52 protein-coding genes and 1 tRNA gene (2 of these 53 cut by a window edge) are annotated in these 57,671 nt (G+C 49.3%); 30 read left to right on the top strand and 23 right to left on the bottom strand.

Annotation, left to right across the window (positions count from 1 at the left end):
• The 8 genes in view from BLU47_RS07955 to BLU47_RS07920 are tightly spaced (at most 11 nt apart) and all read left to right on the top strand, a layout consistent with a single transcriptional unit that may run on beyond the window.
• A protein-coding gene (locus tag BLU47_RS07955) for a zinc ribbon domain-containing protein (protein ID WP_176780500.1) crosses the window boundary here: on the top strand, window positions 1-598 show its 3' portion. Its footprint begins 281 nt before the window's first position; the window shows 598 of its 879 coding nt (coding positions 282-879); its start codon lies off the left edge, out of view; it ends in the stop codon at window positions 596-598.
• A gap of 8 nt (window positions 599-606) precedes the next feature.
• Window positions 607-3,570, top strand: coding sequence for a protein kinase domain-containing protein (locus tag BLU47_RS07950; protein ID WP_091960852.1), 2,964 nt, complete (start codon window positions 607-609; stop codon window positions 3,568-3,570).
• A gap of 2 nt (window positions 3,571-3,572) precedes the next feature.
• On the top strand, window positions 3,573-6,890 hold the full coding sequence (locus tag BLU47_RS07945; protein WP_091960849.1) for an AAA family ATPase: 3,318 nt from the start codon (window positions 3,573-3,575) through the stop codon (window positions 6,888-6,890).
• Window positions 6,887-7,459 (top strand): FHA domain-containing protein, encoded by a 573-nt coding sequence (locus tag BLU47_RS07940; RefSeq protein WP_091960847.1) that lies wholly within the window; start codon window positions 6,887-6,889, stop codon window positions 7,457-7,459. The genes BLU47_RS07945 and BLU47_RS07940 overlap by 4 nt, the downstream gene beginning before the upstream one ends.
• Complete coding sequence (locus BLU47_RS07935; protein ID WP_091960844.1) at window positions 7,460-8,215, top strand: PP2C family protein-serine/threonine phosphatase; 756 nt, start codon at window positions 7,460-7,462, stop codon at window positions 8,213-8,215. It begins immediately after the preceding gene.
• 11 nt (window positions 8,216-8,226) lie between these two features.
• A complete protein-coding gene (gene metA, locus BLU47_RS07930; protein WP_091960841.1) occupies window positions 8,227-9,144 on the top strand; it encodes a homoserine O-acetyltransferase MetA in 918 nt (305 codons plus the stop codon).
• 2 nt (window positions 9,145-9,146) lie between these two features.
• Window positions 9,147-10,973, top strand: a complete 1,827-nt coding sequence (locus tag BLU47_RS07925; protein WP_091960838.1) for a peptidase U32 family protein — start codon at window positions 9,147-9,149, stop codon at window positions 10,971-10,973.
• Window positions 10,960-11,928 carry a zinc ribbon domain-containing protein gene (locus BLU47_RS07920; protein WP_091960835.1) on the top strand — a complete coding sequence of 323 codons (969 nt, stop codon included), beginning with the start codon at window positions 10,960-10,962 and terminating at the stop codon, window positions 11,926-11,928. The genes BLU47_RS07925 and BLU47_RS07920 overlap by 14 nt, the downstream gene beginning before the upstream one ends.
• A 57-nt stretch (window positions 11,929-11,985) precedes the next feature.
• On the opposite strand, the gene BLU47_RS07915 is transcribed toward BLU47_RS07920, so the two are convergent.
• Window positions 11,986-14,286, bottom strand: a complete 2,301-nt coding sequence (locus tag BLU47_RS07915) for an NADP-dependent malic enzyme (protein ID WP_091960832.1) — start codon at window positions 14,284-14,286, stop codon at window positions 11,986-11,988.
• A 172-nt stretch (window positions 14,287-14,458) separates the two neighbouring features.
• On the opposite strand from BLU47_RS07915, the gene BLU47_RS07910 reads away from it, so the two are divergent.
• Complete coding sequence (locus BLU47_RS07910) at window positions 14,459-15,034, top strand: TetR/AcrR family transcriptional regulator (protein ID WP_176780499.1); 576 nt, start codon at window positions 14,459-14,461, stop codon at window positions 15,032-15,034.
• Here the strand turns inward: BLU47_RS07910 and cdd are convergent.
• Window positions 15,021-15,494, bottom strand: coding sequence for a cytidine deaminase (gene cdd, locus BLU47_RS07905; RefSeq protein ID WP_091960826.1), 474 nt, complete (start codon window positions 15,492-15,494; stop codon window positions 15,021-15,023). The genes BLU47_RS07910 and cdd overlap by 14 nt on opposite strands.
• A gap of 70 nt (window positions 15,495-15,564) precedes the next feature.
• Between cdd and BLU47_RS07900 the strand changes: the two genes are divergently transcribed.
• Both BLU47_RS07900 and BLU47_RS07895 read left to right on the top strand, forming a co-directional pair.
• Window positions 15,565-16,467 carry a glucosaminidase domain-containing protein gene (locus BLU47_RS07900; RefSeq protein ID WP_091960823.1) on the top strand — a complete coding sequence of 301 codons (903 nt, stop codon included), beginning with the start codon at window positions 15,565-15,567 and terminating at the stop codon, window positions 16,465-16,467.
• A gap of 13 nt (window positions 16,468-16,480) precedes the next feature.
• Window positions 16,481-16,786 (top strand): hypothetical protein, encoded by a 306-nt coding sequence (locus tag BLU47_RS07895; protein ID WP_091960820.1) that lies wholly within the window; start codon window positions 16,481-16,483, stop codon window positions 16,784-16,786.
• A gap of 10 nt (window positions 16,787-16,796) precedes the next feature.
• Here the strand turns inward: BLU47_RS07895 and BLU47_RS07890 are convergent, their stop codons facing one another.
• Window positions 16,797-17,237, bottom strand: coding sequence for a hypothetical protein (locus BLU47_RS07890; protein ID WP_091960817.1), 441 nt, complete (start codon window positions 17,235-17,237; stop codon window positions 16,797-16,799).
• Window positions 17,238-17,393: 156 nt separating this feature from the next.
• Here BLU47_RS07890 and BLU47_RS07885 point away from each other — a divergent pair, with 156 nt between their 5' ends.
• The 7 genes from BLU47_RS07885 (at window position 17,394) to rsxA (ending at window position 23,039) form a co-directional block, all read left to right on the top strand.
• Entirely contained in the window at window positions 17,394-17,807 is a 414-nt protein-coding gene (locus BLU47_RS07885) for a SoxR reducing system RseC family protein (protein WP_091960814.1), read from the top strand.
• Window positions 17,808-17,846: 39 nt separating this feature from the next.
• On the top strand, window positions 17,847-18,743 hold the full coding sequence (locus tag BLU47_RS07880) for a Fe-S cluster domain-containing protein (RefSeq protein WP_091960811.1): 897 nt from the start codon (window positions 17,847-17,849) through the stop codon (window positions 18,741-18,743).
• Window positions 18,740-20,119 (top strand): electron transport complex subunit RsxC, encoded by a 1,380-nt coding sequence (gene rsxC, locus BLU47_RS07875; protein ID WP_091960808.1) that lies wholly within the window; start codon window positions 18,740-18,742, stop codon window positions 20,117-20,119. Before BLU47_RS07880 ends, rsxC begins: the two co-directional genes overlap by 4 nt.
• A gap of 67 nt (window positions 20,120-20,186) precedes the next feature.
• A complete protein-coding gene (locus tag BLU47_RS07870; RefSeq protein ID WP_091960805.1) occupies window positions 20,187-21,191 on the top strand; it encodes an RnfABCDGE type electron transport complex subunit D in 1,005 nt (334 codons plus the stop codon).
• The gene (locus BLU47_RS07865; RefSeq protein ID WP_091960802.1) at window positions 21,188-21,778 is read left to right on the top strand and encodes an RnfABCDGE type electron transport complex subunit G; all 591 of its coding nucleotides are present in this window, start codon (window positions 21,188-21,190) and stop codon (window positions 21,776-21,778) included. Before BLU47_RS07870 ends, BLU47_RS07865 begins: the two co-directional genes overlap by 4 nt.
• 39 nt (window positions 21,779-21,817) lie before the next feature.
• Complete coding sequence (gene rsxE, locus BLU47_RS07860) at window positions 21,818-22,399, top strand: electron transport complex subunit RsxE (RefSeq protein WP_091960800.1); 582 nt, start codon at window positions 21,818-21,820, stop codon at window positions 22,397-22,399.
• 37 nt (window positions 22,400-22,436) lie between these two features.
• Window positions 22,437-23,039, top strand: coding sequence for an electron transport complex subunit RsxA (rsxA, locus tag BLU47_RS07855; RefSeq protein ID WP_091960798.1), 603 nt, complete (start codon window positions 22,437-22,439; stop codon window positions 23,037-23,039).
• Here the strand turns inward: rsxA and BLU47_RS07850 are convergent.
• Complete coding sequence (locus BLU47_RS07850; protein ID WP_091960796.1) at window positions 23,036-23,833, bottom strand: TrmH family RNA methyltransferase; 798 nt, start codon at window positions 23,831-23,833, stop codon at window positions 23,036-23,038. The two genes, rsxA and BLU47_RS07850, sit on opposite strands and share 4 nt — an antisense overlap.
• A gap of 84 nt (window positions 23,834-23,917) precedes the next feature.
• Between BLU47_RS07850 and BLU47_RS07845 the strand changes: the two genes are divergently transcribed.
• Window positions 23,918-23,994: transfer RNA gene (locus BLU47_RS07845), tRNA-Arg, on the top strand.
• 59 nt (window positions 23,995-24,053) lie between these two features.
• On the opposite strand, the gene BLU47_RS07840 is transcribed toward BLU47_RS07845, so the two are convergent.
• The 8 genes from BLU47_RS07840 to BLU47_RS07805 all read right to left on the bottom strand — a co-directional run bounded on the left by BLU47_RS07840 (window position 24,054) and on the right by BLU47_RS07805 (window position 32,130).
• Window positions 24,054-25,778 (bottom strand): PI-PLC domain-containing protein, encoded by a 1,725-nt coding sequence (locus BLU47_RS07840; protein WP_176780498.1) that lies wholly within the window; start codon window positions 25,776-25,778, stop codon window positions 24,054-24,056.
• A 202-nt stretch (window positions 25,779-25,980) separates the two neighbouring features.
• Complete coding sequence (locus BLU47_RS07835) at window positions 25,981-26,559, bottom strand: HU family DNA-binding protein (protein ID WP_091960790.1); 579 nt, start codon at window positions 26,557-26,559, stop codon at window positions 25,981-25,983.
• A 254-nt stretch (window positions 26,560-26,813) separates the two neighbouring features.
• Window positions 26,814-27,113 carry a HigA family addiction module antitoxin gene (locus BLU47_RS07830; RefSeq protein WP_091960787.1) on the bottom strand — a complete coding sequence of 100 codons (300 nt, stop codon included), beginning with the start codon at window positions 27,111-27,113 and terminating at the stop codon, window positions 26,814-26,816.
• Between the two features lie 10 nt (window positions 27,114-27,123).
• Entirely contained in the window at window positions 27,124-27,432 is a 309-nt protein-coding gene (locus tag BLU47_RS07825; protein ID WP_091960784.1) for a type II toxin-antitoxin system RelE/ParE family toxin, read from the bottom strand.
• A 153-nt stretch (window positions 27,433-27,585) separates the two neighbouring features.
• Window positions 27,586-28,497: a DUF6371 domain-containing protein gene (locus BLU47_RS07820; protein WP_143025502.1), complete on the bottom strand. Its 912-nt coding sequence runs from the start codon at window positions 28,495-28,497 to the stop codon at window positions 27,586-27,588.
• A gap of 111 nt (window positions 28,498-28,608) precedes the next feature.
• A complete protein-coding gene (locus BLU47_RS07815; protein WP_091960778.1) occupies window positions 28,609-29,829 on the bottom strand; it encodes an AAA family ATPase in 1,221 nt (406 codons plus the stop codon).
• Between the two features lie 284 nt (window positions 29,830-30,113).
• The gene (locus tag BLU47_RS07810) at window positions 30,114-31,001 is read right to left on the bottom strand and encodes a hypothetical protein (RefSeq protein ID WP_091960776.1); all 888 of its coding nucleotides are present in this window, start codon (window positions 30,999-31,001) and stop codon (window positions 30,114-30,116) included.
• A gap of 130 nt (window positions 31,002-31,131) precedes the next feature.
• Entirely contained in the window at window positions 31,132-32,130 is a 999-nt protein-coding gene (locus BLU47_RS07805; protein WP_091960773.1) for a hypothetical protein, read from the bottom strand.
• 235 nt (window positions 32,131-32,365) lie between these two features.
• Here BLU47_RS07805 and BLU47_RS07800 point away from each other — a divergent pair, with 235 nt between their 5' ends.
• Together BLU47_RS07800 and BLU47_RS07795 are read left to right on the top strand one after the other, a co-directional pair.
• Window positions 32,366-33,007, top strand: coding sequence for a cytidylate kinase-like family protein (locus tag BLU47_RS07800; protein ID WP_091960770.1), 642 nt, complete (start codon window positions 32,366-32,368; stop codon window positions 33,005-33,007).
• A gap of 3 nt (window positions 33,008-33,010) precedes the next feature.
• The gene (locus tag BLU47_RS07795) at window positions 33,011-33,799 is read left to right on the top strand and encodes a DNA alkylation repair protein (RefSeq protein WP_255402121.1); all 789 of its coding nucleotides are present in this window, start codon (window positions 33,011-33,013) and stop codon (window positions 33,797-33,799) included.
• Window positions 33,800-33,847: 48 nt separating this feature from the next.
• Here the strand turns inward: BLU47_RS07795 and BLU47_RS07790 are convergent, their stop codons facing one another.
• A complete protein-coding gene (locus tag BLU47_RS07790) occupies window positions 33,848-34,729 on the bottom strand; it encodes a glycosyltransferase family 2 protein (protein ID WP_255402120.1) in 882 nt (293 codons plus the stop codon).
• 132 nt (window positions 34,730-34,861) lie between these two features.
• Between BLU47_RS07790 and BLU47_RS07785 the strand changes: the two genes are divergently transcribed.
• The 3 genes from BLU47_RS07785 (at window position 34,862) to BLU47_RS07775 (ending at window position 37,375) form a co-directional block, all read left to right on the top strand.
• A complete protein-coding gene (locus BLU47_RS07785) occupies window positions 34,862-35,488 on the top strand; it encodes a lipocalin-like domain-containing protein (protein ID WP_091960767.1) in 627 nt (208 codons plus the stop codon).
• A 137-nt stretch (window positions 35,489-35,625) separates the two neighbouring features.
• Complete coding sequence (locus BLU47_RS07780) at window positions 35,626-36,201, top strand: 30S ribosomal protein S16 (protein ID WP_091960764.1); 576 nt, start codon at window positions 35,626-35,628, stop codon at window positions 36,199-36,201.
• A 10-nt stretch (window positions 36,202-36,211) separates the two neighbouring features.
• On the top strand, window positions 36,212-37,375 hold the full coding sequence (locus tag BLU47_RS07775) for a glycosyltransferase (RefSeq protein ID WP_091960762.1): 1,164 nt from the start codon (window positions 36,212-36,214) through the stop codon (window positions 37,373-37,375).
• Here the strand turns inward: BLU47_RS07775 and BLU47_RS07770 are convergent.
• The gene (locus tag BLU47_RS07770; protein ID WP_091960759.1) at window positions 37,350-38,354 is read right to left on the bottom strand and encodes a glycosyltransferase; all 1,005 of its coding nucleotides are present in this window, start codon (window positions 38,352-38,354) and stop codon (window positions 37,350-37,352) included. The genes BLU47_RS07775 and BLU47_RS07770 overlap by 26 nt on opposite strands.
• Entirely contained in the window at window positions 38,354-39,340 is a 987-nt protein-coding gene (locus BLU47_RS07765) for a glycosyltransferase family 2 protein (protein WP_091960756.1), read from the bottom strand. The genes BLU47_RS07770 and BLU47_RS07765 overlap by 1 nt, the downstream gene beginning before the upstream one ends.
• A gap of 71 nt (window positions 39,341-39,411) precedes the next feature.
• On the opposite strand from BLU47_RS07765, the gene BLU47_RS07760 reads away from it, so the two are divergent.
• Window positions 39,412-40,887: an oligosaccharide flippase family protein gene (locus BLU47_RS07760; protein ID WP_091960752.1), complete on the top strand. Its 1,476-nt coding sequence runs from the start codon at window positions 39,412-39,414 to the stop codon at window positions 40,885-40,887.
• Between the two features lie 4 nt (window positions 40,888-40,891).
• Here the strand turns inward: BLU47_RS07760 and BLU47_RS07755 are convergent, their stop codons facing one another.
• A complete protein-coding gene (locus BLU47_RS07755; protein WP_091961051.1) occupies window positions 40,892-41,974 on the bottom strand; it encodes a porin in 1,083 nt (360 codons plus the stop codon).
• Window positions 41,975-41,979: 5 nt separating this feature from the next.
• The gene (gene rlmD / locus BLU47_RS07750; protein WP_091961049.1) at window positions 41,980-43,419 is read right to left on the bottom strand and encodes a 23S rRNA (uracil(1939)-C(5))-methyltransferase RlmD; all 1,440 of its coding nucleotides are present in this window, start codon (window positions 43,417-43,419) and stop codon (window positions 41,980-41,982) included.
• A gap of 164 nt (window positions 43,420-43,583) precedes the next feature.
• Between rlmD and ppdK the strand changes: the two genes are divergently transcribed.
• Window positions 43,584-46,304 (top strand): pyruvate, phosphate dikinase, encoded by a 2,721-nt coding sequence (ppdK, locus tag BLU47_RS07745; protein ID WP_091960749.1) that lies wholly within the window; start codon window positions 43,584-43,586, stop codon window positions 46,302-46,304.
• A gap of 81 nt (window positions 46,305-46,385) precedes the next feature.
• Here the strand turns inward: ppdK and BLU47_RS07740 are convergent, their stop codons facing one another.
• Complete coding sequence (locus tag BLU47_RS07740; RefSeq protein ID WP_091960747.1) at window positions 46,386-46,682, bottom strand: helix-turn-helix domain-containing protein; 297 nt, start codon at window positions 46,680-46,682, stop codon at window positions 46,386-46,388.
• Between the two features lie 166 nt (window positions 46,683-46,848).
• On the opposite strand from BLU47_RS07740, the gene BLU47_RS07735 reads away from it, so the two are divergent.
• Together BLU47_RS07735 and BLU47_RS07730 are read left to right on the top strand one after the other, a co-directional pair.
• A complete protein-coding gene (locus tag BLU47_RS07735; protein WP_091960745.1) occupies window positions 46,849-47,376 on the top strand; it encodes an MBL fold metallo-hydrolase in 528 nt (175 codons plus the stop codon).
• A 789-nt stretch (window positions 47,377-48,165) separates the two neighbouring features.
• On the top strand, window positions 48,166-49,221 hold the full coding sequence (locus BLU47_RS07730; RefSeq protein ID WP_091960742.1) for an IS110 family RNA-guided transposase: 1,056 nt from the start codon (window positions 48,166-48,168) through the stop codon (window positions 49,219-49,221).
• A gap of 409 nt (window positions 49,222-49,630) precedes the next feature.
• On the opposite strand, the gene BLU47_RS07725 is transcribed toward BLU47_RS07730, so the two are convergent.
• On the bottom strand, window positions 49,631-50,230 hold the full coding sequence (locus BLU47_RS07725; RefSeq protein ID WP_091960740.1) for a hypothetical protein: 600 nt from the start codon (window positions 50,228-50,230) through the stop codon (window positions 49,631-49,633).
• A 31-nt stretch (window positions 50,231-50,261) separates the two neighbouring features.
• The gene (locus tag BLU47_RS07720) at window positions 50,262-50,789 is read right to left on the bottom strand and encodes a hypothetical protein (protein WP_091960737.1); all 528 of its coding nucleotides are present in this window, start codon (window positions 50,787-50,789) and stop codon (window positions 50,262-50,264) included.
• Window positions 50,790-50,947: 158 nt separating this feature from the next.
• On the opposite strand from BLU47_RS07720, the gene BLU47_RS07715 reads away from it, so the two are divergent.
• Window positions 50,948-51,463, top strand: a complete 516-nt coding sequence (locus BLU47_RS07715; protein ID WP_091960734.1) for an NUDIX hydrolase — start codon at window positions 50,948-50,950, stop codon at window positions 51,461-51,463.
• Window positions 51,464-51,507: 44 nt separating this feature from the next.
• Window positions 51,508-53,802 (top strand): glycoside hydrolase family 2 TIM barrel-domain containing protein, encoded by a 2,295-nt coding sequence (locus BLU47_RS07710; protein WP_091960732.1) that lies wholly within the window; start codon window positions 51,508-51,510, stop codon window positions 53,800-53,802.
• A gap of 7 nt (window positions 53,803-53,809) precedes the next feature.
• Here the strand turns inward: BLU47_RS07710 and asnB are convergent, their stop codons facing one another.
• The 3 genes from asnB to BLU47_RS07695 form a co-directional block, all read right to left on the bottom strand.
• Entirely contained in the window at window positions 53,810-55,474 is a 1,665-nt protein-coding gene (asnB, locus tag BLU47_RS07705; protein ID WP_091960729.1) for an asparagine synthase B, read from the bottom strand.
• A gap of 13 nt (window positions 55,475-55,487) precedes the next feature.
• Window positions 55,488-57,200: a CTP synthase gene (locus tag BLU47_RS07700; RefSeq protein WP_091960726.1), complete on the bottom strand. Its 1,713-nt coding sequence runs from the start codon at window positions 57,198-57,200 to the stop codon at window positions 55,488-55,490.
• Window positions 57,201-57,274: 74 nt separating this feature from the next.
• Window positions 57,275-57,671, bottom strand: partial view of a TorF family putative porin gene (locus BLU47_RS07695; protein ID WP_091960723.1) — the 3' portion only. 317 nt of this gene lie beyond the right edge of the window; the window shows 397 of its 714 coding nt (coding positions 318-714); its start codon lies beyond the right edge, outside the window — the gene reads right to left on this strand; the stop codon is at window positions 57,275-57,277.

Raw genomic sequence — 57,671 nt, 5'->3', positions numbered from 1 at the left:
TCCGGAATGTGGAAGCCCTCGGGGTGGAATGGTCTGCCCAACATGTCATACCTTGAATGAGTTCGCTTTCTGCAAGAAATGTGGAACCGCTCTGACTGAAGAGGCTCGCCAGATGATGAAGGAAATGCAGAAGAGCCCGGATTATCAGGAATTGCTGGAAATCGTACAAGACTATTCGAGACTGGAAAATGCCTTGCCTTACAACTCGGAACGGGACGTCGTCAGAGAACAGATGAACATTAAGCTTCGTGAACGAGTGCTGACATTGTTAGCCAAGGACGAGGGCGTGGAAAATCCGGTTATCCCCAAGGTTGAATCGAAACGCATGACCAAGGAGGAGTTGGAAGAGCAGAAGAAAATCAAAATAAAGATGCTGTCATCTATACTCGATAAGTTGGCAGTATCGCCAATGACATCACCCGTAAAAGCCCGTAATTATGCAATGGCCTCCAAACCTGTTGGAGTCAGGCTGGCATGGGTGTGCAACTACAAGCATGCTATGCACAGCAGTCCCTGTGGTTGCGCCAAGCCACATATGGGAGGCAAATGGGTTGTGTTGGGGAAAAATAGCACAGAAGAAATTAAAGACGACAAGTAAAAGCAAAAATGGACGAGACCATAAGAAAACCAGATAATCAAGTTTCGATAACTTCGACCATACGTGTCGATGCTTCTCCGACTTCTATTACCAATCCCAGTGCTACTGTTAGGCCCAATGTCAGAGACCGAAAACAGAGTGTCTCCATTGATTTTCTCTTGAAGGGTCGTGCCTATCGTGGCATCAAGTGCCTTAGTGAAAATTCCGGTGAGGCACAAGTGTATCTAGTCGAAGACGACGAGGGCAACAAGATGGTTTTAAAGATTTATTATCCGAACTTTACCATCAAGAAGACGCTTATGCGCATCATCCAGAACTTCAATATGGAGATGCTGGTGAAAATTGTCGACTATGGCAAGACTTATGTGGAGGGCAAGAGCCGTGATTATGAACTGATGGAGTATCTGAACGGTGGAACATTAGCAGACTACGACTTGGATGGAGACTTTAATCAGTTCCGACGCATAGCCCTTCAGGCTGCTGCCGCGTTAGCCTATTGTCATAACTGTAACATTATCCACAAGGATATCAAGCCAAGTAATTATTTTTTCCGCGATAAAGAACACAAGGAAATCGTATTGGGTGACTTCGGAATCTCCAGTGTGATGGATGCTAACGAACGTCTTCATCGCACTACTCAGGCTCGTACGCCAGTCTATGCAGCTCCGGAGATGTATAATGACGTGATAGACGGCGAGGTGGAAATCACACCTGCCGTTGATTTCTATGCCCTGGGTATCACGCTGATGACGCTCTGGCTGGGAGAAAATCCTCTGAGCCAGAATGAACGCGTTATGATGCGTAAGAAAAACGAGGGACGCTTACCTCGTATCAACGAACTACCCGACCGCGTGAAGATGATTGTCCAGGGATTGACAGCTGTCAACCCCCAGAGCCGTTGGGGCTATGATGAGGTGGAGCGCTGGTTCTTAGGAGAAAACGTGAAAGTTGATGTATCGTCGCCGATATTGAAATATCGTAGCTTTGTCGTAGATCCAGAGCAGAACCTTGTAGCCGATAATGTTCACGAGCTGATTCCTCTGCTTTTGGATAACGAGCGACTGGCTATCAACTATTTGTATAATGGGCGTATTGCCAATTGGTTGGAACAGTGCGGTAATGTCAAGCTTAGTTCAGCAGTCAAGGACATTGTTGTCAATCGCTACCCCGTGGACCAGAAAGCAGGCTTGATGGCTGCTGTCTATGTCATGGAGCCAACCTACCCGTACAAGGATATACGTGGTAACTTGTGTGACGATATCCATAGTGCTGCAATCTCCATCCTGAGCTATCAGGAAGAATATTCGGTGATACTGAGAAATCCTAACGACAGCTTCTTCCTGTATGTAGAGTCTCACTCGAAGGCTGATGTCAACCGACTTCGCAGTTATTTCTCGCCCGACAGTCATATTGAATTCCGTATCGCTATTCTGAAGACCGCCTATGAGATTGACAAGGAAATTCCATTTTTGGCCAAGTATTCTTCTTCTTCGCTTAGTGATATTGTACATGCGTTTGGACATGAACAGTGTTCTGAGGATGAGTGGATGAGCCTGAGCGATGGTCGTCTGCTGTCGTGGATGTATAGTCATGAAGACAAGATGGCTTGTGAGGCCTTACGCATTATGACCAATGGTTGTCAACCTACTCGTTCCTTAGGATACAAAGTCTTGTACAACATAGACCGAGATGTCGCCTATGATTTGCTTGACGCAAACACCCCTTACAAGGTGGGTGAGATACTGCGTGAGCAGATGAAAGACTGGCAGCATCTGACTGAACAGGAGTTTGCAGAAAAGATAGATGATTATGCGAATCCGAATGGTCGTTTTGCCTATTTCGCCAAATTGCATGGATGGTATGAGCAACTAAATATGGCACGTTCCTGCTTCGATTTGAAGAGTGAGGATAATCAACATCGTCTGGGTGCTTACGACCTGCGAACAGCTGCCTATCGCTTCTGTCGCGCTTTAGGTGTTACACCTTCCTATGTCCTGGAAAATGGAGTGGAACTGAAAGATATTGATTCCATAGACAAACAGGCTCAGCGCTCGCTATTGATAGGCGAGATGAAACGGGGAGCTTTGTCGCAATGGCTGTCTGTGTTCTTCCATGAGGATCCCAATCAGGATTTCAGCGAAGATTATAGCTATGAACGCAGATTGGAACTATGGCTGCTCTATCTGGGAGAAATTGATCAAAACCAGAAATACTATAAACGATATGTCAATGCCAAGGAGGAGACAGCACACAAATATACGGAAGTGCGATCAGGTTACCACCGGGCAAAGGCAAAAGAAAAGACCTGGCGTATCGTGTTCTATGTGTTGTGTGGCCTTTGGGTTCTTCTGCTCATGTTCTTGGGTATTGACAATCGCCATTATGTACTGCATCATTCGTTCTTAATGATTTCGTTGCCATTAGGTGGTATGTCTGCTGTCATTGTGGGAATGCGAGCCTATTTCCGAGGGTTTGGTTTCATGTTCTCCGCATTATGGGGACTGTTGGGCTATCTCTCGTCCTATCTTGTTGTGTTTGTTCTTACCTATGTCAACACGTCGCATTACAGGCTGTTCATTCCGGTTCTCATTGTCATTACATTAGTATATATGTTGATATGCCATCTGACTGATTTCCGAGGCGACTCGAAGACAGACAGTCAGCTGATCAACGAGGTAATGGAAGACGACATCAAGTCAACACTCTTAGAACCTTTATATTATACGTTTAAACAGAAGTCGTTCAAGTTTAAGGGGTCGAAATTCGGTATGTTGGATGATGTGGCTAATCAAATACGATCCATCAGTGGCGAGTCAGTGTTACATTATGTATTATGGAGCATGATGATTGGCTTACTGTTGCTGGAATTTGTGGTGATGAGTCCGAAACTGCTGAATTATCATCCTGATTTGGACAACATCAAGCTAAATCCGAGTGGGGTAGTGAAACAGTTACAAAAGGATGTCGAGTAAATATGGTTTGTGAGCATTGTCATAAAGAGAACCGGTCGATAGCGAAGTTCTGCAAATGGTGTGGTAAACCGCTCTCCCTGCCGAATGTCCTTGACCGTATGGTCGGTCTCGAAGAGGTCAAGCAGCAATTGAAGACGGTGGTTGACACTTACACCTATCTGCATTCCCGTAAGGACGTCATGAAAGTACGCCTGAGTGTCAATACTATAATTATAGGTGAGACAGGAACAGGTAAGACCGCTTTGTCGGAAGTGATCCGTGACTATTTCTATCAGCATAAGATTATCGAAAAGCCTAAGTTGACGATGGTTGACGCCGTAGACTATCAGCGTTTTGTCGACAAGTGGGATGATAATGTGAAGAAAGCCAAGGGAGGCATTCTCTTCTTTGACAATGTGCAGAAACTATTGCCAGACCGCTATTCCAATCAAGTGAACCCCCTTGACAAATTGTTTGTTGAGATGGACAAGTGGGATGAGAATCCCATTGTCATCATGTCGGGTCTTCCGAAGGGTCTTGATGACTTTCTGACAGCAAACCCAGCTGCCCGTAATCGCTTTAAGTATACTTTCCGTCTGCCTACTCCGGGGTGTCAGGAGTTGTGTGATATTTGCAAGATGGAGATGCGCACCAAATATGGTATTTCTGCCTATACACCTGAAGCAGAGCATAAGTTGCAACGCTTCTTCCAATATCAACTAAAGGTAAAAGACGAGACATTTGGTTATGCACATGTGGCTATCAAGACAGCAGAGGATATCTTTACCTCGTTTATCAGTCGGGGAGCCAATGCTGTCATGGTTGAAGAACAGGACATTCGCGGATATGTACCCAAGGAGCGCTCATTAGAGGAAATCCTGGGCGACTTGGATGCCTATATCGGAATGGATGAGGTAAAGAAAGCTGTTCGCGAGATTGCCTTCACCATACACAATAACGTCCAACGTGCAGAACGAGGACTGGGTGATATGTCGAAGATGGGTATCCACATTGTGTTGACAGGTAATCCTGGAACAGGTAAGACCACAATAGCCCGCAAGTTGGGTGAGATATTGGAGTCTATAGGTTATTTGGATAGCGGTCATGTGGTTGAAGTCGATCGTTCCAAGATGGTCAGCCCTTATCAAGGTGAAACCCCCAAGGTGGTAGACCGTCTTTGTGACAAAGCGATGGGTGGCATCCTATTTGTTGATGAGGCCTATACGCTGGCTCCTCTCAGCCAGAGTGGGGAACGTGATAACCAAGGCGCACAGGCTTTGGAACAGTTGATGAAACGCATGGAGGATGACCGAGGCAAGTTTGTGGTCATTGCAGCAGGTTACCGTACGGAAATGGAAAACCTGTTTCGTGTCAATGTCGGATTCCGTAGTCGATTCAGTTATTTCCTCAATATCGAAGATTATAATCCCGACCAGTTGTATCAGATTATGGGTGTCTTCGCCAAGGAGAAGAAATACCAGTTCTCTCCAGAAGCAGAGGAATTGACACTCAAGATGATAACGGAAATGTATAATGCGCGTGAGAAAGACTTTGCCAATGGTCGTACCATGCGCCAGCTTTTCGATAAGATATGTGCTAAGCAGGCAGAGCGCTTGCAGAAAGCGGATATATCAACCGTTTCTAATGAAGAACTGATGACCATTACAGCATCAGATATTCCTTATGAGGCTCCTAAGGCTGTTGACTATACTGACTGTCTGGCTAAGTTGAATGGTATGGTAGGATTGGCTGCCGTTAAGAAAGAAATATCTAATCTGGCGGCTTTCCTCAATTTGCAAATCCGACGTGGTGAGAGCAATACGTTCCAAGGCAAGCATTATGTCTTCTCGGGTAATCCAGGAACAGGTAAAACCACGGTAGCCCGTATTATGGCAGATGTGTTCCGCACGTTAGGCATTTTGTCTCGAGGTCAATTGGTCGAGGCCGACCGTTCTAAGCTTGTGGCTGGGTACTCCGGACAGACGGCTATCAAAACCAACCAGTTGATTGATTCGGCAATGGGTGGCGTCCTGTTCATTGATGAGGCTTATACCCTGAAGTCGAATGATCAGGATAGTTTTGGTGCGGAAGCTATTGACACCTTGTTGAAGCGTCTGGAGGACGACCGTGGTAAGTTTATCTGTATCGTGGCAGGCTATACTGACCAGATGCACGACTTCATCGACTCCAATCCGGGACTGAAGAGTCGTTTCACTCAGACTATCCATTTCGACGACTATACGCCTGATGAACTGACGGAGATATTCCTCAATCTGGCAAAGGACAAGAGCTTTACCATTGATGAGGAAACGCGTAGTGCCATTCATCGACAGTTTGAACAGTTATATCTGCGTCGTGACAAGAATTTCGGCAATGCTCGTGAGGCTCGTCGCATTTTTGATCAGGCTGTTGAAAAGCAGAGCCAGCGTCTCGTTTCAGAGATGAATAATCCTGATTTCAATAATGAGGATATGTACCGTCTGACGGTTGCTGATCTGCCTGCTGCACAAAGTGAACAGGCTCGTCCGCTTGACGAGGTACTGAATGAACTTGACGAGTTCATTGGTATGCGAACCGTGAAGAATATGATTCGCCGTCTGGCTGTTCAGAGCATGTTTATGAAACAGCGAGCTGCTATGGGGGCCGGTAAGGTGCAGCAGATGTCTATGAATTTCGTCCTTACTGGTAATCCTGGTACGGGAAAGACGTCGATAGCCCGTAAGATGGGCGAGGTGCTCCAGTCGATGGAGATATTGCCGACAAGTCGTGTTATCGAAGCTAGTAGGGCAACACTTGTAGGCAAGTATATGGGAGAGACTCCCAAGATTGTGAATAACATGTGTGACAAGGCTATGGGTGGCATCCTGTTCATCGATGAGGCTTATACGCTGTCGTCGGAGAACGACCAATATGGTAAGGAGGCCATTGATACGCTGATGAAACGCATGGAAGACGATCGTGGTAAGTTTGTTGTCATAGCAGCCGGCTACCATGATGAGATGGAAACCTTCCTGGCTGTCAACCCAGGACTAGCCAGTCGTTTCACCCATAAGTTGCACATAGACGACTATAATGAAGATGAGCTGTTGGCTATCTACAAGAAGATGGCTTCGAAAGATAACTACAAGTTGTCACCGGAAGCAGAGTTCAAGCTGATGGACCTCATCTGTCGCAAAGTGCTCAATAAGGATAAGTCGTTTGGTAATGCCCGTGAGATGCGCAATATGCTCGATGCCACCATCCAGCAGCTCTCCATGCGTGTTAGTGGCCTGTCGCCATCTGAGATTACTCAAGAGACTTACCAACTGATCATGCCAGAAGATATTAAAGATGTAATATGATAATTTGTCCAAGTTGTAAAGAAGAGATAGAGGACGATTCACGATATTGTGATCAATGTGGTCAGGAATTGGTCTATTGCAGCAGTTGTGGTCGTGTGGGAATAGGGCGTCGCTGTACCTATTGCGGTGGTCTGATGATTAGTGCCGAGGAAAAATTGTCGGGCGGCTCATTCCAAGGACAGGCTATGTCAGCTCCCACGTCACCATCCCTTTTCCAGCAGACCTCTCGTCGTACTCCTGAGGGTTCGCAGTCGCTATTACAAAATGGGGTTCCCACGTTGACGCTCTATAACCCTACGTTAGATATTCGTATGGTAGGTGTCAATGGAGCCATCATCGGCAGACGTCAAGGTCCCTATCAAAAGTTGTTCGAAGGAAACATGTATATTTCAGGTGTCCATGCCCAGCTTATCTATAAGCCGGAAAGTGGCTGGTGTATTATTGACAAACACTCGTCCAATGGCACCAAACTAAATCAGCGTGACTTGATGCCAGACATCCCGATGACCATCAAGAGTGGTGACATCATCACGTTGGCTAATATTAATTTGCAAGTAAGCATTAATTAAATGAGTAGAATTGTATTAACGGCAGCAAGCCGTATAGGATGTGTCAGGAGTAACAATGAAGATATGGTGCTGGCATACAATCAATTTGTACGCAGCGACGCCTACGAGACTGAGTTCATGACTGAGAATTGTGACCGCTTTGCCATTGCGTTAGCTGATGGGATGGGGGGGCATAATGCTGGTGAGGTGGCCAGTGAGGATACCCTTGTCAATCTGAAATTTTTTATCAGTGACTTGCCCATGGGTCTCAATCCTGATGAGTTTCATCTGATGATTAACGAATGGTTGAAATCCATCAATCAGATCATTAATTCAAAGGGTACGGAAGACGAGTCGCTCCGTGAGATGGGAACCACACTTGTCGGAGTGCTTTACTATAACAGACGGTACTACTGGATCAATTGTGGTGACAGTCGCCTTTACCGACTCCGTCAAGGTCATCTCACCCAACTGACCATAGACCATTCGCTGATTAATCCCCATAGTGCTAAGCAACATTGTAGTATCGTCACCAACTGCATAGGTGCAGGATGTAAAACGTCGTATATCGACTTCTATGACATGACGGAAGACATACAGCCCGACGATGCCTATCTGCTTTGTTCTGACGGACTGAATGATATGATTTCCGACGAAGCAATAGAAGGGCTGATGAATAAACAGAGTTCTGCCAATGCACTTTGCGAGGCAGCCATAGCAGAAGGAGGTTTTGACAATGTCTCAACCTGCATATTCCACATATATCCCTCAAATTAAAACAGACAACAATGCCATTAAGACTTCCAGATTTATTACCTGCCATAGAACTTTTGAAGCATGAGAACATCTTTGTGATGGATGATTCACGTGCTCACATGCAGGATATTCGTCCCTTGAAGATTGTAATCCTCAATTTGATGCCGTTGAAGATAACCACAGAGACCGATCTCATCCGTTTGCTCTCCAATACGCCATTACAGCTGGAAATCAGTTTTATGAAGTTGAAGAGTCATACGCCGAAGAATACGCCTATCGAACACATGATGATGTTCTATCGTGATTTCGAAGAGATGCGTAATGAGAAATTCGATGGAATGATTATCACCGGTGCTCCTGTTGAGCAAATGAATTTCGAGGATGTCACCTATTGGCCTGAGATGAAAGACATCTTTACCTGGGCACGCACGCATGTCACGAGCACATTGTATATCTGTTGGGCTGCTCAGGCAGGTCTGTATTTCCATTATGGTATTCCCAAGTATCCGCTTCAGAAGAAGATGTTCGGCATTTTTCCACAGCAGACTTCAGACCCCCAGTTGCCTATCTTCAGAGGCTTCGATGATGTGTTCCAGATGCCTCATAGTCGTCATACGGAGATACACCGTGACGACATCCTGAATCATCCGGATCTGACGTTGATTGCTGAAGGTGATGAGTGTGGGGTAAGCATGGTGATGGCACGCAGTGGGCGTGAGTTCTATATAACAGGTCACTTGGAGTATGCCCCTAATACGCTGGATACAGAGTATCGTCGTGATCGTGATGTTCGTGATGATGTGGAACTGCCCCGTCATTATTATCGCAACGATGACCCCAATCAGCCACCTATGGTAACTTGGCGTGCCCATGCCAACCTGTTGTATAACAACTGGATAAACTACTATGTCTATCAAGAAACGCCTTACGATATCAATCAGATAGGATAAGCATGACCAGTCTTGAACTGTTGGCTCCAGCCAAGAATCTGGAGTGTGGTATTGCTGCCATTGACCATGGTGCCGATGCCGTCTATATTGGGGCTCCCCGATTCGGAGCCCGTGCTGCTGTTGGCAATAGTGTCGACGACATTCGTCAGCTTTGTCAGTATGCCCACCAGTTTAAGGCTTGTGTCTATGTGACTGTTAATACGATAATCTTTGACGATGAGTTGGCTGCAACCCAACAGCTGATTTGCGAACTGGAGGAGGCTGGGGTAGATGCTATCCTGGTGCAGGATATGGGTGTGCTGAAGATGAGAGATGAAAGATTAAAAACGAAGAATTTAGTCTTGCATGCCTCCACGCAGACCGATAACCGAACAGTCGAGAAGGTACGTTGGCTATGCTCCTTAGGTTTTCGGCGTGTTGTCTTGGCTCGTGAGTTGTCTGTCCAAGAGATAGCCGCGATACACCATGAGGTACCCGATGTCGAATTAGAGGTTTTTGTTCACGGAGCCCTTTGTGTCAGCTATAGTGGATTGTGTTATGCCTCACAGTATTGTTTCCAACGATCTGCAAACCGTGGAGCCTGTGCGCAGTTCTGCCGTATGAAGTTTGACTTAGTCGACGCCGACGGACGAGAATGGGAACACCAGCGTCACCTGCTCTCTCTGAAGGATATGTGTCAGATTGAGCATCTCGACGAACTCATCGAGGCTGGAGCCACCTCGTTTAAGATAGAAGGTAGGTTGAAAGATGTCGTCTATGTCAAAAACGTAGTAGCGGCCTATAGTCAACGTCTCAATGCTTTTATTGCGAAGCATCCTAACGACTATCAGCGTGCATCGCGAGGACATTGTACCTATACATTCACTCCCAATTTGCGTAAGACCTTTAATCGTGGCTTTACTACTTATTTCCTGCATGGTCGTCAGCCAGACATCTTCTCCCCAGACAGTCCTAAGGCAATGGGAGAGTTTGTGGGAACGGTGAAGGAGTTGCGTCGCGACTCGTTTAATGTGGCAGGTACAGCATCGTTTGCCAATGGCGATGGACTCTGCTATATCGATGCAGACCGTGAATTGCAAGGCTTTCGTGTCAATCGCGCTGAGGGTAACCGACTCTATCCGCAACAAATGCCACGCAGCTTACGCCCAGGTATGGCACTCTATCGTAACAACGACCAGGAATTTGAGCGTCTTTTGTCACGTCCAAGCAGTGAGCGAAAGATAGCGGTATCTTTGCACCTGGCGCCTACATCCGACGGTTTCTCGTTGAGTGGTGAGGGGGTGACGGTCAGTATTGCCTGCGAGCACCAACAGGCCGAGAAACCTCAGCGTGATAATATCATTCGCCAACTGTCGCGTATGGGTGGTACACCTTATGAGTGTAGTGGGGTGGTTATGGCCGACGATTTCCATTATTTCATTCCGAGCAGTCTGCTTTCCGAACTGCGTCGAATGTGGGTTAATGCTGTCAGCCAGGCCAGTCATGATGTGGATAGCGAAGATACGGCTCCTCAGCATGTGGAGCCTGCTGATGTTCCGTCTTACACTCCCACCTATCTTTATAATATAGCCAATGGTGTGGCCCGTGCCTTTTATGCCTCACAAGGCAAGACGGATGTGTCACCGGCTTTTGAACTGAAGCAGCCACGTCAGGCCTTGCTTATGCAGTGTCGACATTGCCTACGCTATTCATTGGGATACTGCGTCAAGCACGGTGGTGAGAAACCCCGTTGGCGCGAACCTCTCGTCCTACGGCTTGGAGATGGGCGCCGCTTCCGCCTGGAGTTTGATTGTAAACATTGTCAGATGAATGTCTATGCGGAAGATTAGCCTTGTCATGCTCCTGGCAGTATTGTTGTTCTCCGCTTGCTATAATCACGGACAACAGACGCCTGATGCTTGGGATTTGACCAAGCAGCAGATTGACTCCATCTCTTTCTCCACGACGCATCATTATACCCAAAACTACAACTTTGTTGTCAATACAGCACGTTTACCACTTGCTGATGCCTTGCCAAACATGGCCTTCGATACAATGTATGTTGTCAGTGGCGAGCGTGTCGTCGTTGCCGAGATAGAGATTGTACCTGCTGATACCATTGACTCCGTGTGGGTTAAGGTGGCTCGCGACCAGATTACGCAGGGATGGATACGCGAGAGTGAGTTGCTTGCCGGTGTCTCACCCGATGACCCCATCTCGCAGTTTATCGATCTCTTTACCAACAACCACTTGTTGCTCTTCATGGGTTTATGTGTGCTGGCTGCTGGCTTGTATGCCATGCGCCGACTGATGCGCCGTAATGCCTTTCTCGTACATTTCCACGACATAGATTCGCCTTACCCGACACTGCTTTGTGTGTTGATCGCCTTCTCCGCGACCCTCTATGCGAGCATTCAGATGTTTGGTGCCGAGTCATGGCGTCATTACTATTTCCATCCCTCTCTCAATCCCTTCGCACTCCCATGGTATTTAGGCATCTTCATTGCTTCTGTGTGGGCTATCATTATTGTCGGGGTTGCTGCACTGGATGATGTGATGCGACGTCTGCCAACAGTCGACGCATTGCTCTACCTGATAGGCCTGACGGCTGTCTGTGCTGTCGACTATGTCGTGTTCAGCCTTTCTACACTCTCCTATATCGGTTATGTGTTGCTGGTGGCTTATGTCGTCTTTTCATGGCGACAGTATCGTCGCGTTGCCCATTTCCGTTATCGTTGCGGACAGTGTGGCCAGCCCCTTCTTCGGAAGGGAGCATGTCCTCATTGTGGAGCGATTAATCAATAGCAGAAAATAAAAAAGGCTCCCGGAAAGGAGCCCTTTTTTTGATGATAAAGCGTGTATTTACTCTGCGAAGGAAATGCTCTTCTTCACCTTGTCGACATAGGCGTCGATAGCAGCTACTGCTACGATGTTGACAACGTCACGTACCGAGGCTCCGAAGTCAACGAAGTGGATAGGCTTGTTCAGTCCCATCTGAATCGGGCCGATGATTTCAACGTCAGCATCAAGCATCTGCAGCATCTTGTAACTACTGCGTGCTGATGTCAGGTTGGGGAATACGAGCGTGTTGACATCCTTGCCGAACAGACGGGTGAAAGGATATTGCTCGTCGCGCAGTTCGCGGTCGAGTGCGAATCCCAGCTGCATCTCACCATCGATGGGCAGGTCAGGATAGTTCTCTTGCATATATTCGGCAGCATGCTTTACCTTTAGGGCACCATCACTCTGGCTACTACCGAAGTTCGAGTGGCTGATCATGCCAATGACGGGTTTCTCGTTGAAGAACTTTACGCTCTTCGACGCCAGTTTGGCAATGTCTATCAAGGTCTCTGTATCAGGATTCTCATTCACCAGTGTGTCTGCGATATAGAGCGTTCCGCGTGCAGAATTGATGATGTGCATAGCACCGAAATGCTTGTATTGCGGACGGATGCCGATGACCTCGTTGACAACCTTGATGGTGTTCGAATACTTGGTGTACAGACCCGTCAGGAAGGCATCGGCCTCACCCGTTTCCACCATCATCATGCCGAAGTAGTTGCGCTCGAACATCTTGTCGTTAGCCTCTTGGAACGTATAGCCCTCGCGCTGGCGCTTCTCTGCCAGAATGTGGGCATAGCGCTCACGGCGTTCCATCTCGTTGGGGTGACGCAGGTTGACAATCTCAATACCCTCGATGTTTAGGTCAAGCTTGTTAGCCATCTTCTGGATGACCTCGTCATTACCCAGCAGGATAGGTATGCAGATGCCCTCGGCCTTAGCCTGTACGGCAGCCTTGAGCATGGTGGGGTGAACAGCCTCGGCAAAGACGATGCGTTGCGGGTGGGAAGCAGCTGTGGCATAGAGTTTCTGTGTCAGCTTGGTCTCCTGTCCCAGCAGGACAGACAGCGAACGCTTATACTCGTCCCAATCCTCAATCTGTCGACGAGCCACACCGCTTTCGATGGCAGCTTTTGCCACAGCGGCACTCACCTCCGTGATGAGTCGTGGGTCTACAGGTTTCGGAATGAAGTAGTCACGTCCAAAGGTTAGGTTGTTGACCTTATATACATCGTTCACCACATCGGGAACGGGTTGCTTGGCCAAGTCGGCGATGGCATATACGGCAGCCAGTTTCATTTCCTCGTTGATGGCAGTGGCGTGAACGTCCAATGCACCACGGAAGATGTAGGGGAAACCGATGACGTTGTTGATCTGGTTCGGATAGTCCGTGCGTCCTGTTGACATCAGCGTGTCAGGACGAGCCTCCATGGCATCCTCGTAACTGATTTCCGGAACGGGGTTGGCAAGTGCGAAGATGACGGGGTCGTTGGCCATTGAGCGAACCATGTCCTTCGTCAGTACGTTACCTTTCGACAGACCCACAAAGACGTCAGCACCTTTGACAGCCTCTTCCAGTGTGTGGATATCCGTGCGTGAGGTGGCAAAGAACTTCTTCTGCTCGTTCAGGTCGGTACGGCTTGTCGAGATGACACCCTTGGAGTCCAGCATGACGATGTTCTCCTTGCTGGCACCAATGGCCATATATAGTTTCGTGCATGAGATGGCAGCTGCACCGGCACCGTTGACAACGATTTTCACCTTGCTGATGTCCTTTCCGTTCACCTCCAGCGCATTCTTCAGTCCGGCAGCCGAGATGATGGCTGTTCCGTGCTGGTCGTCATGCATCACGGGGATGTCCAGTGTGCGCTTCAGTCGTTCCTCGATATAGAAGCACTCAGGAGCCTTGATGTCCTCCAGGTTGATACCACCGAAGGTAGGCGCTATCTTCTCCACGGCTTCGCAGAACTTCTCGGGATCCTTCTCAGCTACTTCGATATCGAAGACGTCGATACCACCGTATATCTTGAACAGCAGACCCTTTCCCTCCATCACGGGTTTTCCGCTCATGGCACCGATATCGCCCAGTCCAAGCACGGCAGTTCCGTTAGAGATAACAGCTACCAGATTGCCTTTGTCCGTGTACTTGTATGCATCGTCGGGGTTCTGCTGAATCTCCAGACAAGGGTAAGCCACACCAGGGGAGTAGGCCAGCGAGAGATCTGTTTGCGTACGATAAGCCTTGGTGGGCTTTACTTCGATTTTTCCTGGGCGTCCTGCTTCATGATATTCGAGGGCAGCCTCTTTAGAAATTTTTACCATAAATGTGTATTATTATTGGGTTCTTTTTTCTTTTCCGAGCGCAAAAATACAAAAAACTCGTGTAAAACGTATCATTTTTTTAATTTTTTTGTAACTTTGCAACAGAAAGTAGATATTTATGCAAGTTTTGAAAGATTCTAGTGCCTATCGCCTGGCTTTAAGGGAAAAAATCATGGATACTGCTATGCAGGCATTCATCCGTCAGGGCATCCGTGCTGTCAGGATGGACGATATCGCACAGCAGTTGGGTATTTCCAAGCGCACCTTATATGAAATCTACGAAGATAAGGAGGAACTGTTATTGCAGAGCATCAAGAAATACAATGCCCAACGTGTAGCCACCTTAACTGAATATGCTGCACAAGGGCATAATGTGATAGATATTGTGCTGGAAGCCTATCGTCTCAAGTTGGCTGAGACGCGTATGGTGAATCCGGTTTTCTTTTCCGATATTATCAAATATCCCAAGGTGGAGAAATATATTAAAAACACGCGTGAATATTTCCGTGACAAATTCGTGCTTTTCGTCAATAAAGGCATCCAAGAGGGCTATTTCAAGAAAAGCAAGAATCTCAATCTGATTCCCCTTCTGATGGATGCTGTCGGGGATTACATCATGTCTAACCAGCTCCTTCAGCAATATCCTGCTGAAGAGTTGTTTGACAGTTTCTACCTGCTTCCGCTCCGTGGACTTTGCACAGAGCAGGGAATAAGGAAACTGGACGAGGCAATCGCTAAAATTCAGTAAACGAGAGTGGCATCAGCTGCTTGATACCATTGATGACGTAGGTATGCTTCTTGCCATAGAGCAGGATGCGCACGGGTTGTTTGAAGCGTGTCTCCGTTTCAATGATGACCTGTCGGCAAGTGCCGCACGGACTGGCTGGCTCGTCAATCAGCTCTCCCTTCGTATTCCGGGCAGTGATGGCCAGCGTCATGACAGGTTGGTCAGGATATTGGGCACCGGCAGCGAAGATGGCTGAGCGCTCAGCACATATTCCGGCAGGGAAGGCTGCATTCTCCTGGTTGCATCCCATAAATGTCTTGCCGTTTTTCAGGATAATGGCAGCTCCCACACAGAAATGGGAATAGGGTGCATACGAACGACTCGTCGCCTCAATTGCCATGTCTATTAACTGGCGGTCCGTATCAGTCAGTTCATCCAGTTGGGCTACTTGTATTTCGGTTTTTAGTATCATTTCCTCCATAATATTCCGATTTTTGTTGCAAATATAATTATTTTTCTTTATTTTTGCATCGAAATTCCGAAGAAAATTGATGAAACGAACTATAATTGCTACTTTTTGCCTTTTTGCAGTCCTTCTTTCCGGTTCTGCTCAGAAGGTTACGTGGAACAAGAACTATAGCGACTATTTCGATACTTGGGGCGAGGTAGCTGTCCAGCAGATGATACAATACCGCATACCTGCCAGCATTACCTTGGCACAGGGCGTCCTTGAGTCGGGAGCCGGAAAAAGTGAACTGGCACGCAGGGCAAACAACCATTTCGGTATCAAGTGCAACGGATGGACAGGTCGTAAGTCGTATCATGACGACGACGAGCGGAACGAATGCTTCCGAGCCTACGACAATGCCTACCAGAGTTTCGTCGATCACTCCAAATTCCTTACGGGCAGTCAGCGCTATCGGCGCCTGTTTGACTTGAAGCGTACCGATTACAAAGGGTGGGCTAGGGGTTTGAAGGCTTGCGGCTATGCCACCAGTCCGACCTATGCCACCCGTCTGATAGAGATTATCGAGACCTATCAGTTGCATCGTTACGATACGGGCAAGGAGTTCTATAGACAGCAGAACACGGTGATGCGCCAGGGCGAGATGCGCCAGGTGTATGCCTTTAATAAGAATTATTATGTACGTGCGCGACGTGGAGACACCTTCCGTCGGATAGCAGACGAGATGGATATCTCCTATCGTAAACTGGCTCGTTATAATGAGCGCGACAAGAACGACACGTTGGAGGAGGGCGAGATTATCTGGTTGCAGAAGAAGGCTCGCAAGGCCCCCAAGGCGTTTAAGAACAGACCCCATCGTGTAGAGCCCGGTGAGTCGATGTATATCATCTCTCAGCGCTATGGCATTCGCCTCAAGAACCTTTATAAGATGAATGATTTATCTCTTGATTATGTGATACATACAGGTGATTTGCTCAAGGTAAGATAAAACGATACTGACGATGAATATAAAGACCTACTTTTTCGCATTTTTGGTGCTGATGATGCTGTGTGGTTGTCATGTGCGCCATGATCACGGTCAGCAGATGCCAGGTTCCCGTATGGGAATCGATTCTGTTCCCAACAATACCATTGGCACCATGTCAGACGAGGAGATAGAGGCCTTGGAGAAAGAAAAGCAAGAAGAGGAGGAAGACTGGATGAAGGAAGACGGCGTCTACATCCCCGACATCCCAAAGGACGCCAAGGGTGAAGCCCATCCGGAGGCTGTTGATGCCATCGAGCGGATGTTGCAGGGAAAAGAGTAGGGTGGACGTGTTATTCTTTCAATAACTTGTCGAGGAAAGCATCCAGGTCCTTGTCCAGGTCAGCCATCAGTTCCTGGTCGATGATGGCGATGTCGTCGTCAACCAGATAGAGTTCCTCTAACGTTTCGTGGTCATCGTCTTCCAGCACAAAAGAGTAGGGTTTCAGGATAGACATCTTTTCGATGGTTTCCTTCATCTTGGCCAATACAGAACGCAACGTGCTTCCCACTTCCTTGTAGAACTGAGAGTCCTTGTTGTCAATCCATTGCTCCACGATGCACCGGGTAATCTCTTTCTCTTCATCGTCGAAGGCTATCAGTTCTCCCGACTCCTGGGTCACGCGGATGTGTATGTCAGTGAGCATACTGGCTTCCTCGTTACTGGGGAATTTCTCGGCTATCTTTCGGATGGCGCGTTCCACTTGTTGCAATGTCTGTTCTGTAGCTTTCATTATACGCTTTTGCTTTATATTGTGGGGACAAAGGTACGAATTAGTGCGTGAAATTGCAAACGATTACGGTTTTTTTTCAAAAAAATCTTCTTTCTCGCGTGTGTATTTCATATTTTTATAGTACCTTTGCCGTTGTTAATACTACTTGAAATACTAATGAGCAACAAAATAAAGCATTCGGGGGTTGTTGAAAATGTTGTGGGCGATAGCGTACAAGTGCGCATTGTCCAGACCTCGGCATGTGCTGCCTGTAAGGTGGCAGGCTATTGCAATGCCTCCGAGTCGAAGGAAAAACTCGTTGATGTCTACCATTGCGATGTGCGTGGGCTGAAGGTGGGCGATGCCGTCACCGTGACAGCCTCCACCCAGGTAGCTGCCCATGCCCTGCTGATGGGCTTCGGACTCCCTTTCGTCGTGATGGTCGTCGTCTTGTATGCTGTGCTCCAGCTGACGGGTCGTGAGGGTCTTGCTGCCTTGAGTTCGTTGGCAGCCCTGGTGCCCTACTATGGTGTGCTCTTCTTGTTCCGCAATCGGCTGCGCGAGAAGCTGGCATTCTCCATTGAACAATAGAAAACATATATATTAAACTAAAACAAATTATTGTAATTTATGGATTTCATTTTGATTGCAGTAGCAGTATTGGGAGCTATCGGACTGATTGCCGCCCTTGTACTGTTTGTCTGCTCCAAGAAATTCGCAGTCTATGAAGACCCCCGCATTGCCCAGGTGACAGAACAATTGCCTGGTGCCAACTGTGGTGGTTGCGGATTTGCCGGATGCGGTGGCTTGGCTGATGCCCTTGTCAAGGGTGCTGATGCTGGCAGCATCGACGGACTGAAGTGTCCTGTTGGAGGAGCAGAAGTGATGGGAAAAGTGGCTGACCTGTTGGGTATGGCCATTGCCAACGGTGAGCCGATGGTTGCCGTGGTACGTTGTAACGGAACATGCGAGATGCGTCCCAAGATTGCAGAGTACAGTGGCTTGCGCACCTGTGCAGCCATGAACTCCTGTGGTGCCGGTGAGACCGCTTGCGGCTTCGGCTGTCTGGGTTGTGGCGACTGTGTCGCTGCCTGCCAGTTCGATGCCATCCGCCTGAACGCCGAGACCGGTCTTCCTGAGGTTGACGAAGAGAAGTGTACCTCTTGTGGTGCCTGTGTCAAGGCTTGCCCTCGTCACATCATCGAGCTTCGCAAGAAAGGTCCTAAGGGTCGTAAGGTCTTCGTGTCTTGTGTCAACAAGGACAAGGGTCCTGTGGCTATGAAGGCCTGCAAGGCCGCTTGTATCGGTTGTGGCAAGTGTGAGAAGGAGTGTGCCTTCGGAGCCATCACCGTCGAGAACAATGTGTCCTACATTGACTTCAACAAGTGCCGTCTGTGCCGTAAGTGTGTTGCCGTATGTCCTACCAAGGCCATCCACGCTGTTAATTTCCCGGCACCGAAGCCCAAACCGGAAACCGCAGAACCTGCTACTACTAGCAATGAAGAAAGAAAGGAGGAACAAGCATGAACATTAGAACATTCCGAATAGGTGGTGTACACCCCGAAGAGAATAAGCTGACTCACGATGTGGAGACCAAGGTAGCCGCTCTTCCCAAGCAGGCCATCTTCCCCCTCTCTCAGCACATTGGTGCACCTGCCAAGCCCGTTGTTGCCAAGGGTGACAAGGTCAAGGTAGGCACAATGATTGCCGAGGCTGGCGGTTTCGTCTCAGCCCCTATCTTCAGTAGTGTCAGCGGTACCGTTTTCAAGATTGACACCGCTATCGATGCTACCGGTTATCGCAAGCCCGTCATCATCATCAATGTCGAGGGTGACGAGTGGGAAGAGAGCATCGACCGTTCCGACAAACTGGAACTGGTGAAAGACCATCCCGAACTGACTCCCGAGGAAATCGTGGAGCGCATCAAGGTGGCAGGTGTCGTAGGTATGGGTGGTGCTTGTTTCCCCACCTTTATCAAACTCTGTCCGCCTCCCACGGCAAAGGCTGAGTGTGTCATCATCAATGCCGTAGAGTGCGAGCCCTATATCACCGCCGACTTCCGTCTGATGATGGAGCATGCCGACGAGATACTGGTAGGTCTTGAACTCCTCATGAAGGGTGCGAAGGTGACAACCGGCTATATCGGTATCGAGACCAACAAGATGCCCGCTATCGAACTGTTGACCAAGAAGTGTGCCGAGGTATTCGGAGGCACAGCATACCACGTCGAGGTAGTGCCCTTGAAGCAGCGCTATCCGCAGGGTGGTGAGAAACAGTTGGTTGACGCCGTTATCCGTCGTCAGGTACCTGCTCCCCCAGCTATTCCTGTCAACGTAGGTGCTATCGTACAGAATGTGGGCACTGCCTTCGCCGTCTACCAGGCCGTGATGAAGCACAAGCCCCTGTTCGAGCGCTATACCACCGTGACCGGTAAGCAGTTGCAGAACCCCGGCAACTTCCTCGTTCGTATGGGTACTCCGATGAAGGATCTCATCGACGCTTGTGGCGGTATGCCCGAGGGCGACAACAAGTTGCTGGCAGGCGGTCCGATGATGGGTAAGGCCCTGACCAGTGTCGAGGTGCCCATCTGCAAGGGAACCAACTCCGTGACCATCATTTCCGGTGAAGAGGCCTTCCGCAAGGAGCCCAACCCCTGTATCCGCTGTGCCAAGTGCGTCAGTGCCTGTCCGATGGGCCTTGAGCCTTACTTGCTGGCTAAGCTTGCTGCCGTGCAGAACTGGGAGCGTGCCGAACACGAGGAAGTGGTCAGCTGTATCGAGTGTGGCTCGTGCCAGTTCACGTGTCCTGCCCACCGTCCTTTGCTCGACAATATCCGTCAGGCCAAGTCTACGGTGATGGGTATCATCCGTGCCCGTGCCGCTGCAGCAGCTGCTAAAAAGTAAATTTACCAAATGAGTAAATTGAACAATAAATTGTAAATAGTAAATTGTCAAATTGTAAATTCTCAATATGGGAAAATTAATAGTATCACTATCGCCTCATGCACATGGAACCGACACCGTCGAGAAGAACATGTATGGCGTCATCATAGCCTTGATGCCTGCGCTCCTCGTGTCGTTCTATTTCTTCGGCATTGGCTCAGCCATTGTCTGTGCAACGAGCGTTGCGGCCTGCGTATTCTTCGAGTGGGCCATCAATAAGTTTATGCTTAAGAACGAGCGCAACACCATCTGCGACGGCTCTGCCATCCTGACTGGTCTGCTGCTCGGTTTCAACTTGCCTTCCAACCTGCCCATCTGGATTATCATCATCGGTGCCCTGTTTGCCATTGGCGTGGGCAAGATGACCTATGGCGGTCTGGGCAATAACCTCTTCAATCCCGCACTCGTCGGACGTGCTGCCCTGCTGGTAGCCTTCCCTGCACAGATGACCACCTGGCCTAAGATTGGTCAGCACTGGGCTTATCTGGATGCCGAGACGGGAGCCACCCCGCTGTCGCTGATGCAACAGGCCATCAAGACGGGCGATATCAACAAGGCTCAGGAGTATCTCGACCAGATACCTTCTGCCCTCGACCTCTTCCTGGGCAACCATCCCGACGGCGCAGGTGCCATGGGTGAAATCTGTGCCTTTGCCCTGTTGCTGGGTCTGGCTTACATGCTTTGGAAGAAGATTATCACCTGGCACATCCCCGTGTCGATTATCGGTACCGTGTTCATCCTGGCAGCCATCATGCATGTTGCCAATCCTATCTATGCCGATCCGTTCTCTGTCATCTTCTCCGGTGGTCTGATGCTTGGAGCCATCTTCATGGCTACCGACTATGTCACCTCGCCGATGACCGGCAAGGGCCAGCTCATCTATGGTGTTGCCATTGGCGTGCTGACCGTTGTCATCCGTAACTGGGGAGCCTATCCTGAGGGTATGTCGTTCGCCATCCTGATCATGAACGCCTTCACTCCTCTGATTAACAATTATGTGAAACCAAAACGTTTTGGGGAGGTAGCCAAATGAAGAAGTTAGAATCATCTTTATTGAATATGGTGCTGGTGCTCACCCTCGTGGCTGTTGTCATGGGTGGCATCCTGGCCTACGTCAACCACTTGACGGAAGGACCCATCAAAGAACAGAAAGAGAAGGCACTGGCCGACGGTATCAAGTCTGTCATGTGCGTCAACGACCTCACCGTTGCCAAGACTGATGAGGTGAAGCAGAACGATGCCAAGGGCAAGGAGATGGTCTTCACCATCTATCAGGTGAAAGACGCTCAGGGCAACGACCTCGGTGCTGCCGTGGAGTCTACCACGATGGGATTCGGTGGTGACCTGAAAGTGCTCGTAGGTTTCGACCCCGAGGGCAATATCCTGGGTTACACACTGCTGGAGCATGCTGAGACTCCCGGACTGGGTGCCAAGGCTGACCAGTGGTTCCAGAAGGGCCAGAAGGGCGATGTCATCGGCAAGAATCCTGCTGAGCCGCTCACCGTGTCAAAGGACGGCGGTCAGGTGGATGCCATCACGGCTTCTACCATCACCTCGCGCGCATTCCTTTTAGCTGTCAACAATGCCTATAAGGCTTATAAAGCCACACCGGCAGAGTAAAATAGTAAATCGTAAATGGTCAAATTGTAAATTAAGTTTATGAATTACATAGATATCATTAAGAATGGCATCGTCAAGGAGAACCCCACGTTCGTCTTGATGCTGGGTATGTGTCCTACGCTGGCCACTACCACCTCTGCCATGAACGGTATGTCGATGGGTCTCGCCACCATGGCTGTGCTCATCTGCACCAACTTTGTCATCTCGTGCCTGAAGTCGGTTACTCCCGACAAGGTCCGCATCCCCGTGTTCATCGTGGTCATTGCTGCCTTCGTAACCATCCTTCAGCTGGTCATCAAGGCTTACCTGCCTGACATCGATGCTGCCCTTGGCCTGTTCATCCCGTTGATCGTGGTCAACTGTATCATCCTGGGTCGTGCAGAAGCCTTTGCTGCCAAGAACTCACCCGTAGCCTCACTCTTCGACGGCATCGGCATCGGACTTGGCTTCACCCTCGGACTCACCCTGCTGGGTATCTGTCGTGAGATTCTGGGTTCCGGTTCCGTATTCGGATTCACCTTGGTTCCCGAGACTTACAACATCCTGCTCTTCGTGCTCCCTCCGGGTGCTTTCATCATGCTGGGATTCCTGATTGCGATTGTTAACAAGTTGCGCAGCTAAATTGTAAATTGTAAATCGTCAAATTGTAAATTACATTATGGAATATATACTGATTTTCATTAGCGCGATATTCGTCAACAATATCATTCTGTCGCAGTTCCTCGGCATCTGTCCCTTCCTGGGCGTTTCCAAGAAGGTGGACACCTCGCTGGGTATGTCGGCAGCCGTAGCCTTCGTGCTCACCCTGGCCACCATCGTAACCTGGTGCGTCCAGACCTATGTGTTGGAGCCTAACGGCTTGCAGTATCTGCAGACCATCGCCTTCATCCTCGTCATCGCGTCATTGGTGCAGATGGTTGAGATTATCCTCAAGAAGGTGTCACCCGCCCTCTACCAGGCACTGGGCATCTTCCTGCCTCTCATCACCACCAACTGTGCGGTGCTGGGTGTGGCCATCCTCGTTATACAGAAAGACTACAACCTGTTGCAGTCGGTGGTCTATGCCTTCTCCACCGCTATCGGCTTCGGACTGGCACTCACCGTCTTTGCCGGAATGCGTGAGCAGCTGGAGTTGGTCAAGGTTCCCAAGGGCATGTCAGGCATGGCCATCGTCATGCTGTCGGCTGGTCTGCTGAGCCTTGCCTTCATGGGCTTCTCAGGTGTCGACGGAGGACTTCGCGTCCTGTTCGGATTGGATTAAGCTCTTAGTTCCCAGAAAGCCACGGCAGCGGCTGCTGCTACGTTCAGCGAGTCGACACCGTGAGCCATCGGGATTCTTACCGTATAGTCGGCCTCTTCTATCGTCTGATAGGGGAGGCCGTCGCCTTCTGTCCCCATGATGATGGCGAGCTGCTCCTCGGCTTTCAGTCGGGCGTCGTCCAGACTGATGGAGTCGTCTTTCAGCGCCATGGCTGCCGTGCGGAACCCATAGTCCTGCAAGGTCTTTACCGGTCCGTCCAACCACGTCCAGGGCACCAGGAACACCGAGCCCATCGACACGCGGACGGCCCTTCTGTTCAGCGGGTCGCACGAGTCGCGTGTCAGCACCACCGCGTCGATGCCCAGGGCTGCTGCCGAGCGGAAGATGGCACCAATGTTCGTCGTGTCCGTTACCGCCTCTATCACCACGATGCGCCGGGCGTCCTTGATGATGTCAGCCACCGAGGGCATCTTCTTCCTGCGCATGGCACACAGCACACCGCGTGTCAGCGTATAACCTGTCAGCTGTGCCAGCAGTTCACGACTCCCCGTATAGATGGGAATATCACCTACACGGTCCACGATGTCACGGGCATCACCCGCAATGTGTTTCTGTTCGCAGAGTAGGGCAGTGGGCTCCCATCCGGCGTCCAGCGCCACGCGTATCACCTTCGGACTCTCCGCGATGAACAGTCCCTTCTCTGGTTCCAGTTCCATGCGCAGCTGAGCCTCCGTCAGTGTGCTGAATACCTCAATGCCTGGTTCTTTCAGCGATGTAATCTCGATAATTGCCATAATTGCGTGCAAAAATACAATAAAAAAACGAAAATCTTTGGTTTTTTGCTCACTTATTCGTACCTTTGCACCCCGAAATGGTTTGGTCTGGTAGCTCAGCTGGATAGAGCAACAGCCTTCTAAGCTGTGGGTCTCGGGTTCGAATCCCGACCGGATCACCAAGAAAAAAATGAGCAACTGGTTAGGTTGCTCATCTTTTTTTGCGTTTATCTTTTTGCGATTATTTCACCACGTCGCCCTCGTCAAGAGAAATCAGGTGATTCTTGCTGGCGTAGAAGTTGGCACCGATGATTGGGGCAATGAGGTTAACACCAAATGGGGTGTTCGTGATGGCGAAATTGTCTGATTGGGCGATGCCGACGTAATCGACTACCATGATGCCGGTCTTGGCATATTTTTTCTTCAGGAGAAACTTACCGACTTCTTCGTTCTGCACGCTGGCATTCACGATGTAGTTTAGGACGTAATTGGGAACGCCAAAACGGCCAGCCACGTGATTGATGACCCAATGGGGCTCGCTGGACTTAGCTGACTCATCGGATATCTGCAGGGCTTTTTCGACTTTCTCGCGCTTGTCGACGGCAGAAAAGAGTAGTACCATGGTATTGCCTTGAACCGTCACCTTGCCCTTCTTGCCATTGGGGAACTCGACATCGCCGGTCTTTATGTCATTGCTCCATACGTTGTGCATGCAGGCGCCCATGGGATTGTCGGCAAGGGGAGCCGAGTAGTTGTTCATCACGATGAGCTTGCCACAACAGTCTTTCAGACGGAGGTCGGGACCATAGTTCAGCACGAGCTTGTCGAGACCGAACACTTCCTTGAGTTCGTTATACACCCATCCAGAGACATACTGCATCGTCTTGGAGTCAGCTCCCGATGCCTGGTCGAGCATGATGATGGCGGTCTCCGAGGGGTACTTCTTGAGCAGACTCTGGAGCTCCTGGAAGACTTGCCTGGGTGTGACGTTGGGAATGCAGTTTTTCAAATCTTCATCGTAGAAGCCGTAGCCGCCACCCTTTTCTGCCACGTAGATGGTGCCGAGGTCGAAGTAGCGCACACCGAGATTCCAGAGCTCCTTGATGGAGAGATACTGGCGCTTGTAGTTGGTCAGCATGGATTTGCCTTGGTCTTTGGTCAGGTAGGTCGAAGGAACTCCGCCAGCCCCGAGGATTGACATGTCGCAGATACGGGGATTCAGACTAAAGTAGTATTTCCCCATATAATCGTGATTGTCAATCGATTTATTAAGCACTTTGAACAAGTTGTTGACGTCGACCATATTCTTGATTCTTTCCTCTATCGGAAGATCGCTGGCTGCGCGGGTGATGGACTGGGCACGCTGGGCGGCTTTGGCTACTGACTCGTTGGAGAACTGTCCTGTCTCGAGAATCAGCGCTATCAGACTGGCGTCGGTGCGATTGATGAACGTTAGGCCGCCTGTCGACTTGTCGCGCAGGATAGCCATGGTGTCTTTCAATACTGCATCGAAGATGCATCCGTTCTCGGCGAGAATCTTATAGGTCTCGTCGCTCTCGTCGACCTTCTTCTTGGCATCAACCATCAGACCTCCCACCAGTTCGTAATCCTTGATGTTAAGCTGGTCGACGAAGTGGAGCTTGCTGAGGTCGTTGGTGACACCCCATGTGCCGTTGTAGGTAACGATGTTTTCAACATTTTCATCATCGTCATCGAAGGTGAAGTCATAGATGTCACACTGGCCTTTGTCGCTGATGTCGTAGAGTCGTACATTGTCGGAAAAGGTGAGCTGCATCTCGTCCAACCAACCACCAAGCACCATCGTCTGTATCTGATCAGCGGTGTACTTGCTCTGTTCGGCATTCTCTACAGGATTAGAGGCGTTGTCGTCATTGCTGCAGGATGTCATCGTAAGACATAATGTGCCACAAAGTGTCAGGATGGTGGCACACATCCAATTTCTCATTTCTTTCATGTTTCTTGAAATATAAACCACTTTAAAAACAATCTTTGCTATCAAATCGGGGTGCAAAGATACAGATTATATCTGTATAAACACTCATCATGTATTACCTATTTTTACTATAACGTTTACGTATGCCCCATGTCAAAAGTAAAGAGGACCGGCATTGATTGCCAGTCCCCTTTTCCACTTTGGGCTCAGTCGTTTAGCCCTCGTCAACTCCGTCGATGATGCTGCCGCTGTCTCCACCTTGGTTGTCACCACCCTGGGTGCTGCCGCCGGTATTGCCGCCGGTGCTGCCACCATCGTTCTCACCAGTCTCGGTCGTGTTGTCCGGTTCCTCAATGGTACCGTCGTCGGTGCTGGTCACGCGCTTCACCTCATTGCCGTTGCGGTCGTAGCACGTGATGACCACAGCCGTCTCCTTCAGCTCCTGCTTCAAATCCGTAGCTGGTGTGAAGATGATACGACGCGTCGTGATAAGGCTTGCCTTCACGTCGTTGACGTCAGCCACACTGGTGGCCGAGAGTCCGAAACGCATGGTTCCGAGTCCCGGGAGCGCTACCGAGTGACCTTCGGTAGCCCACGCTTTGATCACTTCTCCGGCGGCATCCCAGCAGGCCTGCATCACGCCCTGGCTCACGCCCGAGCGGAGAGCTGCCTCACGGATAACCTTCTCCGGAACAAGCTGCGAATACAGTTCGGGCAGCATCACGTAGCGATACGTGCCTGCATACTTGCCGACCTTGAATTCGCGTTCCTTTGCTTTAACTTTTAAAGACATAATCCTGAAACAATCTTTTTACGTTAAAACCATTCTGCGACCAGCTACATCGGGTGGCCGCATCCCGCCATTTGTTATCCTTATTTGCCCTACAAAGATACAAAAAAAATGCGATAATTCCAAATTTTAACCCATTTATTTTCAGTGATTTATGTTAAAAATTGCTTATTTTCTTGACTACGCTTTATGTCATAAAAAAGCCCCGATGCCAAAGCATCAGGACTATGGATTTTAGCCTTCTAAGAAGAAGAGACCTAAAACACGGCAGCTGATATTTTTTTGATATCCACAAGTCGTGCGAGAAGCGTTTTCTTCTGCCTGGCCACCGACATGTTATAACGTGTCTGCATATTGATAAGTAGCTCAGGATTGATGCCAAGAGCCGCCTCCATCATCAATGCAAAATCGGTAGTAACGGGGCGCTTGCCGTTGAGAATCTCATTCAACTGTGTATAAGGAATAGAAAGCACCTCGGAGAACTTCTTCTGTGAAATCCCCCTTGCCTCCAATTCTTCCTTCAGTATGTCTCCCGGATGTGTCGTTGTTCTGTTCATGTTTATCTCCTTATTGATAATGGTTTGTTATGTCTGTTACTGTACAAATTGTCACAATAGGTTCTGTTCCCTCTTTTCTTATTTTGAACTCCAGACGATAGTGATAGTCTATACGTATGGAGAAATAGCCATTGTCAAGTGCTTCGAAATTAAGCGAGTTGAAAACAAATAGGTCCTCTATGCGAGTAGCAGCCATCAGTGTATCAATGCGCTTCTGATACTTTGTAACGACTTGTTTTTGGAAGCGGTACTTCTTGTTTGTACATTTCCCGTCGTTATAGAGTTCTTCCAGATAGTCCTTTTCGTATTCAATGACCATATTGCTGACATTTTATGTTGCAAAGGTAAGCATTCTTTTCTAAATTCACAAATTTAGTGAAGATTATTTTGTAAATATCTAAAATTTCTCCTCCGCACAGCAATTATTTTTCGAGTGCGGAGGAGAAATTTTTGGAGTGTGGTCGCGGAAAAATCATCCTTCGAGGAGGAGGTCACACAGGTCTGTATTGGGCGGATACTGCTCCAGGCTATTTGAAATGTTGTAGTCTATGTCTTTGACGTGTGACATTTGCTCGTTCCACTTATCATAGCAGCCACTGTCGGGAAACAGTGTGACACGACGTCCACGCAGACACGCTAACTTTTCAGGTGACAATCCACTGCTACCTGCTGTAGCCAGCCAAAGGTGTTCTGGCTGACAGGCTGCCATGGCCAATGCGGTCTTTTCGCTTTCTACTATACAGATGTGAGCATCGGGACGACGGGTTATTAGATGCTCGCCGAAAAGACACTGGTAGAGCTGCCAGTCGGGTGGTAGTAATCCCGTTCGCATCAGCGGTATGTGGGTCCACCCCTGGAAACCATTGCGATGACCGTCTATGCGGTACTGCATGATGTGTCCAGCGTGAACCATGCCTTGATGGTCAATCTGCCAGAAGATGACATTGCCTTTGCGGGTGGCCCCGACAAGATAGTCTTCAAACACCTTATGTAACTGCTCTTGGGTGATGCCGATGTGCATGGCAAAATCTGTCATCATCCATTGCCAGAAGATGCTGCGGGGCGAGTGGCTGCGATTGACGAAGGTCATGGGCAGCGGTTGAAAGGGCGGCAGCGGCTTAGGCTGGCAGTAATTGTCCGGATTGGCCTTGGGTTCGGTGGCCCACTGGTTGTCACGGTAGTAGTCCGACGGCTTGTAGTGGTAGCCGCAAGAGTGCTGGTGGTCACACTTACCTACGGTGTCGGCAACGTAGTGGAACCCGTTGCGGGTATCGACGTATCGCACCAGGCACTTCTTTTTACCACAGTGCGGACAAGTCAGCTTCACGGGCTGATGTCCGGTGAGTCGCTTGGACTCTAATTGATAACGAAAATCTGTGTTCATAATCATAAATATTTTTGTTGTTTATAATTAAATTTGTTGGCGATTCTCGTTCGTTGTTGGAGCCGCTATATATATAGGCGGCTCCGACAACAAACAAAAATCTTATCGCGGTTAGAAGGGCAGAGCTAGGTCGTTGGACACCTGAATCATACCGTTTACTTCAACAAGGCTGCCATCCTTCACCCATTCAGAGATGTACGTTGCAACAGTAGGACGTTTTCGATCGAGAACATTAACTAGAATCTCCGTCAGTTGTTTGCGGCTGACGACACCTCCTTTATCACGGAGTATGCACAGGCACTTCTCAAGACGTTCCTTCCTCTCCTTGTCAAGGGCTTCCTGACGCTTCTGAAGCTGCTCGGCCTTACGCTGTTCAAGCAGTTGGCGACGCTGTTCGTCGGCATCAATGATGTGCCCTTCAGCATCGAAGGTGATGCTCCATTCGGGCATCTCTTCATGACGGGCCTCAGAACACTTGACAGTGATAACGCTACTGCCTTTCTCCTTGACACACTCCAGTACCGTAGCACTCTTTTGAGCCAGCATTGTTCCCAAGTGACCGCGCATGTTGTGATCCTCGTCAGCCTTGTTGGTATGGAGCACACAGACAATGGCGCTGCTGTACTGGTCGCTGAGTTTCAACAACTCTTTGATAAGTTGTTTCGACTCTGTCTCGTCGTTGAACGAGGCTACGAATTCCACAATGCCGTCGAGCATCACCACTTGAGGTTTCTCTTCCTCAAGAGCTAACTTAAGCAGTGGTAGCAACTGCTCTTGGTTAATGCGGCGCAGCGAATGGAGCGACACCTGCGAGTCGATGACCTCAGACGACAGTCCCGTCATCTGTGCAACATCCTCCAGGATAAGCTTCGTGTCGGTGCGGTTCTGCTCTGTGTCGAAGTAGAGGATACTGGGCTTCTCCAGTAGCGACTTCACACGGAACATTACACCCAGCAAGAGTGCCGCGATGAATACCTTCAGAGCCGTCGTCTTGCCAGCTTTTTGCTTGGCCTTGATAGCATGAATGTCACGCAGGGCAAAGATACCCTTACCGTCCACCTCTAAAGCATATTCCTCTGGTGGCACCTCCGTATCAGTACGGATACGTGTCTCACGAAGCACCTGAAGAAGCTGTTCCTTCTGCTGCTCCTCAGCAGTTGGCTGGTTGACAGCCTCACCCACAATGTCGTTGACGGTAGCAACCATCGTTTTATTGTTAACATCCTCGCCGTTATTCACAGCTTGGCTGTTTACTTGTCCACCAGCATTCTGCTGCTGAACGTTCTGCAGGCTCTCTGCCTGCGTCTCTTGGTCGTTAATACCTGATAACATAACGTTAGTGAGTATTAATGTCCCACAAGCTTGCACGCTGCCGGTCACTTAGCAAGGGGCACTTGTTGTGAATCATGCCGACAGTCCGACGGCCCGTGCTCGGTTTGGAATGCCGTCAGTATGTTATAACGGCAGCAAAATTACGTATGTCTTTCCTATCTCTTGTCTTAAAAAGTATATTTCATTTATTCAACAAATAAAAACAAACAGAAAATAGACAATTTGCCAGATTATGACAAACCTGGCAAATTTGGCAAATAAAATAGCAGTGACTTTTGTCGCTGCTATTTACTATTTATTTTTGGATGATTCCTTAAAGCTGTATCCCAATTCGTGGATGTGGCATTGTAGTATTTGAAAGCATGCAGAATTTTCCATAAGGGGCTATTACATTGCTTTGTGGATATCTTCCTTTCTTTGTGCGCCCACTCATAAACTAAATCTGTTATCTCATTGTCCTGCAGGCCATTTATCTTGTCAAGAAAATCCACCACATCGTTTTCTTGGTTAAAAAATATGGGCAGAAGCAACTCTTTCAGTATTTCGGTTTTCTCATTTTTCAGCCTACTAATCTCAGCATTCAGTTTGATGGCTGCTTCAGTGGGCGATGATAATTTGTCGTTTTCTTCTTTCAGCTTACCATTTTCAATAGTAAGCTTATCTATCTGCTTCTGCTGTTCCTCAATTATTCTGTTATAATCTGTTGTAGTCTGATTGTCATCCTTCTGCTGAGCCTCTTTAGACTTTCGAGCCTGTTCAATAAGTGTATCTTGTTCTATGATTTTGTCAATCTCCTGATTGATTTTAACCTTCAGAATATTGTCGGCACCATAAGTCCCCATGTTATAAATGAGCTGACAGAACGCTTCTCTGAACAATTTATTATCGCGGTTCCGATAATACAAAAGGATGTAAACGCATGTTAGTCTGGCATGACACCACCTAATATTAGTACCTTGTTCAAAGATATTGTTATTATTCTTAGCTTCTAAAATGACAGAATTTACACTTCGAGGTTCATCCTCAATCATTTGACAAGGTTTTATAACAGCCTCTAAATCCCACACATTTTCTGGAGTTAAACGGCGATTAAAGTAAGCCAATTTCATGGCTACACGATCGGCTAACTGATCGAGTGTAAATTTTGGAAGAAAATCAGTGTTATTGTTCATATGTCTGCAAATATACAACTTTTTTCTGATTCCTCCAACAATCTCCCGCAAACAATTGCAATTATCTTCAACTTTTTAACAAAAATGATGGCGTCGCGAAATGCGACACCATTAGGAAACAAAGGGAGTGTTATCCCTCTGCAAGTTCGAGGGCCATGAGGTTCATTTGCTGGCAGTCGGAGGCAGTAAGCGACAGGCGTTCGTTGGAGTGCTCCCAAGCGGAGAGTATCAGTAGGCGCCCATCGGCACAGGCATCGAACTGCTCTCCCTTGGGTTTGGACAACGGGGTGAAGCCGTTGCGGGCTACAACAATGATGGGAAGATGCTGGTTGAAAGCCTGACGCATGACTTCTTTTTCACCTGGGGATATGGCTGGGGATATGAGCACTGCACCATTGTGCGCAGCATGGATGTATCGGGCAGCTTCGGCTTGTAACTGCTGGCCAATTATGCGTCGTGATATGCGGACGGCCATGCGACATGGAACGGAGAGTAGGGCACGGTTGCCGATACCGTTGTAGGTATAAGAGCCATGCTTCAAATCAAAGAAAGGTTTTAATAGTTCTGGGCGCTCGCGTTTCATGAGCAAGCGCCGGGGATTGTCTCGCAGGTAGTGCTTCCAGCGTTGATATTCGTCATTGTTGCGTAGTACCAAGTCGTTGAAGCCTGGCTCGAAGAGTAGTCCGTGCTTAGGATGGCTCCCCTTCATGGTCCGTTGCGACTCAGTCGCAGCAGACAGTGGAGCAATTAATTGACGGTAATGCCGCCCGCAGCCGGTCTTGAAGCCCCTGATGATACCACTTAGTCCGCAGCTTAGAGGCTCGCTGATGTAAAGGATGCCATGCAGATGGTCGGGCATCATTTGAAGCTCGAATATTTTGACCTCAGGATGGTAGGTTGGTATGTTCCACCATTCATCTCTGACGGCGCTGCCCAGAGGGGTCAATTCTATACGGGGGTCGTTGCTGTTGCCATAGACACGGCCAAACAAGTTCTTGCGTCCTTCAACGGTAAGCGTCACCATGTAAATTCCACGTCTGGTGTAGTCGTGTCCAACAAAGCGCCGTTTCATAGATGGTATCTTTTCGCCGGCAAAGGCTTTTCGCTTCTCGTAGGTGTCCTTGTCCATATCTGCAAAGATAACTACATTTCCTCATATTCGCAACTTTTCCGCACTTTTTTCCACCCAAAAGTGTTTTTATTCCCAAAGATTTCGTATCGACAATAAAAAAGAAAAACGAGTTTCCCTTTTGTATTTTGCTCGCTTATTCGTATCTTTGCAACGTAAATGCGTTTGATATGACGATAGACGAATGTATCAAGCTATTGAAGAAATGATGTACAAATTATAAATATACACTACTATGAATAAGAATGAGAAATTTGTAATCACCATTAATCGTGAGTTAGGTAGTGGCGGTCGTACCATTGGCGAGATTCTGGCCCACAAACTGGGTGTGTCCTTCTACGACAAGGCTCTCATCAAGGCTTTAGAAGAGAAGTATAACCTGACAGCTGAGGAAATTGAGAAGATGAGAGGGCGCGAAATCAGATGGTGGGAAGGCTTAAAGCGCATCGCAGGCATCGGCGAAGGAATGGTTGACAGCAGTTACTGTCTTACGAAATATGGTAAGGAGCCTGATGTGTTGACTACTGAAAACGTGTTTAAGGCGGAGGCGGAGATCTTGCATGAGATTGCAGAGGAGGAGTCGTGTGTCATTGCGGGCCGTTGTGGGTTCTTCATGTTCAGAAACCATCCTAACCATTTAAGTGTACTCGTTCATGCACCAATGGCTTACCGTGTGGCACGTGTTGCCGCCAAAAAGAATATCTCTGAAGAGGAAGCCCGTAGTATCATTGAGAAGGTGGATAAGATGCGCGAGAATTACGTGAATCGATTTACTGGCACTTCCCGCTATGAGGCTCGTAACTACGACCTCGTATTCAATGCGGAGGGCAAGACCGAGGAACAGATTGCAAATCAGATTCTGATGTTCATTGAGTAGTTAATGCGTTACAATGAAGCCCATACGGAAAAGGTGACGGCAAAGGAGATTATTGAATACATGGAGTCGTTGCGGAATGAGCAGCAGCGACGAGTGCTCATGGGGTTCTTTAAGACGGGTCCTGGTGAGTATGGCGAGGGTGATGAGTTCCTGGGGTTGAAAGTGCCGCAGACGCGAGAGGTGGTTAAGGCTGCCGCGAAGGATTTCCCTTTGAGTGAGGTACCTGACTTGCTGCTGTCGAAATGGCATGAGGTGAGGTTGTGCGGACTGCTGATACTGGTGGATCAGTTTGAGAAACTTTCGTTGAAGCGATTGATAAATGATGCAGAGGCTATCCGGAAGCGTGATGAGATCGTGACGATGTATCTGCAGTATGGGGAGCAGGCGAACAACTGGGATTTGGTGGACTTGTCGGCTCCGAAGATTCTGGGACATTGGTTGCTGTTGCCTACCAATTTAGGAGATACAAACGATAAACTAACCGTTCTTGATGGACTCGCAGCCAGCGATTGCCTGTGGAAACAACGCATCAGTATGGTGTGTACGTGGAAGACGTCGCAGGCGGGAGACCCGTCGTGGTGCCTGAGGTATGCTGAGGTTCATCTGCATCACCCACACGACTTGATGCATAAGGCGGTGGGATGGATGCTCAGGGAGATGGGAAAACGGTGCTCGATGGACTTGCTCCGCGGGTTCCTGCGTCAGCATGCACACGAGATGCCTCGCACGATGTTGCGCTATGCCATTGAGAAGATGAGTGAGGAGGAAAGAAGGGGGTGGCTAAATGGTTAACAAGGACTGCTGAACGCCTAGTGGACGGAAAAGTTCCGGAACGGAACGCTAAGCATCGTCACGGAATAGCGTGAGGAAATAACCTAGCCGATAAAGGTGGAAAACGAAGATAGTGGGGTGTTGACCGGTAAGATGGCGACGCTCCACTTTTGCGAAGATACGGTGCCACAGTCGGACGAGCGGTGCTATGGGAGCCAGTCGGCGGGCGTGGACAAGCATGCGCGAATAGCCTTGCAAGTCACGACGGAAGTGGTATAGCGTTCGCAGACCTTCCTCCGTCTTGCTGACGAATGCGGCATTGGTCTCGAAGGTGCCGAAGAGTAGGGGATTGTCGACGTGGAGAATGGCGATGCCGTCTTGTTCGAGTTGCTTGCCCAAAAGCACATCCTCATAGCCGTAACGACGGAAACGGAGGTCGAAGGGATGGGCGAGCATGAGGGAACGGCGAATCAGGAAGTTGGCCGTGTGGAAGTCCTGATAGGGCGACTGACGACGACGCTCGACGACATGCTGCTGTTCAGAAACTTTCTCATAGAGTGAACGCAGATTGCCAGGCTGGAGGGGTGCTATCTCGACACCCCCGTCGACGACATCAGCCTCCTGACAAGCCGTGAGGTAGCGTTGCAGATAGTCGGGGCGACAGACCTGCATATCGCTGTCGATGAAGAGCAGCCACTCATGACGGGCCTCCTGAGCCAGCAGATTGCGGATGGCTGCTCGTCCCTGATTATGAGGTGACTCTATCATCCGACAATGTGGCAACTCGTTGACACGACGATTGTCAGCGACAACATCGGCATCAGTAGAACCATCGTCAGCCACAATGACCTCGTAGTCGACAGCCAACGACTCCGCCTGTTGCTGGAGTGCTGTGACCAATGCGACACAACGGTCGTTGTAGGTGGGGATGAGAATCGACAAACTGCTCATAATTGCCTGCAAAAATAATCAAAAAAAGTTATAAAGGACAGTTTTATCGATTTTATTTGCTCGTTTCGGGTGAAAAGTTGTAATTTTGCGGCGTTTTACGGAAGTTAAACCAAACCAAAGAAGATAAACAACATGAAAAAAAAAGTATGTAAAGTAGCCGCAATGGCTGTGATGATGATGTTCTCTGCCCAGACAAACGCACAAACACTGGGCGACGTGTTAGGCAGTGTGCTGAACAACCAGCAGTCGGGTGGCCTGGTACAGGGACTGACCACCGTGTTCTCGAGCGACAAGCAGGCAACAGCCGAGAAGATTATCGGTACGTGGAACTATACCGAGCCTGCCATCGTCTTCACATCAGACAACATCCTGGCAAAAGCTGCCTCGAAGATTGCTGCCAACAAGGTAGAGTCGAAGTTACAGGAGCAACTGTCGAAGTATGGCATCAAGCCCGGTGACTTCTCGATGACCTTCAAGGAGGACGGTACCTTCACGGAGACGATGAAGGGCAAGACATCGCAAGGCACCTGGCAGGTGAAGGACTCGAAGCTCATCCTGTCGATAGTCGGTGTGAAGGCACTCACCATCACCACCCAGATAGACGGCAAAGACCTCCAGTTCGTGACAGATGCCACCAAACTGCTGAACCTGTTTAAGACACTGGGTGCCAAGTCGAGCAATTCGAGTATCAAGACCGTCGCTTCGCTGATGAAGAGTGTCAAGGGCATGCAGGCAGGTATCACGCTGAGGAAGCAATAAGTTAAAAAACATTAAGAAGAAGGTATTTCTCATTTCTCATTCCTCATTTCTCATTAATAATGTGTACCTTTGCAGCCGCTATTACGAGATAGTAGCATGAAATTCATATTTTAACAATTAAAAATTAAACAATTACAATGGCAACAAGAATCAGATTGCAGCGCGGCGGTCGTAAGAGCTATGCTTTCTATAGCATCGTAATCGCTGACGTTAGAGCACCACGTGATGGTAAATTTACTGAGAAGATTGGTACTTACAATCCTAACACCAATCCTGCCACAGTGAACCTGAATTTCGAGCGCGCACTCTACTGGGTAGAGACCGGTGCTCAGCCCACTGACACCGTTCGTAACATCCTCAGCAACGAGGGCGTTTACCTGATGAAGCACCTCCGTGGTGGCGTTAAGAAGGGCGCTTTCGACGAGGCTACTGCTCAGAAGAAGTTTGATGCATGGAAGGCTGACAAGCAGAAGGGTCTTGAGAAGATTGCCGCCGAAGAGGCAAAGGCAAAGAAGGACGCTGCTGCTAAGGAGCTGGCTCAGGAGAAGAAGATGAACGAGGAGATTGCTAAGAAGGTAGCTGAGAAGAAGGCTGCTATCGAGGCTGCTAAGGCTGAGGAAGAGGCTGCAAAAGCCGCTGAGGCCGCTGCTGCTGAGGCTCCCGCTGAGGCTCCTGCAGAAGAGGCTGCTGCTGAGGCTCCCGCTGCAGAGTAAATCATGAGTGATGCACATTCTTGAGGTACCCTCGTTCTTCCACCCCTATGGTGGTTTGTTCTGCCTCGATCAGGCTAAGGCCTTGAAGGGTTTAGGACATGAGGTACGTATCTTAAGCAATGTTCAATTAGGTGCTACGATAGGGTTGCGCGATTATGTCGTGCGACCCTATCATCGTTTTGTACACGAGATGGAAGGAGTGACCGTCTACCAGTCGTACCAGCGTGGCTTGCCCCGGATGGTGCACCACAATGTGGAGCGATGGGTAGGCATCGTCCGCTCGATGTTCCGCGACTATGTGAAACGCCACGGAAAACCCGATGTCCTGCATGCCCATTGTGCCAAGTGGGCAGGCTATACCGCTATGCTGATTGGCGAGGAGTATGGCATCCCGTATGTTATTACGGAACACCTGTCACTGATGTTGCTCGAACAGGAATTTGGAAAGGCACCCAGTGATGCCTGGCAGATACCCTTGCTGAAACAAGCCTACGAGCATGCCGCCTGTGTGCTCCCAGTCTCGGAAGAACTGGTTGATTCCATTGCCTGCTATTATGGTAAGAACTATCGATGGCAATGCCTCTCCAATACCATTGATACCGCTTTTTTTCACTATCAGCAGCGTGAGTCGCGTAGCGGACGGCCTTTCCGCTTCTGTTGTCTGGCAGACTATTACTATCACAAGGGCTACGACATTTTGTTTGAAGCCTGTCAGAAGTTGCAATCACAAGGCATATCCATAGAATTACATTGTGCCGGACTGGACACAGACGGGAGCGCGTGTCAACATGAAATAAAGCGACTGGGACTGAAAGGTGTTAAGACCTATGGGCGCATTGACAAAGAGGGGGTGCGTAATTTGCTCTATACTTCTGACGCCCTGGTGCTTGCCAGCAGAAGTGAGGTGCAACCCTTAGTCCTGTTGGAGGCAATGAGTACGGGTATACCGGTTATTTCCACCGAGTGCATACCCCACAGCCTGCGTATCGAGGAGGGCTGTACTATCGTACCCATTGGTGATGCCGATGCCTTGGCTTCTGCCATGAGTCATATGGTAGAACAGCCTGCCGTTGATGGTGAAATGTTGTCTGTGAAAATCTCAGAGTTGGCTTCCCCCATTGTTGTTGGAAGGCAACTGGAACAAGTACTCAGCGAAGTGCTTGTTTCGCGCTGACAATACCCTTTCGAGCAAGTAGTCCGATGCGCCAAAGCCATCGGTGACGCATGATAAAGAACACCGTGTGAAGACGTGGTGTTAGGCAGACATGCCATTCTTCGGCACAACGAAACACCTCTGCCGACAAATCCGGATTGAAACTACGGAAAGCGTGCATGGACAAAGCGAAAAGACGCGTTTCCATAAACTGGTCTGTGCGCGTTGTGTGCAGGTTGTAATGTTCAATCAAGTAGTGTGTCAGTCCCGTAATCTGACGGAAGAAGCGGAACAGTTTCTCATGGTTTGTCAGATTCGACACCGAAGGCTTGCCAATGCTGTAATTCATGGTAAAGTCCGGAAGATAGGCAATGTCACCATAGCGTGCCAGCATAAATACCAACGAGATGTCTTCCGTAGCAAAATCGTTGTTGCGGAAGAGGAAGGCATCTTCCGCGTAGGCTTTTCTGAACGCTTCGGCAGCATAGAGCGACGAGCTCAGGTGGTAGACACTCATATCCCTTTGGGTGAGGATAGTTTCCAAGGCATCCGTACCCTTTACAATAGCCTGCGAAAAGGGTGGGGGCGCACAGGGTGTCTCTTGTCGCGTTGCCTCGTCATACCAGTTCCATCGGGTCAGCACGAGTGTAACCTCTGGATGCTGTTCCATCACGCTGACCTCCTTTTCCAGTTTCAGCGGATCCGTCCAGAAATCGTCACCGGCACAGTCGGCAATGTATTTGCCGTCGGCAGCAAGCAGACAGTCGAAGTAGTTGCGGACGACCCCCTTATTCGGCTTGTTCGCCATCACCCGGATGATGCCAGGATGATGTTCGGCATACTGCTGACAAATGGATAATGTGTTGTCCGTAGAGCAGTCCTCGCCGATGATAATCTCATAGGGAACATGACATTGCTGCATGAGGATGGAGTCCAGCGTGCGAGCGATGGTGTCCTCCTGGTTGTATGTGCAGACTACGACGGAAATCTTGTTCTCCATTATTTCTCGCGTTTGAGTAATGGCAGTGAGTGAAGTAACAGGGTGCGCCCGATAGCTGTATTGGTCATGCGGCGGAACCAAGTGTACTTCTTGGTATAGTCACGGTCGGGCAGGGGGAAGAGACCCTTGCTGCTCAACTCGTCCAGACAGTTGTTGAGGGCCTGACGCGAGTGCGTCAAGGTGATGGTGTTATAGATGTAGTCCATGGTCAGCTGGGCAACCCTGCGCTGCAAGGCGAGTCTGTCGTTTTGTGGCAACTTATCGCAGAGGTTCTGCAGGTGTAGAATGACGGACAGGTTGTCTTTCAGCCGCTTTTCCTTGCCTTTTTCCTCGGAGTGTGACTGTTGTATGGCAGACTCCTTGTGGCGTCTGTAGAAATAAGCCTTGGCTTTTGTTACGTAAACCTCTTCTGCGCGTAATAGCAGTTGTGCTGTGAACTCTTCGTCTTCTCCGTATTTGATATCTGGTGAGAAGGTCAGTTTGCCCACAATGCCCAGACGGAAGAGAAAACACCAAACCGTACCGGCAATATTGTGGTTGCGCATGTAAGCTGTTCCGCTCGTCTTGATAGGCGATTGGATGTTGGTGTCTTGCTGATTTGCAGAATGGGTGAAGTCGAAGAGCACCATGTCGGCATCCTTGTGGTATCGGATGATGTCCAAGCAGTGTTCATAGGGCGTCTGTATCAGGTAATCGTCAGCATCAATGAACTGGATGTATTTTCCGGCAGCCATGTTCATTCCTCTGTTTCGGGCAGTACTTACACCCTGATTCTTCTGGCGCACATACACGATGTCGTCGCCATACTGCATCAGACCGTTCATGGGGCATACCTCAGAACCGTCGTCAATCACGATAATCTCACGCTCGAAGGAACGCAACGAGAGGGCTAGGATACTGTCAATGCACTCACACAACATCTGTACGGGTAGGTTGTAGTAGGTGATGACAAAACTGACCAATGGGGTGTCTTTTTGTTCAATCATGGTGCAAAAATACGAAATTATTTGCAATTACGTAATAAAAGTCATCATTTTGCGTTCTATTTTTATAAATTATGAAAGAAGAGCGCGACGACAGCTACAGACATGTACTTAAATATACGGGAATATTTGGCGGCGTACAAGGTGTCAGTATATTGATTAGCCTGGTGCGCAACAAGGCGATGGCCCTGTTGTTGGGAGCAGGTGGTATCGGACTGTCGGCACTGATGACATCAGCACAGAATTTTGCAGCACAGTGTACAAGCCTGGGTATCTCGTTCGGAGCCGTACCCCGTCTGTCAGAATACTACGAGCATGATGACAACGACCAGTTGTCGTTCTTTATCCAGGTGACGCGCCTGTGGAGTATGATTGCTGCGATGCTGGGTTGCATCTTCTGTGTGTTGGTGAGTCCGCTTATCAACGGCCTGTCGTTTGCTTGGGGCAACCACACGTTGCACTATGCCATGCTGGCTGTCTCGGTGGCTGTGATGGCCATAGCAGGCGGCGAGACGGCTATCCTGAAGGCTACACGCAGGTTGGGCGCACTGGCAAAGATACAGGTGTGTTCCGCCCTCATCTCGGTGTGCGTCTCCATTGCCCTCTATTATTTCTTCTATCACTCCGGTGTCGTACCTGCCATCGTCTTGACAGCCATTATTACGATGCTTACCACGATAGGCTATTCCTATCGCTATTATCCCTTGCGACTACATTTCAACAGCAGTCACCTGAAACAGGGGGCAGGGATGGTGAAGCTGGGTGTCGCATTCATCGTGGCAGCAGCCATCGGAAGTGCTTCGGAGATGTTCATCCGCTCGTTCCTGAATGTGGAGGGCGGACTCAACGATGTGGCGTTCTACAACACGGCCTATATGATTTCCATCACCTATGCAGGGATGGTGTTCTCCGCCATGGAGACCGACTATTTCCCTCGTCTCTCTGGCGTTGCCCACGACATTCAGGCAACCAACGAGACGGTAAACAAACAGACGGAGGTGTCACTATTGCTGTTGTCGCCGATGTTAGCAGCCCTGACGGCCATGATGCCAGTGCTGATACCCCTGCTGTTCAGTAAGGAGTTCCTGCCAATTGTCGGAATGGCTCAGGTAGCCGTGCTGGCGATGTATTTCAAAGTGCTCACCCTGCCTGTAGCGTATATCACCCTGGCACGAGGACACTCGTTGTCGTTTCTCTTCTTGGAGTCAGCCTATTTTGTTGTTCTGGTGCTTAGCGTGGTTGTCGGTTACACCTATTGGGATATCTATGGAACGGGAGTGGCTATCGTCGTGGCACATATCTTCGACTACCTGATGATCTATGCCTATGCCCACGACAGATACAGCTATCGGTCGACAGCTACCATCAGCCGTTATGCCATCGTTCAGCTGAGCATTGGTTTCCTGGCATTCTGCCTGTCGTTGCTGACCAGCGGTTGGGTCTATTGGATAGCAGAAGCCGCACTGATGATGATCAGCACGGCTTATTCGATTTACATCCTGCGCCAAAAGGCTCATCTGTGGGAGGCGCTACGCAGGAAATTCATGTAGTTCCTTAGAAGCGGAAGTCAAATTGCACATCCACGAAATTGTAGTTATGCTTCGCCAAAGTACGATCGTTCACACGGGCATACTCGAGATTTACCTGTAGGTTTTTGGTGAAGTAATAGTTGCAGCCAATCTCGTACATCGTCTTAGCACGGTTCCATTCCTTGTTGTCGCGATAGGTCTGGTAGCGGGCCTTGGCATGCAGCTTGCTCTTAATGACGGGAACGATGCCGAAAGCATACCAACCGTCTGCCTTGTCGCCCAGCATCTCTTTGGCACCCAAGCCTTGGCTGTGCAGATACTCTGCACGGAAAGTGTACTCGTCTTTGTCATATTCGGCAGAGAGCGCATAACGGTTCTTGCGTGCACTCTCAATAGTCACTGTGCTGCCATCAGTCTTGGTCATGGTCAGCTCACCACGAGTACCCGTCCATCCGAAGGCACCGATGCGCAAACCCTTGATGGGCATTACCCATACACCACCGATGATATCCTTCTTGTTGTCCTTGTCCTTTTGGTTGATACCCTCACCATTGTATACACCAATCTGGTAGTGGAACAGACGGCGTCCGGAGGCATTGGGGAAAAGGTCGCCGGAGAACTGGATACCAATGTCGCGACCACCAGAAGACTTCTCACCGGTACGATCGCCGAAGCCAGACAGGTTGTTGATGACGTTGGCATAGGCGTACCATCCCTGCGTGATGGGGTTGGTGGGATTCTCATAGGTAAAGGCGCGCTTGAACTGTCCTGCACGAATTTTGAACTCGGGGAATCGTCTCCATTCGGCATAGAGGTCTATCATTTGTACGGTAGGCTCACCGGGGCCTTTTACATTGGTACCCTGAATCTGGGCGCGCCAGTCGAAGTCACCAATCTTTCCGTCCAGGATGAAACGAGCCAGGCGGAGGTTGAACGTGTTGGAATGTTCACCTTCAGGGTCTTGCCCCTGATATTGCAGCATTCCGTATCCGCTGAACTTGATGTTCTTCACCCATTGGGGTAGTTCAATTAAGGTTTTCTTCTCTTTCTCTTGTGCGTTGGCCGTCATAGACAAAGCCATAAGAGCAATAGTCAGTAATTTTTTCATAAACATTATTTTTGGGTTAACAATACGACGTTTTCTACATGGGGCGTGTGGGGGAACATGTCAACGGGCTGTACCTCCACCACTTGGTATTTTTCATCCAATGCCTGAAGGTCACGAGCCTGTGTGGCTGGGTTGCACGACACGTATACGATGCGCTTGGGAGCTGCATTCAGAATAGTCTTGATGACATCAGGATGCATGCCTGCACGAGGAGGGTCGGTGATGATTACATCAGGGCGCCCGTGTGCGTTGATGAAGTCGTCGGTCAGGATATCTTTCATGTCACCGGCATAGAACAAAGTGTTCTTGATGCCGTTTATCTCGGAGTTGATCTTTGCATCCTCGATGGCCTCAGGAACATATTCGATGCCAATAACCTGACGTGCCTGTTTGGCTACGAAATTGGCGATGGTGCCAGTGCCGGTGTAAAGGTCGTAAACGAGCGGTGAGGTGTCGGAGGAAAGAGACGAGAGATTACCAAAAGCGAACTCACGTGCTACGGAATACAGGTGGTAGGCCTGCTCGGTATTTGTCTGATAGAACGACTTCGGACCCACCTTGAATTTCAGGTCCTCCATCAGTTCGAAGATGTGGTCTTTGCCTTTGAATACCCTGATGTCCTGGTCGCCGATGGTGTCGTTGCATTTTTGGTTGTCCAGGTAGAGTAGGGAGGTGATTTGTGGGAATTTGTCGGCAATGTGTTGCAACAACCCCTGCGCCTCCTGTTCTCCACCCGTCTCGTCGAAATGGAACTGGATGATCACCATCCACTCGCCACTGGCTGAGTTGCGCACGATGACGTCGCGCAGCAACCCCACCTGTTGGCGCAGGTCGAAGAACGATAATCCATGCTCCACGGCATAGTCGCGCACCTCGTTGCGTATCTGGTTCTGCAAGTCGTCCATCAACCAGCATTTCTCAATAGGCAATATCTTGTCGAAGGCTCCAGTGATGTGGAAACCAATAGCAGGGGTGTCCTTCACCAAGGTGTCGTCTTTCAACTGCTCTGTAGTCAGCCATCGCTTGTTAGCACACCCGAAATCCAGTTTGTTGCGATACTCCTTGGTCTTCACACTGCCCAGGATGGGACGGAAGGCAGGTAACTTAACCTTGCCGATGCGCGTCAGCTGGTCGTACACCTGTTGCTGCTTCATCTTCAACTGTTCTTCATAGGGCAACTGCTGCCACTTACATCCGCCACACACACCGAAGTGTTGGCAGAAGGGTTGTGTGCGTACCTTACTATATTCGTGATAGCGCACCACCTCAGCTTCCATGAAGGAGTGCTTCTTGCGTCTTACCTGCAGGTCGACAACATCACCTGGAACAGCCCATGGTACAAAGACTACCATATCGTCTACTCTCGCCACAGACTTGCCTTCGGCAGCATAGTCGGTGATGGTAATATGTTCCAATAATGGTAATGGTTTCTTCTTTCGTGTCATAATCATGTGTAATTTTGGCCACAAAGTTACTATTTATTTTCGAAAAGAAAGGTCTATATTGCAAAAAAAAGCAAAATATTTGCATGAATGAAAAAGATTGTGTAACTTTGCCAAATTGAATAAAACGTATACTTTTTTTAATTTTAATAATAGTACACTAACTTATGAGCCAAAAAAGAGTTTACCTCTTCGGCAATGGAAAGGCCGAAGGTAATGCAAAGATGCGTGAGGAACTTGGTGGCAAGGGTGCAAACCTTGCTGAAATGAACCATATCGGTGTCCCCGTTCCTCCAGGTTTTACAATTACAACCGACTGCTGTAATGAATATTATCAGGTTGGTCAGGAGAAAATCATGGAAATCCTAAATGACGACGTGATGGCAGCTGTTAAGCACATCGAGAACTTGATGAACTGCAAGTTCGGTGATGCTGCTAACCCACTGCTTGTCTCTGTTCGTTCTGGTGCTCGTGCTTCAATGCCTGGTATGATGGATACCATTCTGAACCTGGGCCTGAACGACGAGGTGGCAGAAGGTATGGCCAAGAAGACCAACAACCCTCACTTCGTGTACGACAGCTATCGTCGTTTCGTACAGATGTACGGTGATGTGGTATTGGAGATGAAACCCGTCAATAAGACCGATATCGATCCGTTTGAGGAAATCATCGAGAAGGTAAAGAAAGAAAGCGGTGTCGTACTCGACAAGGACCTCTCCGTTGACGACCTGAAGAAACTGGTTCAGCTATTCAAGGCTGCTATCAAGGAGCGCACAGGTAAGGACTTCCCCAACGATCCTATCGAGCAGCTCTGGGGCGCTATCTGCGCCGTGTTCCGTTCTTGGATGAACGAGCGTGCCATCCTCTATCGTAAGATGGAAGGCATCCCCGACGAGTGGGGTACAGCCGTATCAGTTATGGCTATGGTATTCGGTAACATGGGTGATACCTCTGCTACTGGCGTATGCTTCAGCCGTGATGCTGCCAATGGTGAGAACCTGTTCAACGGTGAGTACCTGGTTAACGCGCAGGGTGAGGACGTTGTGGCTGGTATCCGTACCCCACAGCAGATTACTAAGATTGGTTCTCAGCGCTGGGCTGAGCGTGCCGGTATCTCAGAGGCTGAGCGCGTAGCCAAGTATCCTTCTATGGAGGAAGCAATGCCTGAGATTTACCAGCAGTTGAATGGCATCCAGGAAAAGCTCGAGGAGCACTATCGCGATATGCAGGATATGGAGTTCACCGTTCAGGAGGGTAAGCTGTGGTTCCTGCAGACTCGTAACGGTAAGCGCACCGGTGCTGCTATGGTGAAGATTGCCATCGACCTGTTGCACGAAGGTAAGATTGACGAGAAGACCGCTATCATGCGTTGTGAGCCTCAGAAGCTTGACGAGCTGTTGCACCCCGTATTCGACAAGAAGGCTTTGGCTACTGCTAAGGTGATTGCTCAGGGTCTGCCTGCATCTCCTGGTGCTGCTTGTGGTCAGATTGTGTTCCATGCTGACGACGCTCAGGCTTGGCATGCTGACGGACACAAGGTTGTCCTCGTTCGTATCGAGACCTCTCCAGAGGACCTCGCAGGTATGTCTGCTGCCGAGGGTATCCTCACCGCTCGTGGTGGTATGACCTCACACGCTGCCGTTGTGGCTCGTGGTATGGGTAAGTGCTGCGTATCGGGTGTCGGCTCACTGAACGTTAGCTATAAGGATAAGACCGTCGAGATTGACGGCACTGTATACAAGGAGGGTGACTTCATCTCTCTGAATGGTACCACTGGTCAGGTTTACGCTGGCGAGGTGCCCACTAAGGCTGCTGAGCTCTCTGGTGACTTCAAGGAACTGATGGACCTTTGCGACAAGTACACCAAGTTGCAGGTTCGCACCAATGCTGATACTCCTCACGACGCACAGGTTGCTCGCAACTTCGGTGCCAAGGGTATCGGTCTGACACGTACCGAGCACATGTTCTTTGACGACAAGAAGATCATCGCTATGCGTGAGATGATTCTCTCTGACAGCGTTGCCGGACGTGAGAAGGCTTTGGCTAAGTTGTTGCCTTATCAGAAGGCTGACTTCAAGGGCATCCTCGAGGCTATGGACGGTCTGCCCGTGAACATCCGTCTGTTGGATCCCCCTCTCCATGAGTTCGTTCCCCACGATCTGGCTGGTCAGGAGACCATGGCCAAGGAGATGGGTGTCAGCTTGGAGGCTATCCAGCGCCGTGTAGCTTCACTGGCCGAGAATAACCCGATGCTGGGTCACCGTGGTTGCCGTCTGGGCATCACCTTCCCTGAAATCACTGCTATGCAGACCCGTGCTATCCTGAGTGCTGCTTGTGAGCTGAAGAAGGAAGGCAAGAACCCGATGCCAGAGATCATGGTTCCATTGATTGGTACACTCTATGAGTTGAAGCAACAGAAGGAAGTTATCCAGTATGCCGCCAAGGAAGTATTCCAGGAATATGGCCTTGAGGTAGAGTTCGAGATTGGTACGATGATTGAGATTCCTCGTGCTGCTTTGACTGCCGACCGCATCGCTACAGAGGCTCAGTACTTCTCATTCGGTACCAACGACCTGACTCAGATGACCTTCGGTTACAGCCGCGACGATATCGCTTCGTTCCTGCCTGTATACCTCGACAAGAAGATCCTGAAGGTTGACCCGTTCCAGGTACTCGACCAGAAGGGTGTTGGTAAGCTCATCAAGTACGCCGTGAAGGCCGGTCGCGAGGTTCGTCCCGAGCTGCGTTGCGGTATCTGTGGTGAGCACGGTGGTGAGCCCAGCTCAGTGAAGTTCTGCGCTAAGATTGGCATGAACTACGCATCTTGCTCTCCCTTCCGTGTGCCCATCGCACGCCTTGCCGCCGCACAGGCTGCTGTTGAGGAGTAATTTTAATCCGACAATAAAGTAAAGGGACCTGTCCGCTTGGGCAGGTCTCTTTTTTGCACTCCAGAGATAAAGATGACTAACCTATCTCCCCTTCCTAAACTCCCTTGGATTTACACCCTTCATCCTTGTAAAGAAACGAGTGAGCGAAGCTGTTTCAGAAAAGTGTAGGCGGACGGCTATATCTGCGATGGGGAGTGAGGTTTGTTGCAACAGGTATGAGGTCTCCATCAGAAGCATCTGGTTAATGTAGTCGACAACTGTGCGGCCAGAAACCTCACGGGCAATCTGTGAGAGGTAGCGCGGTGTGATGCAGAGCTGTGAGGCATAGAATCCCACATCGTGATGCTCGGTAAAGTGAATAGGCACAAGACTGAACATATTACAGTTGATCGATAGTTTGTGGGTGCAAATACACAAAGAAAATGCGAGTTATTTCCGTTTCAATCAATTTTTCTTCCGTTTGGGTTTACAATGATATGAAAAATATAGCTTATCTTTGCGAAATAGTAACAAACAACAATAATATTACAAAAAAGAAGAAATTATGGATATCAAAGCAGTAAAATTCAGAAAAGACGGATTCTATACTCAGCCTTTCGTCATGGGTGGCGAAGGTGGTGATTTTGATCAGAATATCCGCTATCGCGGCAGTTTGCAGAATTGGCTGATTGACACTGGTTCAGAAGTTATTCTTGTAGATACAGGCATCCCCGCAGGTACACCAGAAGAAGTTCCCGATGAGAACTCGTTCGGTTTTACTGGCAAGGACATCTGCACCTATATGGAGGCCTTCGAGGCTCTTGGATATAAGCCTGAGCAGGTGACGAAGATCTTGCTCACTCACCGCCATGCAGACCACAGTGGAGAACTGAAAAGCTTCCCGAATGCAAAGGTCTATGTGAATCAGGACGAGACGGATGCTGCCGAACTGCAGGGACTAACAAACATCGTGCCAGTCACCTACACCGATTTAGTCTGTCCCGACGGACTGCCAGTCCGAACGGGTCGGACTGAGCGTCCGAAGCCTACGGACTCGCGGCTACTATTAATACACAAGGTTATGGGAAAATAACCTTGGGTTATTTTGTAATAAGCGTCCCTTATTCATCAATAAGCGTTCCTTATTTGCATCAGAAAAAAAGTTTTTTCGATTTTACCCTCACACCCTAACGTCATCCCTCTCAAATGCCGATGTACAGGGCGTTTGAACCACGTTACCCTTTTTCATTCTCCCTAACGTCTCCCTCACATTTTGGGTAACCTATTACATTTTGAGCCTCAGAATTGCAAAATGTGACCCTCCAGAGGCCAAAACGTTAGGGAGACGTGAGGGAGAATCCTTTGTCCCTAACGTGCTCAAACGCCCTATACATCGTGGTTTGGTGCAAAAACGTTAGGATGTGAGGGTAAAATCGTAATTCCTAATTTTCCGAAAGTAATTTTCGTTACTTTCGGAGTATTTAAATTTCTATTCGGAGTAATTGAAATTACTTTTGGAGATACCATCTTGACTTACTACATCGGATGTCAGTCACCTCTTACCTTTGCATCCGATTATAGAGATTGTTCCATTTTCTTGAAATAATTCATGTAGATGGATGCAATACGGTTTAAGTTTTGTAGCTTTGCTAGAGATTTATGCCGTTGAGGGCGAGAAGACACTCACCTAGGTAAGTAGAGACTATATCGTGGGACAGGATAAGCTTCCGCCCTCATTTATTCAGATCTTTAGAGCCAGGACGAAGTATCAGAGGACATCGCTCAGGTATGGTAGAGGATGATTCAGAGTATATACAAGAGGAAAGGCGGTGAGGATTTGAGGCTATAATCATCAACATTATTAACTCAAAATTCAAACCGTATGAAACCTAATTTTGAACCTGGCAAGTGGTTTATGCAGTGCGTGGGAATCAACATTGCAAAGGGAACGTTCACGGCCTGTCTGTGTATGTACGAATTCGATATGGGATGCGCTACTGAACCCATTGTGTTTAGCAACAACAAGACTGGTTTCAACCAGTTCGTCAAATGGAGTCGCAAGGAGGCTCTAAAAGGCTATCCCATACGCTATGTGATGGAACCCACTGGTGTCTATTATGAGCAGCTAGCAGCCCATCTGAGCAAGCTAGATCTGGACATCTGCATTGTGTTGCCTAATAAGGCACGTGAGTTTGCCAAGTACGAGGGCATCCTCACAAAGACCGATGACATGGACGCTTACACCTTGGGGATGTTGGGATGCCTAGACAAGCGCCTCAAGTCTTGGACTCCACCATCACCTATTTACAGAGAATTGCGTCAGATGACACGCTTTGTGGCTGACATAAACAAAGTTAGAACAGAGCTACAGAATCACCTGGAGGCACTAACACATAGCGAGATTACCGAGAAAAGTATCGTCAAGCACTATAACAAACTTATCAACGAGATTGACAAACAATTAGCCAGCAATCAGAAGGCCATTCGAGATAAGATCAAACAACAACCTGGTTTGTCAGAACGTATTGAACGTATCGCTACAATCAAAGGCTTGGGCTATATGACTGTAGTCACTGTGCTGGCAGAAACCAATGGCTTCGCGTTGATAACAAACCGTAAGCAATTAACCAGATATGCAGGACTTGACGTGCCGGCTCATCAGTCTGGACCAGTTGATCCTAAACGTCATATTTCTAAGCAAGGTAACGTACACATTAGAACGGCACTCTATTTCCCTGCCATTGTCAGTACTCAATATAATCCCCAGATGAAAGACTTCTATGGACGTTTATGTGCAAGGAACCCGCAGTCGAAAATGATTGGAGTAACAGCAACTATGCGCAAACTGTTGCTCCTCATATATAGTCTCTGGAAAAGTGGAGAGGAGTATGATTCAAAGCGAGACAAGCCAATTAAGAAAGAAAAAGAAAGAGGCTGAACCCCATGAAGGCCAGCCTCACGGGATAGACGTTGGGACGTTGGCTGAAAAATAGCCGCTGAGCGCAGTCTTCCCTTGATGGCTGCAAAGTTAGTCAATAAATATCGAACAACAAAGAAATAATCTCAAAACATAGCATACTGTCGAGGAAAACCAGTGCGACAGCACCCATAAACATCAGAAAACATCGCCAAAAGCGATAAACACCATACACTGAGAAGCTATGGGAGTCTGCCTAGCATTGATTCTAGCATCACAGCAGAGTCCTGTTGCAATTTACACTGAAAACAGGGCCAGAATGTTACGTGTAAATGCAATCAATAGACAAGAATTGTTAAAACAACTCACTTTTTATCCCAAAAGTTTGATTTTTAAAACAGTATCTGTCCCTATGGCATTCCTATGGCATTCAAGCCATGTGGCCTCGCTTATTCTGTTCGTTAAATTGGAATTTACTTTTTCCTTTTTTTTTACGCCACCTAATAGCAAATCTCAAAATCACTATGGCAGCGATAATATAAAAGAAATATCTCACAATAAAAATAATAATAAGCAGAAAAGTTTGATAACTATATTGCCCAACCTTTTCCATGAAAGAGGCGTTTTCGTCAATCTGATAGAGATGGTATCTTGGCAATATATATTCTTCATTTCCTTCATATAGCCTGAGCGTATCTAATGACTCGTTTACAATAGTTGAGTCCGGATTTGATATTACATTTTTATATACCTCGTTATCCGAATCAGCCTTAGTCCAAGTAATTATGATATAGGGATGTTTGTATTCATAGTGTCCGCATACATAATCGGTGAAATGGCCAACAAAATCAGTTGAAGAGATTTCTCCCTCTACCTGAGAGTTCGATTCGAACTCTATATAAATCCTTTCGCAAGCATTGTAATAGCCTTGATAACTCTTGCCTGTAAGGTTGTTATTATCGCAAGAGTATAAAGACACAGCAACAAGGCAAAGGAACACCCACCAATATTTTATGACGAAATGTTTCATTATATATTCTGCTAAATTGATTTATCTGTTGTTACAATTTAGTCATGTGATAGCCCATACGTTTCAGTTGCATGGCAACACCAAACAGGTAGAGTTGGTGCAGGCATGCGACGTAGGCATCGAAAGCCTCCTTGGTTCCTGGCTCTATACGCTGGTGCATCAAGGCATTATAGACACGAGAGGCACACTCGCCAGTGACTTTCTCCAACACGGTATAGGCGATGCCTCTCAGCAACAGCACATCTTCACGGATATATTCATCCATGCTGTCGTAGCCCCGCTTGTCGCGCATATAGGCATAGAGGTCATCTATCTTCGAGTATATTTCCCATTCAGCATCCCAGAACTTGGCGACGGCCATGCCGATATACATCATCCAGCCCAGTGAGGCTGAGGGATAATCCTGGAACTCACGGATGCCGTCGGGGATGTAAGCCTTGGCTATCTCCTCCCATTTGTCTTCTACGTCAGGACACTCAGGAAGCCGTTCGTCCACTTCTTTCATTGAGAGCAGGAACTGATGTAAGTCTTTTCGTAATATCTCTTCAAAATTCTCCATACTTCTATAACATGTTAAAACTACGGGCAAAGTTACTCATTTTGCTGGAAATTTACTATTTTTGCAGCAATTATTATAATAGTTTAGGAAAATAACAGGCGTTGGAAGTCACGAGAATAAACGTAGAAAGAACGACGTTTTACCTTTAGTAAAAGAATATGGACAATCTGCAAGAAATATTTCCGATAGTCGATGAAGAGGGCAGGGTAGTAGGCTCTGCCACTCGCGGCGAGTGTCATAGTGGCACGAAACAGCTGCACCCTGTGGTGCATCTGCATGTGTTTAACTCAAATGGCGACATCTACCTGCAACGCAGACCTGACTGGAAAGACATCCAGCCAGGGAAGTGGGACACGGCAGTTGGTGGCCATATTGACTACGGTGAGACACCGGAAGAGGCCCTTCGCCGTGAGGTTCGTGAAGAATTGGGCATTACCGACTTCACTCCTGAGTTCGTAGACAAATACGTCTTTGAGAGTCTGCGTGAGCGTGAACTCGTGTATGTGAACCGCACGACCTACGACGGTCCTGTATCGCCCTCAGCCGACGAGTTGGACGGAGGCCGTTTCTGGACAATGCGTGAGATTCGTGAAGCCATCGGACAAGGCATACTGACCCCCAATTTCGAAAGTGAGTTTCAGCGTTGTTTTGGATCTGTCGTTTCCAACGGTTGAAAGTATATGTAAAATCATCCATATCATCATAACTAACAATAAAAATGAAAAAACTATTGATTACATTAGCCTCGGTGCTGGCATTACAGGCATCGGCGCAAGAACAACAGCTGTTTGACAATGGCTGGGAGTTTACGTACAACGGCAAGACGACAACCGTTAATCTTCCACACGATTGGGACATCTATTACGCTTCCAATCCCGAGACAGGAACTACAGGCACTGAGGGTGGCTGGTTTCCCGCCGGAAAGGGTGAATATCGCAAGCGTTTTGCCGGTAACCTCATGAAGGTCAAGAAGGGTGAACTGGTCAAGCTCCATTTCGAAGGCGTCTACCAGCGAGCCGAAGTGTTCATCAACGGCAAGAAGGCCGGACAGCATGCCTACGGATACACTCCGTTCACCGTTGACATCACCCCTTATGTCTATACGGACAAGCGCGAAAATGAACTCGTCGTCAAGGTGGACAACAGTCAGCAGACAAACTGTCGTTGGTACTCGGGTTCGGGCATCTATCGACATGTATGGCTTCAGACGATGCCAACCTTGCATATTGCTGAGAATGGCGTGTTCGTCACCACCACCGACGTGTCTGCCGACAAGGCTACGGTAAATGTAGCCGTCACGGTGCAGAACGAGTCGAAGGACGCACAGCAGACCACCGTCGAGGTGGAAGGTCAGCAGCAGGACGTCACGGTGAATGCCGGCGAGTGCAAGACGGTCAACTTCAGCTATACTATCCAGCATCCGCGTCTCTGGTCGCCTCAAGACCCCTATCTCTATACTGTTAACTGCAGACTCCGCTCACCGCTTACCTCAAACCATTCAACCCGTTTCGGTGTCCGCACCTTCTCATACGATGCTGAGAAAGGCTTTGTGCTCAATGGGGAGTCCCTATTGCTGAATGGCGGTTGCGTGCATCACGACGACGGAGTGATTGGCGCAATGGCCTTCGACGATGCAGAGATTCGCAAGGTTCGCCTGATGAAGCAGGCTGGCTTCAACCTGATACGTACTAGTCATAATCCCACCACACGTGCCTTCCTCGATGCCTGCGACTCACTGGGCATGCTCGTTATCGGCGAGGCTTTCGACGGATGGCGTAAGGCAAAGAAACCTTACGACTACTCGACACTCATCGACTCCTGCTATCGGGAGGATATCCACGCTATGGTGCTGCGTGACCGTAACCATCCCAGCATCATCTCGTGGAGCATCGGCAACGAGGTCATTGAGCGCAAGGAGATTGGTGTCGTCGCTACGGCCCGAAAGTTGAAGGCTGCCGTATTGGAGTGCGACACGACGCGTCCTGTGACGGAAGCTCTTTGTGCGTGGGATCCCGACTGGGAAATCTACGACCCTCACTTCGAAGTACTTGACATTGCAGGCTACAACTATATGATTTTCAAGCATGCCACCGACCATCAACGTGATCCCAAGCGTGTGATGTGGCAGACGGAGAGTTTCCCGCGTGACGCTTTCAGAAACTGGGCTTATGTCCACGACAATCCCTACATTATCGGCGATATGGTGTGGACCGGTCTTGACTATCTCGGCGAATCAGGAATCGGACGTTACTACTATGAAGGAGAGCGCCCTGGAGAGAGCTATGTCGAGGGAGGACAACCCGACTGGCACGGTGCCTGCTGCGGTGATGTCGACATGACGGGTTATCGTCGTCCTATCAGTCATTATCGTGACATCCTGTGGAATGACCGCGGATTGTTTATGGCGGTAAAGGAGCCGAATGGCTATCATGGGAAGATATATGAGACATCCTGGAGCGTATGGCCTACCTGGGAGAGTTGGAACTGGGCAGGATGGGAAGGAAAACCCATCGATGTCGAGGTGTACACCAAGGCCCCTGAGGTGAAACTCTATCTGAACGACCAGCTAGTAGACACCAAGAAGGTAGACCGCTCTACCGAGTTCAAGGCGGTGTTCAATCTGCCTTACCAACCAGGTACTTTGCGCGCAGAGGCCGGAGGTCAGCGCGTCATGCTGTCGACAGCAGGCAAACCCGCCCGTCTGCGTCTGACAGCCGACAGGAATCACCTTGTTCCCGGTGGTCAGTCGTTGGCCTATATCACCGTTGAGGTCGTCGACAAAAACGGAAACGTCTGTCCTGATGCCGCAATTCCTTGTCAGGTGAGTGTCAGCGGTTCCGCCATGCTGATGGCAGCAGCCTCTGCCGATTTGAAAGACCGTACAGCCAAGACGTCACCCAGTTTCACCACCTGGAAAGGCCGCGCCATTATCGTTGTTCGCAGCACCCAGAGCAAGGGAACTGCCAACATCCGCGTCAAGAGTCAGCTGCCTACAGCTTCGCTCAAGATGTAATATAGGTCTAATAAGCCTGTTCGTGGACCCCTTTGACCGCTCGGCCAGAGGGGTCGTTTAGGTTCTTGAAGGCAGCATCCCATTCGAGGGCGATAGCAGTAGAACAAGCTACGCTGGCTTCGGATGGAACACTACGTGCAGCAGAATCGCTGGGGAAATGTTCGGCGAAGATGCAGCGGTAGTAGTATTCCTCCTTGTTTTTCGGAGGATTGATGGGAAACCGCTCTGCAGCATGTGCCATCTGCTCGTCAGTGACCGCTTGTGCGGTGATGGCTTTCAACGTATCAATCCACGAATAGCCCACACCGTCGGAGAACTGCTCTTTCTGTCGCCAGGCAACCTCAGCAGGTAGCAGGTCGGCAAAGGCCTCACGAACAATCTTCTTCTCGATGGTCTGTCCCGGACACATCTTAGCCTCCGGATTGGTGCGCATCGCTACGTCGAGAAATTCTTTGTCTAGGAAAGGCACGCGCCCCTCGACGCCCCAAGCAGACAGGCTTTTGTTGGCACGCAGACAGTCGTAGAGATGGAGTTTCGAAAGTTTGCGTACCGTTTCGTCGTGGAAGTCGCGTGCCGTTGGTGCTTTGTGGAAATAGAGATAGCCTCCGAATATCTCGTCAGCACCCTCACCGGAGAGTACCATCTTGATGCCCATCGACTTGATGACGCGTGCCAGCAGATACATCGGTGTAGAGGCGCGTACGGTGGTAACGTCGTAAGTCTCGATATAGTAGATGACATCGCGGATGGCATCAAGACCTTCCTGAATGGTATAGTTGATTTCATGGTGTACGGTACCGATATGGTCGGCTACCATGCGTGCTTTGGCCAGGTCGGGTGCTCCTTTGAGTCCGACGGCAAAGGAGTGTAGCCGGGGCCAGTAAGCCTTGGTCTGCGAGTTGTCCTCGATGCGCATCTCGCTGAACTTCTCGGCAATGGCTGAGATGACCGACGAGTCGAGTCCGCCAGAGAGGAGAACACCGTAGGGCACGTCGCTCATGAGTTGTCGCTTGACGGCACTTACCAATGCGTCATGAATGGCAGACACGCTGGCATCGTTGTCCTTCACGGCATCGTAATCGAACCAGTCGCGCTGATAGTATCGTTTCATGCCAGGCTCCTTGCTCCAAAAGTAATGTCCGGGCAGGAACGGTTCGTAACGCTCGCACTGGCCTTCGAGGGCTTTTAGTTCTGAGGCTACATAAATGGTGCCGTTGCTGTCGTAACCGATATAAAGTGGAATCACACCGATGGGGTCACGGGCAATGAAGAATTCATCACGCTCCTCGTCATAAAGCACGAAAGCGAAGATGCCTGAGAGGTCCTCGAGAAAGTTGATGCCTTTGTCGCGATAGAGTGCCAGTATGACTTCGCAGTCGGAGCCAGTCTGGAAGTCGTACTTCCCGGCATAGCGACGGCGAATTTCCTGATGGTTGTATATCTCACCATTAACGGCGAGCACCTGCTTACGGTCGGGCGAGAAGAGAGGTTGCTGACCTGACTCCGGGTCGACGATGCTCAGTCGCTCGTGTGCCAGAATGGCTGAGCCGCCACAGTAAATGCCGCTCCAGTCGGGTCCGCGGTGACGAATTTTCTGACTCATTCTCAGAGCCTTCTCTCTCAGTTTAGAAGTTTGTTCTTCTACATTTAATATAGCTACTATTCCACACATAGTCTGATGGGTTTTATTGTTGGTTGATACATGTTTTCACGAACGACAGGAAGAGCGGGTGGGGGCGGAGTACCGTGGACGAGTATTCGGGATGAAACTGTGTGCCGATGTACCAGCGCAGGGTCGGTATCTCGACAATCTCCACTAGGTCGGCAGCAGGATTGGTGCCAACACACTGCATGCCGGCCTGCTCGTAATCCTCTTTGTACGCATTGTTGAACTCATAGCGGTGCCGATGACGCTCTTTGGTCAGCAGACCCTCCCCCTGCCCCTCCCTGTTATGGAGGGGAGTAGATAGTTCTGACTGCGAATATGCATCAAATGACTTACTACCTTTTAATACTTTACAATCGTATGCGCCTAATCTCATCGTACCCCCCATCTGCGTAATGTTTTTCTGTTCTTCCATCAAATCGATAACATTTACAGGATCTTGGTAATTACTCCCCTCCATAACAGGGAGGGGTTGGGGGTGGGTCTGCTGGGGGATGGGTCTCATCTCGGCACTGTTGGCATCCTTGTAGCCCAGCACGTTGCGGGCAAATTCAATGACCATCATCTGCATACCTAAGCAGATGCCGAAAGTGGGCATGTCGTGCTCCCGCCCATACTGTGCGGCGATAATCTTTCCCTCGATGCCCCGCTGCCCGAACCCTGGACATACGATGAACCCCGCCAATCCTTGCAATTTCTCGGCAACGTTCTCTGGGGTGATCTCCTCGCTGTTGATGAAGTGGATCTTCACCTTCACGTCATTGTAGATGCCTGCCAGGTTCAGACTCTCACGGATACTCTTGTAAGCATCCTGCAGGTCGTACTTGCCCACCAGTCCGATGTTGACCACCTCGGTGGCTTTGCGCTGCTTGTCGAGGAAGGCGTTCCATGCAGCCATTCCTGTTGCGTCGCTATTGTTGTCAACCGCTAAGCCTACTTTCTTGAGGATAACGGTGTCGAGTCCTTGACGCTGCATGTTGACAGGCACCTCGTAGATGCTGGCAAGGTCCTGACTCTGTATGACGGCATCCATGTCGACATTGCAGAAGTGTGCCACCTTCTGGCGGATATCGTCGCTGAGGTCGTGTTCGGTGCGCAACACCAATACCTCGGGCTGTATGCCCAGTCCTTGCAATTGCTTTACGCTGGTCTGTGTCGGTTTGGTTTTCAGCTCGCCAGCAGCAGCCAAGTAGGGCACATAGGTCAGGTGAACGTTAACGGCACGACGGGGCCCGAGTTCCCAACGTAGCTGTCGGATAGCTTCGAGGAACGGCTGGCTCTCAATGTCGCCGATGGTTCCTCCCACCTCGGTGATGACAAAGTCGAGTGGTTGTTTTGATGCGTTGAGCAGGATGCGCCGCTTGATCTCGTCGGTGATGTGAGGCACCACCTGAATGGTCTTGCCCAGATAGTCGCCGTGACGCTCTCGCTCGATGACACTCAGGTAAATGCGTCCCGTGGTGACACTATTGTTGCGTGTGGTCTCAATGCCTGTGAACCGCTCGTAGTGACCTAAGTCCAGGTCGGTTTCCATGCCGTCTGCCGTCACGTAGCATTCCCCGTGCTCGTAAGGGTTGAGTGTGCCCGGGTCGATGTTGATGTAGGGGTCGAATTTCTGAATGGTAATGCGAAAGCCGCGTGCTTGCAGCAATTTGCCGAGCGAGGCCGAAATGATGCCCTTGCCCAGTGATGAGGCGACGCCTCCAGTGATAAAAATATATTTTGTTTCCATAACTAGGTGTTAATAATCAACGCAAAAATCCCCCCCGTCCATATCGCATGGACGAGAGGGTACCTGGAAAAAGATTATGGTTGCAGCGTGAAACCCAGAACCAGGTAAGCTTTCTGTGAACAGGGATTAGCTATTACCTGTCCGAAGATAGGAACGGAGAACGTGTCCGTAATCCGTATGTCCTTAGTGGCCCGTAGCGAGAGGTTGGTCACAGCAAAGCCATTGGTGCCATACTGCACCGACTCGAAGGGGACGGCACCCGCCGTAGCAGTCCAGTCGACAGTAGCTAAACGAAATGGGACATTAATTTCTGCGTAACTGCTGTAGTTGCGTTTGCCGTCCTCCTTGTAGTCGTTACCGGTGAAGTTGGTGTACCATTTGACTGAGGCGAACCCGAAGTCGTAGCCGGCAAAGGCCTCGAAGATGTGGTTGGTGCCGTGAGCATCATACTTGAAGTAGCGGCCTTCGGGG

Origin of the sequence: Prevotella sp. tc2-28 (genome assembly GCF_900107705.1) — a bacterium.
Taxonomy (GTDB): Bacteria; Bacteroidota; Bacteroidia; order Bacteroidales; family Bacteroidaceae; genus Prevotella.
The sequence above is the reverse complement of the archived record's forward strand: the minus strand, read 5'-3'. Positions and strand labels throughout refer to the sequence as shown.

Bases quoted from the DNA above. Each gene is read 5' to 3' on its own strand.
- BLU47_RS07950 (WP_091960852.1), top strand. From the start codon at position 607: ATGGACGAGACCATAAGAAAACCAGATAATCAAGTTTCGATAACTTCG.
- BLU47_RS07945 (WP_091960849.1), top strand. From the start codon at position 3,573: ATGGTTTGTGAGCATTGTCATAAAGAGAACCGGTCGATAGCGAAGTTC.
- BLU47_RS07940 (WP_091960847.1), top strand. From the start codon at position 6,887: ATGATAATTTGTCCAAGTTGTAAAGAAGAGATAGAGGACGATTCACGA.
- BLU47_RS07935 (WP_091960844.1), top strand. From the start codon at position 7,460: ATGAGTAGAATTGTATTAACGGCAGCAAGCCGTATAGGATGTGTCAGG.
- metA (WP_091960841.1), top strand. From the start codon at position 8,227: ATGCCATTAAGACTTCCAGATTTATTACCTGCCATAGAACTTTTGAAG.
- BLU47_RS07925 (WP_091960838.1), top strand. From the start codon at position 9,147: ATGACCAGTCTTGAACTGTTGGCTCCAGCCAAGAATCTGGAGTGTGGT.
- BLU47_RS07920 (WP_091960835.1), top strand. From the start codon at position 10,960: ATGCGGAAGATTAGCCTTGTCATGCTCCTGGCAGTATTGTTGTTCTCC.
- BLU47_RS07915 (WP_091960832.1), bottom strand. From the start codon at position 14,286: ATGGTAAAAATTTCTAAAGAGGCTGCCCTCGAATATCATGAAGCAGGA.
- BLU47_RS07910 (WP_176780499.1), top strand. From the start codon at position 14,459: ATGGATACTGCTATGCAGGCATTCATCCGTCAGGGCATCCGTGCTGTC.
- cdd (WP_091960826.1), bottom strand. From the start codon at position 15,494: ATGGAGGAAATGATACTAAAAACCGAAATACAAGTAGCCCAACTGGAT.
- BLU47_RS07900 (WP_091960823.1), top strand. From the start codon at position 15,565: ATGAAACGAACTATAATTGCTACTTTTTGCCTTTTTGCAGTCCTTCTT.
- BLU47_RS07895 (WP_091960820.1), top strand. From the start codon at position 16,481: ATGAATATAAAGACCTACTTTTTCGCATTTTTGGTGCTGATGATGCTG.
- BLU47_RS07890 (WP_091960817.1), bottom strand. From the start codon at position 17,237: ATGAAAGCTACAGAACAGACATTGCAACAAGTGGAACGCGCCATCCGA.
- BLU47_RS07885 (WP_091960814.1), top strand. From the start codon at position 17,394: ATGAGCAACAAAATAAAGCATTCGGGGGTTGTTGAAAATGTTGTGGGC.
- BLU47_RS07880 (WP_091960811.1), top strand. From the start codon at position 17,847: ATGGATTTCATTTTGATTGCAGTAGCAGTATTGGGAGCTATCGGACTG.
- rsxC (WP_091960808.1), top strand. From the start codon at position 18,740: ATGAACATTAGAACATTCCGAATAGGTGGTGTACACCCCGAAGAGAAT.
- BLU47_RS07870 (WP_091960805.1), top strand. From the start codon at position 20,187: ATGGGAAAATTAATAGTATCACTATCGCCTCATGCACATGGAACCGAC.
- BLU47_RS07865 (WP_091960802.1), top strand. From the start codon at position 21,188: ATGAAGAAGTTAGAATCATCTTTATTGAATATGGTGCTGGTGCTCACC.
- rsxE (WP_091960800.1), top strand. From the start codon at position 21,818: ATGAATTACATAGATATCATTAAGAATGGCATCGTCAAGGAGAACCCC.
- rsxA (WP_091960798.1), top strand. From the start codon at position 22,437: ATGGAATATATACTGATTTTCATTAGCGCGATATTCGTCAACAATATC.
- BLU47_RS07850 (WP_091960796.1), bottom strand. From the start codon at position 23,833: ATGGCAATTATCGAGATTACATCGCTGAAAGAACCAGGCATTGAGGTA.
- BLU47_RS07840 (WP_176780498.1), bottom strand. From the start codon at position 25,778: ATGAGAAATTGGATGTGTGCCACCATCCTGACACTTTGTGGCACATTA.
- BLU47_RS07835 (WP_091960790.1), bottom strand. From the start codon at position 26,559: ATGTCTTTAAAAGTTAAAGCAAAGGAACGCGAATTCAAGGTCGGCAAG.
- BLU47_RS07830 (WP_091960787.1), bottom strand. From the start codon at position 27,113: ATGAACAGAACAACGACACATCCGGGAGACATACTGAAGGAAGAATTG.
- BLU47_RS07825 (WP_091960784.1), bottom strand. From the start codon at position 27,432: ATGGTCATTGAATACGAAAAGGACTATCTGGAAGAACTCTATAACGAC.
- BLU47_RS07820 (WP_143025502.1), bottom strand. From the start codon at position 28,497: ATGAACACAGATTTTCGTTATCAATTAGAGTCCAAGCGACTCACCGGA.
- BLU47_RS07815 (WP_091960778.1), bottom strand. From the start codon at position 29,829: ATGTTATCAGGTATTAACGACCAAGAGACGCAGGCAGAGAGCCTGCAG.
- BLU47_RS07810 (WP_091960776.1), bottom strand. From the start codon at position 31,001: ATGAACAATAACACTGATTTTCTTCCAAAATTTACACTCGATCAGTTA.
- BLU47_RS07805 (WP_091960773.1), bottom strand. From the start codon at position 32,130: ATGGACAAGGACACCTACGAGAAGCGAAAAGCCTTTGCCGGCGAAAAG.
- BLU47_RS07800 (WP_091960770.1), top strand. From the start codon at position 32,366: ATGAATAAGAATGAGAAATTTGTAATCACCATTAATCGTGAGTTAGGT.
- BLU47_RS07795 (WP_255402121.1), top strand. From the start codon at position 33,011: ATGCGTTACAATGAAGCCCATACGGAAAAGGTGACGGCAAAGGAGATT.
- BLU47_RS07790 (WP_255402120.1), bottom strand. From the start codon at position 34,729: ATGAGCAGTTTGTCGATTCTCATCCCCACCTACAACGACCGTTGTGTC.
- BLU47_RS07785 (WP_091960767.1), top strand. From the start codon at position 34,862: ATGAAAAAAAAAGTATGTAAAGTAGCCGCAATGGCTGTGATGATGATG.
- BLU47_RS07780 (WP_091960764.1), top strand. From the start codon at position 35,626: ATGGCAACAAGAATCAGATTGCAGCGCGGCGGTCGTAAGAGCTATGCT.
- BLU47_RS07775 (WP_091960762.1), top strand. From the start codon at position 36,212: ATGCACATTCTTGAGGTACCCTCGTTCTTCCACCCCTATGGTGGTTTG.
- BLU47_RS07770 (WP_091960759.1), bottom strand. From the start codon at position 38,354: ATGGAGAACAAGATTTCCGTCGTAGTCTGCACATACAACCAGGAGGAC.
- BLU47_RS07765 (WP_091960756.1), bottom strand. From the start codon at position 39,340: ATGATTGAACAAAAAGACACCCCATTGGTCAGTTTTGTCATCACCTAC.
- BLU47_RS07760 (WP_091960752.1), top strand. From the start codon at position 39,412: ATGAAAGAAGAGCGCGACGACAGCTACAGACATGTACTTAAATATACG.
- BLU47_RS07755 (WP_091961051.1), bottom strand. From the start codon at position 41,974: ATGAAAAAATTACTGACTATTGCTCTTATGGCTTTGTCTATGACGGCC.
- rlmD (WP_091961049.1), bottom strand. From the start codon at position 43,419: ATGACACGAAAGAAGAAACCATTACCATTATTGGAACATATTACCATC.
- ppdK (WP_091960749.1), top strand. From the start codon at position 43,584: ATGAGCCAAAAAAGAGTTTACCTCTTCGGCAATGGAAAGGCCGAAGGT.
- BLU47_RS07740 (WP_091960747.1), bottom strand. From the start codon at position 46,682: ATGTTCAGTCTTGTGCCTATTCACTTTACCGAGCATCACGATGTGGGA.
- BLU47_RS07735 (WP_091960745.1), top strand. From the start codon at position 46,849: ATGGATATCAAAGCAGTAAAATTCAGAAAAGACGGATTCTATACTCAG.
- BLU47_RS07730 (WP_091960742.1), top strand. From the start codon at position 48,166: ATGAAACCTAATTTTGAACCTGGCAAGTGGTTTATGCAGTGCGTGGGA.
- BLU47_RS07725 (WP_091960740.1), bottom strand. From the start codon at position 50,230: ATGAAACATTTCGTCATAAAATATTGGTGGGTGTTCCTTTGCCTTGTT.
- BLU47_RS07720 (WP_091960737.1), bottom strand. From the start codon at position 50,789: ATGGAGAATTTTGAAGAGATATTACGAAAAGACTTACATCAGTTCCTG.
- BLU47_RS07715 (WP_091960734.1), top strand. From the start codon at position 50,948: ATGGACAATCTGCAAGAAATATTTCCGATAGTCGATGAAGAGGGCAGG.
- BLU47_RS07710 (WP_091960732.1), top strand. From the start codon at position 51,508: ATGAAAAAACTATTGATTACATTAGCCTCGGTGCTGGCATTACAGGCA.
- asnB (WP_091960729.1), bottom strand. From the start codon at position 55,474: ATGTGTGGAATAGTAGCTATATTAAATGTAGAAGAACAAACTTCTAAA.
- BLU47_RS07700 (WP_091960726.1), bottom strand. From the start codon at position 57,200: ATGGAAACAAAATATATTTTTATCACTGGAGGCGTCGCCTCATCACTG.